A 57671-nucleotide genomic window follows, 5' to 3' on the forward strand; every position below is an offset into this window, starting at 1 on the left:
TTATCTATGCGACTAAAGAAGCTAGATTAACCTAACAAGGCATTTAAACGGAAAATTTACAGTTGGCTGTTTTTCGTTCCTCAAACATTTTAGCCAACTATAATTTTCCGCTTAATGCGGCGTTAGATTACTTTAAATATTGTAGTAAGGATTAAATTTTGGAAGAAGTACAAGAAAAATGGATTTGTGGGTTTTGGAGAAGAATCGGAGCCTTGTTTATTGACACTCTGGTTTTAGGCGTTTTTGGGTACGTTGTAGGTATATTCCTTGAAGATACCTTCGTTCAGCTTGGTGGCTGGGGAAGATTAATTGGTTTTGCTGTCTCAATTACATATTTTGGAGTTATGAATAGCTCCTTATCAGATGGTCAAACAATTGGTAAAAAAATACTAAACATTAAAGTCGTAGATTCATCCAATTCAACTATTAGTCTACCCAAGTCCTTTTTAAGGTATAGCTTCCTCGCTGTTCCATTTTCATTGAATGGAGCTCAAATTACTAACGAAGCATTGCTTTCATACTTAATGTACCCGTTATCATTTATTATATTTGGTGGCTTACTATCAATTTCTTACTTATATATTTTTAATCGTGTAACTCGACAGTCATTACATGATCTTGCGGTTGGCACTTTCGTTGTAAATGCAGAGGTTGGCTCTGAAACGCTCCCTTCTGTGTGGAAACCTCACTTAGCTGTGGTGGCAGTTTTATTCATTTCAGCAGCCCTTGTGCCAGTATTTACTTCAGACTTAGCTAAATCAGAACCTTTCAAAGGGCTATTGACAACTCAGGAAGCCATAAATAATAACGAAGCAGTAAAATACGCAGGGGTTACTGAAGGTTCAACTACTTTTACCTCATCTGATTCTGGTAGCAATACAACTACATATGTGAATACTCAGGCTTTTCTCTATAACAATAACGTTGAAGATTCCGTTATCGCAAAACAATTAGCCCAAATAATAATTCAAACATACCCAGAATCACTAAACAAAAACTTGATTCAAGTAACTCTTACCTATGGCTATGATATTGGTATTGCTTCAAAGTGGAATAGTTACAATCACCAGTTTAACCCTCAAGAATTAAAAGGTTTGAAGTAATCGTAATCTAACAAGGCAATTAAATAACGGACACGTAACAGTTGGCTCGGTTCCGCTTCGCTTCACATTTTAGCCAACTATTACTTAGCCGTTTATTGCGGCGTTATGTTTTCAGGAGATTATCAGTTTGGATAATATGAAGTTTGTAAATGAAATAAAAGAAGAGTGCCTTGATGAGTTAATACCGCATTTTGTAGAACTATTATCGACTAGGAACCCCGTTAGCTTCAACGATCCAACAATGCATGATTTAGCCACAGCATGGCAAGCTTCAGATGAAAAGACCAAAGAAATTTTTAAAAAGCTAATGTACTTATCTTCTCAAGGCTCAATAGCTTCAACTCTTCATTTAATCGATACGCAATTTACTATGGAAGTAAATACTGATCATTTAGTAGTAGGTGATTTATTAGATTTATTCATGGCACAAACAGAAACTAGTGAATCTGGTAAATAAAAACATAAAAAGGCATTTAAACGGAACAAAAAAACAGTGGGTTACGTTTCGCTTCGCGACACATTTTAACCCACTATTTTTGTCCGCTTAATGCGGCGTTATAAAGCCTTAGGAATTTTCGTGCAAATATCTGGAAGTAAAATAAAACTCCGTCTCTTAGACAGATCTGATTGGGAATTATTTAAATTATTGAATACTTGCCCTCAAATTATGGAGCATGTTTACGAGCCATTTTCTATCGAAGAAACTGAGGAGAGATTTAAATGTCGAATTCAACCATGGAATGATAAATCAGACCAATGGTTAAGTTTAACGATTGAGGAAATTGATTCAGGGGAAAAACTTGGAAGTATTGGTTTAAAGATTACTGATCATAAAGCAAAGATAGCTGAAGTAGGTTATTTACTAAAAACTGAAGCACATGGCAAAGGCTTTGCTACAGAAGCATTAACACTGATTAAAAGCTACGCATTTACAACTCTAAATTTAAATAAGCTAGTTGGCCGATGTTCATCAAATAATATTGGTTCATATAAAGTACTTGAAAAAGTTGGCTTTTCACGAGAAGGTTGCTTAAAACAAAACTCAATCATTAATAATAAATATAGTGATGATTATGTTTATGGACTGTGTTTTTCGGCTTTATAACAAGCAATTCAACAAGGACTAAAAACAGCGGGCTGTTTCACTCAAGTTTAGCCCACAATTTTTAGCCCGTTAATTGGGCGTTAAAGCGCTAGTCGTATACTGAGAAGTTGATGTTCCAAAAAATATTATCATTATTTTTAGTTTTGTTTTCATTAAATATTGCTTACGCCAAAAGCGATATTCATATTGAAACCCAAATCAAAAAGACTATCGAAAATGAAAATATTGTAGGATTATCTTGGTCAACAATTTCAAATGGACATGTTGAGATTGGTAGTGCGGGCTATGCAAATATTTCAAAGTTTGAACCTATGAAGCCTGCGCAAAAAATGCATGTAGGCTCTGTTACCAAATCGGTTCTGGCAATGGGCGTTCTTCATTTAATATTCGAAGAGAGACTCTCGTTAGACAGTAATGTTGAATCATTACTGTCGGAATTAAGTTTCGACAATGCTTGGAACGATCGTTCACCTATCAAGGTCAAAAACTTACTCGATCATACTTCTGGATTAGACAACATTCGGATGTGGCAATTATTAAGCACTAAACCTTTGCCAAATACCCCATTAGAAGAAGCTTTTGAGTCAAGCCAATACAATCTATTAAAGATTAGAACAGAACCAGGCACACAATACTCATATTCCAATATGGGGTATACCTTGCTTGCGATGGTTATAGAAGCTGTCACCAACGAGCGTTACGAATATTTTCTCGATGTTAACCTTTTAACTCCTTTAGAAATGCATGATAGTAGCTTTGAGTTCATCAGCCAACAAGGTCAGTTCGCAGATCCATTATTGGCGATGGGCTATTATGAAAATAATGTTGCTCAAGCTGCTGTGCCTAGTTATTTAAGGCCAGCTGGACAATTCACAACAACAGCTCCTGATATGGCTAAGTTTATGATGTTTGTGTTGAGTGATGGCAAGGTGAATGGTGAAGGCTTTGTGCACCCTGAACATATGGATATGCTTACAGAGCCTTTAGGCACTGAAGCACATATAGCTGGCCTGAATATTGGACATGGATTAGCGTTTGCTAAGAGAGATCGGCATAACGTGCTTGGTATGTGTCATCCCGGCACAACATTTGGATTTAGAGCCTATATTTGCCTTTTTCCTGATGAGAACAAGGGATTTTTTTATGCTACTAACACTGATAACGAAACTACTGACTATGAAAAGTTTAATAAATTATTTATCAATAGATTAAGACTAACTCCAGCGCAAATTACAGAGCCTATGGGAAAAGGAGTTGAGCTATCAAGGTTGCAAGGCATTTACTTGCCATCGCCAAATAATATGGCTGAATTTGAATTTATTGATATGCTTTTCAATTTTATTTGGTTAGAACAATCAAACGATCATCTTCTAATTAAGTCATTGCAAAATGCTGATAGGCGATTGATTCAAATTGACGAAAGCTTATTTCGAGATGTTAACAGAACACAAGCTTCTCATGTTGTTTATTCTAATGATGAAAGTCGATTGTTTATTAGTGATGGGCTTAAAACGTTTCAAAAAGCTTCAGGTATAACGCTAGTGCTTTATTGGGTAAGTTTAATCTTTGGCATAATTGGATTGATTTATATCTTTTTAGTAGGATTAATTAGAATTGTTAAACGCGATAAAGATGGCTTAGGACGCATTAAATGGGTGTTTATAAACCTTGTACTATTTAGCTTACCCATATACATCTATTTTAATCAATCCTTTCTAAAGTTTGGTGATATTACTGCGGCAAGTATTTGCTTGGCTTTTTTATCAGGGCTTTTGCCGATAACACTTTTATTTTCTTTATGGATTTCTTTAAGAGGAAAGTTGCAAAGTAAGTTAATAAAATTGGATGTTGCATCGATCATGATGTCTATACAATTTTGTTTAATATTGGCTGCTTGGGGGCAGATACCCACTATGTTTTGGCAATAAATTGTAGCGTTTTAACAAGCAAATCAACAAGGACACGTAAAAGTTGGCTACGTTTCGCTTCGCTACACAATTTTAGCCAACCATTACTTAGCCTGTTAACAGGGCGTTATGTTTAAATTCGGAGAGTAGTGTGTTCAAAAGGTTTTTAAATGGACTTATATTTGGTAGCGGATTTGCGATTGCCTTTTTAGCTATATTGTACTTTGGGTTACAAATCATTTTTCCCGGTGTTAATGGTTCCTCTGATAGGGTCCCTGAATTTTCTAATGCTCAAAAAGCGGAAGTCATTGAACAGGAAGAGCGAGTCGTTTCTATCGAGAACTCAGCAAGGGACTTTAAACTCTATAATGACACCCGTCCCAAAATGGAAGTATCTTCAGGTGGTGGTATTTTCTCTATTGCTACTGTGTTTACGCCCCCTGAAAATTTAAAACCAAACACATATCAACTTTGGATTACTGAAAATGAGTTTTGGCAAATTAGAACGATAGGTGATGAAGTAGAGGTGGAATTACTTGAATATCCTTCAATAGTTCCAGTTGATGCCGTTCAAGCAACGATGCGAAAACAAGTTGGTTCGGCTCAATCTACAATGACAGTTAGCTCAGAAGAGATAACATCTCTGCAACTTGGACGCGGGTCTTGGCACGAGCAGGATATGAATGGAAAAATGAAAATAACAAAAGATAAAGTTGTATTTTTCATGCCTAATAAATATTAAACATAACAAGAATTTAAAGCGGGACTGCTAACAGTTTGCTCGGTTTCGCTCTGATCAACATTTTAGTCAGCTATATTTTTCCGCTTAAGCGGGCGTTATGTGAATAGTGAAATTTAATCTATTGAGGTATTAAATGAATCAGATAATTCTAGAATCGATTATCACTTGCCCTGAATGCGGTGCAAAACATGAAGAAACTATGCCAACGGATGCTTGCCAATATTTTTATGAATGTACATCTTGTCATAAACTCTTAAAGCCTTTAGCTGGTGATTGCTGTGTTTTTTGCTCTTTTGGTACAGTTAAGTGCCCGCCAATACAAGAAAACGGAACTTGTTGTAGTTAATTCACATAAGAAATTAAACAGGGATAAAAAAGTTGGCTTTTGCTCCTACGTCACTCATTTTAGCCAACAATTTTATTGCCCGTTAATTGGGCGCTATAAAGCAAAGAAAATTATGCGTACTCTGATAGTTATTTTATTTACCTTTTTCTCTGTTAATGCCATTGCTAATACAAGCTTTGAGGGGACTTGGGAAGGGGCTAAATTTAATGGAGTAAATTACTCCTATCATTTGTTAGAAATTGATGAATATGGCAAAGGTTTTTACACATATACAATAGGTGATGCCATGGAAGAGGCATTTGTTTTTCCATTAGACTTAAATGGAAAAGTATTCGCCCGTGGTTATATTGAAATTCCCTTAATAAACGATAAAGCAACAATGAAATCTACCTTATTATTGAGTCTCAATACTGCAATTGATAACCTTACTGCACTGACTATTGTTTACGAAAATAATGGTGAACCAATGTTTTCGTATAACTGGCCTTTGGTTAAATCGGGAAAAGGTAAAGTTAATAATTTCTTGTTGTATAGTTTTGCTAAAAAGCTTTATAACAAGTCAATCAAGCAGGGCTAAAAATTGTTTGCTGTTGCTCGTTCCTCGCTATTTTAGCAAACAATTTTTAGTCCATTATTAGGCGTTAGGCTACTATCGAGTTTACTCGTATTAAAGGATTTTAAATGCGTATTAAAAGATTGATATCACTACTGTGTCTTTCTGTTTTTTTATTTTCGTGTAAATCAACAGATATAGTGAGAAAAACCACGATATCTTTGGGGTTTAAAGAGATAAATGGGATTAAGCAATATGATAAAGGCAATTACGAAGATGCATTTAACCTACTTAAAGAGCCTGCTGCATGGGGATATAAAGGCTCTCAGTATGCGCTAGCCTTTATGTTTCTTAAAGGTAATTATGTTCAACAATCTACACTGTTAGGTATGGGCTGGTTAGGTGTTGCAAAAGAAGCCAATGTTAAAGAATGGACTGAGCAATATAACAATTTCTATGCAGCCGCTACAGAACAACAAAAAGATAAAATAGATGAGATAGTTAAAGAATATATCAAACGTTACGGCTTAAAAAGCCAAGATGTAACCTGTCAAAAAGGCATTAATGCACAAAGAAGGGTAGTTTTAAAATGTCATAAATATAATGGGCTTGGTATCTTGTACCCAGTTGATCTTGTTGAGTAATAATCTTAGCCTAACAAGCCAATAAAGCAGGGCTGTAACAGTTGGCTACGTTTCGCTTCGCTACACAATTTTCGCCAACCATTACTTAGCCTGTTATTTGGGTGTTAGGTATCAAATCAATCACTGGAGGATTTATGACAAAATTGGAATTTGCAGACAAATTGGAAAAATACTATAAAAAGCAAACGATGAATAAGTGGCTATTTTTTATTTTGGGAGTAGTTTTTACTACTTTTGTTTTTGTGCCTAGCATTATTTTGTCTATTGATGAAAATATGTTTGGATTCACTTCAACAACTTTAGCTGTTTTCGCTGGGCTTTGCTTAGGTAAAGCGTGGGATATTAAAAGAGGCTCAGAAGAACATGAGCTTTTAGTAAATGCCTTAGACTTGCTTTCTGCTAATAATGATATCTAACAAGGGTTTTCAAGTCGGACTTGTAACAGCTTGCTCGGCTCCACTTCGTTTCACATTTTAGCAAGCTATTACTCGCCGCTTAAAACGGCGTTATATGCCAAGCGTAAATTTATGTCTGTCGGCTATTTGTCGTCTGTTTGTCATTACCGACAGGATGCCCGTGGTATATAGTGCATCAGCATTCAACAATAAAGGAGTTACCTGTGAAATCATTAAGACTCGAAAAACGCTGGTCTCAAGAACAATTGGCGCAACTAAGCGCTTTAAATGTACGCACAATTCAAAGAGTAGAAAAAGGAGAAAGTATTGGAACTGAAACCTTGAAGTCTTTGGCTGCGGTTTTTGAAATATCAACTGATGAGCTTATAAATGCTATAGATAATGAAAAAAAACTCCAAACAGAAGAGGACGCGAATATGATTAAAGATAATTTTCAGCAAAACAAAGCAAAAGAGAAAGTTAACTCTATAAAATATTTTTATGCATTCTCTGCATTTTTAATTGCAGTATTTCTCCTCTTCATGTTGCCTAACTACAATGATGGAGAAAATTTAGGTCCATTGATTGTAATATTCTTATCTTTTAGTGCGCTTATTGCTGGCCTCGCTTTCCAAGTATTTCAACCATTTGGTGAAGAATGGGAAAAAGAAAAAATATCCCAGATTTTAAATGAACAGAGTGAGGGACGTAGCTCTAGTTCTGAGCGCTAAATAGGCAAAAGGCATATAAGTCATTTAAGCAGGACAAAAAACAGTTGGTTTTTGCTCCTTCGTCGCTAATTTTAGCCAACTATTTTATTGCCCGTTAATTGGGCGTTATATTTAATCAAAATTTTAGTAACATCATCTAGTACAATTAAAAGGATTTGAAATGAAAAAAATACTACCTCTAACATTCACAGTTTTAATATCAACATATGCATCATCTGTATCCGCTAATGATAGTTGGTATCTAGGGGTGTTGTATAATACCCAAGACATATCACGAGATTTTGATACAGCAGGATTAATTGCAGGATATCAATATAATCAATATTTAGCGCTCGAAACAAGATTAAGTACAGGAACCTCAGGTTATTCTAGTTTTTATGGTACACCTGAAGCACCCAGAGGTGAGTATAAAGAAGATATTGATACTCAAGTTTCTCTACTAATAAAAGCATCGTATCCTTTATTTGAATCATTTAATCTTTATGGTTTGGTCGGCTACACTAATACACAGTTAGAAATAAGTGGTTTAGGGCAAAACAATGATTCAAATGGTAATGTTATCGGTGATTACGATTTCGAGAGTACCCATTCGGAGCATGGTTTAAGTTATGGTATTGGCTTAAATTATCAGCTCAATAAGCAATTTAACATATTTATTGATTATCAGATTCTTCCTGATTATGAGCCAACCCCTACCTATACAGAAAGTTCGAGTAGTACGACTATCGGTGTTAACTACTATTTTTAACGTATTTGTCGATAAGGAAGTTGAGACAAAATGAAATTAGCGTTTGTTGTTACCTTAATTTGTTTTACTCAAGCTGCATTCGCGGAAAAATATTCACTCGCGGAACAATATTCAGGGTGTAAAGATCCTAAATATATAACCTATGTTGATAAAAGGCTGGTTTTTTATGAAAAACTTGACAAAGACAGCTATGAGAAAGCCCTTAACCAACTAAGCATTACTTCTTTTGAGAATTTAAATGAGAGGGAAAAATATTTATTTTTATATAGTAATATTGTACTTAGTGCACGATTTGATTCAGAAGAGGTCGCATTAAAGAATATCAGCAGGTTCGAAGCAATAGAAGAAATCAAATCGAAAAAACCTTTTTATACTAAATCTGGCGATATGCCACACTTGATAAATATTACACTAGGCTGGATGGTATTAAATGCAGGAAAAGAAAAAGCTGCAATTAGTTATTTATTAGATTCTACTAATACTAATGGTTCACCTGTATTAGGTAGTTTTGGCCCTGATAAAACTCTTATTAGGGCCTTATATAAAAAGGGCCACAGCAATGCAGTTTTAGAGTATTTGAAATTGTCAGAAACATTTTGGAATACCGAAGGGGCAAAAAAATATATTGAAGTTTGGCGTAAAATGATAAAAAATAATTGTGCTATTCAGTTTCAATTCTATGACACAACATCTATTGAAAAATTGGGGTTGTAGCTAGCTAAAAATATAAAAAGCTGTTTAACAAGGACAAAAAATAGTTGGTTTTTGCTCCTTCGTCGCTATTTTAACCAACTATTTTATTGCCGCTTAAAACGGCGTTATGTGAACTGATTAAACAATGGAGTGTATATGAAAAATTTATTAGTCCTAACTAGCCTCGCGTTTTTAACTGTATCGACAAGTAGTATAGCGAAAAATATATATGGTGATGTGCAGGTTACAGATATAGAACCTGCAAATAACTTTATTTGGGAGCGAGCCAATAAAAATACGCCTAAATATCCAATAGAGCTTGCTCGCTCAGGGATTAGAGGTTGTGCTGTTTTATCTTTGAATATTTCAGACTCGGGTAAAACTGAAAATGTAGAAATCATCAATTCATTACCGAGTAAGCACCTTGGCAAATACTCACGTAAAATGTTAAAAAAATGGAAGTGGGTTCCTGTATTAACAGGCTCCGATATTTCCCCTGAAAAAAGGACTTTGAGGTTGGATTTTTGTATGGGCGGCGAATCAACGGAGCAATCTCAGAAAGCCTGTATACAACAAACACAATTAGCATGTGGCTAATTCACATAACAAGCTGTTAACAGGGCGTTATACGGTTCAAGAAATTTGTGCATAATTGCTAATTGAGTCACTTTAAATTACATTGGTTTTGACTATGGAGGGTTAATCATGAAAAACGTTAAATTTATTTATCTATATTTCTTATCTGGTGTTTTATTCCTTATTTTATCAGGAGCTTATTATTCAACTGAGGATAGTAATCTCACTCCTGTTTTTGCAAGCATTGGCTTCGCTATTATTACTATCAGCTTTGTCCTTTTAAGCCACAGTAAAAGTTGTAAATCCAAAAATAACAATTCAGAGTGAAACCGTTCAACAAGTCACTCAAACTGACGCTAAATACTTGGCTAGCTTCGTTTCTGGCAATTTAGCCAACTATTTTTGTCGCTTAGTAATGCGTTAGATTTACATGGAGTGTTTATGCAAATGTTCAAACTTTTAGTGATTTCAACTTCTATTATCTCGTTTAGTATTTTAGCCGGAGATCGTGTAAAACTTGGTGTTTCGGCTGAGGTTGAAATTGAGGGTTTTTTTAGTCCTAGCTTATCTTCCTACACTATCCAAAAAGTAAAGCCTAATTCACCAGCAGAAAACGCTGGACTTGTTTTAGGCCAGAAAATTATTTCTATAGAAGATTGTAAAATTCCAGGTTGCCCAGTAGGTGAAGCTAAAAAACTAATGCGGAAAGAGAAAGGAGCCATTATAAATCTACTTTTAGAAAATCCTGATGGCAGTGAAATACCTGTAAAAGTACGCTAAATGCTTGGTAAGTCGAGCAAAAAAATAAACAAGGACACGTAACAGTTGGCTACGTTTCGCTACACAATTTTAGCCAACAATTATTTCGCCTGTTATTTAGGCGTTAGGTTTTTAAAGGAGTAAGGCTTTTGAATTTAATTAGAAAAATTATATTAATTAGTATGTTTTTACCATTTACTGCTTTCGCGGAAGGTAAAATTGGGATTTCCGCAGGTGTATCAGTTGATGGGTTCTTTAGCCCTGAAATAACCAAGTTTAAAATTGATAAAGTTCATTCTGGATCTCCAGCAGAAAAAGCTGGAGTTAAAGTTGGTCAATTAGTTCTTGAACTTGATGGTTGCAAAATCCCGGGCTGCCCAGCGGATAAAGCCAAAAAAATAATGGATAAAGAAACAGGTGAAGTATTACCATTGCTAGTTAAAAATTTAGATGGCAGTGAAGTTTTGCTAAAAATCCATGTAGGTGAGTAAAAACCTATAAGAAATTAAACAAGGACAAAAGACAGTTGGCTGTTTTTTGTCCTCAACATTTTAGCCAACAATTTTTTGCCTGTTATTAGGGCTCTAGGTGTAATTCAACTATAGGAGTATTTATGTCCAATAAAAGCCAACAATGCCTCAATATCCTTATTGACGTATCGAAGAATAAATCGAAGATAACTTACGGTGACCTTGCTAAAAAAATAGGTGTCGCTGCACAAGGTATAGGGCGTTTTTTAAATGAAGTTTATAACGATGTCGTTATAGAACAAGGATTTCCGGATATCACACTTCTCGCTGTATATGCTAAAAAAGATTATGGTTTATATAATTCAAGGGGTAACACAGCTCAAAGTGTTGAATTCGATCCAAATGATGCCGCACAAATGGCTATGTATTTGAGTGATCGACAAAAAGTTTACGCTCAATGGTCATAATGATTTCACCTAACAACACTTAAGCAGGACAAATAACAGTTGGCTTTTGCTCTTTCGACGCTAATTTTAGCCAACAATTTTTTGCCCATTATTAGGGTGTTGAGGCTGTAGAATAACTAATTCAGCAAAACGACTAATATTTTGTACTCCTGTATCGAACCGTAGACGATTAACTCGATACAGGCAATGCATTTAGTACCCCTATTTTATAGGGCAATTCATAATTAACGAGTTATTCTACAGCCTCGTTAGGTATTAATTGAAATTCGGCAGCAGGAATTCAATATGAAAGAATCAGATTGGAAAGTGTTTAAAGAAATCAAGGATAAAGCTATTGAAAAGTACTGCACTTTTGCGCTAAAAGAATCGCAAGAAGTAATTTCTGATAAAAAATCTAATGTTCATAACAGATACCTTTTATTGTATAAATTACTTCAAAATAGCGATAAAAAAATGGCTCTACTCTTCGATGGGCATAGTCGGTCTAAAGCGCTGATACAACTTATTGCTATTCGCAGCGAGGGGCTTGCAGATGAAACTTTACTGTCCAAATTATCAGATGAAGTTCGAGAGAAAACAGACCCTGAAAATCATGGTTGGTAAAAACACCTAACAAGCACTTAAGCGGACTAAAACAGTTGGTTAGGTTCCGCTTCGCTACACATTTTAACCCACTATTTTAGTCCGCTTAGTGCGGCGTTATGTTTCTTTGAGGATTTCGTGAAAATTTATACTTTAGTGGCATTAGCTGTATTTGGATCTATTTGCTTTTCTAGTGGTTTTTTTCTTGGTCAGCATACTTATTATGACGATAAATCTTTGGATCTATTAAAACAAGGATATATGGATTACTTGGATAATGCTTCTGAGTCTCAAAAACTTGGTAGTGATTTAATGTTAATCGACTTACTGAGAAAGTGTGAGACCGAGGATTGCTCTGGAGTCATAGATGAAGTTTTTTTACCGCAAATTAGAGAAGTCGTGGATAAATTTGAAAATGGTGGTTACAAAGGTTTTCAACGTATGTTGATAAAGTCAGATATTGAGAAAGCAAAGAAGTTGTTAGCACCCGAAACATAAGAAATTAAACAAGGACAAAAAACAGTTGGCTTTTGCTCATTCTTTGCTTATTTTAGCCAACAATTTTTAGCCTGTTATTACGGCGTTGAGGTTGTAGGATTTCTCCAAAAAAGACGTTTTTGCGTCTTTTTTCGCATTTGATTAATTCGTTGACAATTAATGCATTTCAATTCGAATAACCCCCAACACTATAAGTTAACTCAGTGTACAAACATTCAACTTTTGATTAGGGTAAGTAATTTAACAAGTATCTAAGCCATTTATTTTATGTGCTTTATTTAAGTTATCCTAACTCTGTCAAAGAGCATGTTTTTCTGTAAAAGCCATTTCGTCAAGTCAATATCCCACCAATATGCTGGTTAGTAAAATCAAAACTAAGTGTAAACACGTAGAAAAACTAAGTGCATTCCCCGATTTTATTTTTTTATTAATACAATAATATAAGACCTATGAAGAACTTAATGTTGTATTTAAAGATTTTATTGAAATAACAAAAAATAAAATCAAGTGCATTGGCAGTTTATATTTATCTATTTTCACTACCAATAGATAAATATTATTTCCAAAAACAATCTTTTCATCAGTTAAGTCAATTACTTTGTAAAACTGATCATTACTCACTATTGAGTAGTGAATAAATAGAGTCAATTATTATGTCAATTACAATGCAAGCACTACTTGCTTTTATCCCTATCGCCTTATCGGCATTACTACTTGTTGGTCTACAATGGTCTGCTAAAAGAGCTATGCCTGTTGTCTATTTTGCCACTGCGGCTATAGCTATTTTTGCCTGGGAAATGAGTGTTAACCGTGTATTAGCCAGCTCAATTCAAGGTTTATTAATCACAGTTTCTGTATTGTGGATTATTTTTGGCGCCATTATGCTGCTAAATACTTTGCAACATTCAGGGGCTATTACTCGAATTAGATCTAGTTTTACCGACATAAGCCCAGATCGCCGCATTCAAGCTATTATCATTGCTTGGTTATTTGGGAGCTTTATTGAAGGGGCTTCAGGCTTTGGTACCCCTGCGGCTATTGCGGCGCCATTATTGGTTGCTATTGGTTTTCCTGCAATGGCCGCGGTTATGATAGGTATGATGATTCAATCAACGCCGGTATCGTTTGGTGCTGTTGGAACGCCCATCATTATTGGTGTTACTAGCGGATTAGATAAAGCTAATATGAGTGAACAACTAATTGCACAAGGCAGTAGTTGGGAACAGTTTTTACAGCTTATAACATCAGAAGTTGCTATTGGTCACGCTATTGTTGGTACGTTTATACCCCTACTTATGGTTGTGATGATGACGCGTTTCTTTGGTCAAAATAAGCGTTGGAAAGAAGGGTTAAGTGTTGCGCCATTCGCTATTTTTGCTGGTGTTGCTTTTACCGTTCCATATGCTTTAACGGGTATTTTCTTAGGTGCTGAATTCCCATCACTTATCGGTGCACTTGTTGGCTTAATTATTGTTGTGCCAGCTGCAAAAGCTGGATTTTTAATGCCTAAGCAAACTTGGGATTTTGCCCCAAGAACTTTATGGCCAAGCCACTGGTTAGGTAGTCTGAAATTTGAGCAAAAAACATCTCAATCTAAAAAGAGTATGTCATTGTTTAGCGCTTGGCTACCTTACTTATTAGTGGCCATTATTTTAGTGCTTAGTCGTGTTTCTAGTGATTTTAAAGCCATGCTGAAAAGTGTGTCATTTGGTTTTAGTAATATCCTTGGTGAAATAGGTATAAGTGCAAGTGTACAACCGCTGTACTTACCTGGGGGCATTTTATTCTTTGTTGTATTGCTAACGTTGTTTTTACATAAAATGCAATTTAAGCAAGTGGTTAGTGCGGCTAAGCAAGCGAGTCATACCTTAGTTGGTGCAAGTTTTGTTCTAGTTTTCACTATTCCAATGGTTAGAATTTTAATTAACTCAGGCGTGAACGGTGCTGATTTAGCGGCAATGCCAGTGGCTATGGCAAGTTTTGTTGCACAAACCTTTGGTGATTTTTACCCATTATTTGCTCCAACTATCGGTGCCTTAGGGGCCTTTATTGCTGGCTCTAATACGGTAAGTAATATGATGTTAAGTCAATTCCAATATGAAGTTGCAAGTGCATTATCTGTATCAGGCGCATTAATGGTTGCACTACAAGCCATTGGCGCTGCAGCAGGAAATATGATTGCTATTCATAATGTTGTTGCCGCCTCAGCCACAGTGGGTTTGCTAGGGCAAGAAGGTAAAACAATACGACGTACAATCTTACCGACACTGTATTATGTCTTTGCTGTTGGGTTACTTGGCTTATTTGCTATGTTTATATTAAACGTGAGTGATCCATTAATGGCCGGTTAATCACTAAAATTGGTGGTGAGTAAATTTACCATTATATTTTAGAATTTATGAAACCTGACCCTTGCTTGGCTTGATAATAGCCAAGCAACTGCGTTTATACCCTAAGGGTGAACAGTTTTTTTTAAATATTGAATAGGGGCTCTAAAAGGGCTCTTATTTGTTAAACACAGGGCTACAAATGTTATTAACTAAGTATCAAGAATTTGCTAACCAATTAACTCAATTTTTGCCCAAAGATAGAATAGCCACTGATTATTCAAAACGTATTGCCTATGGTGTAGATGCTAGTTTCTATCGATTAGTACCACAGTTGGTACTTATGCTTGATAGTGAAGCAGAGGTAGTGGAAGTATTAAATAAAGCCGCGCTAGATAACCTTCCGGTAACATTTAGAGCCGCGGGCACTAGCCTTTCAGGGCAAGCACAATCTGAGTCTATTCTTATCATGTTAACCCCCAATTGGCGTGCTCATCAAATTTTAGATTTAGGCCTTAAAATAAAATTAGGTCCAGGTGTTATTGGTGCTGATGCTAACAAATATTTATTACCTTATGGCCGAAAAATAGGCCCTGATCCTGCGTCTATCAATACCTGTAAAATTGCGGGTATTGCCGCTAATAATGCTAGTGGCATGTGTTGTGGTGTAGCACAAAATAGTTATCACACCTTAGATAGTATTCGAGTGGTTTTGCATGATGGTGCAGTACTTGATACGGGTGATAAAAATAATATTACCGCGTTTAAAAAAACACATATTACTTTGTTAGAAAGTCTAAAGACATTGGCATTAAAAACGCGCAACAATAAAGAGTTACATCAATTAATTAGCCACAAATATAGGCTAAAAAACACCACAGGCTACGCCATAAACTCATTAATTGATTTTGATGATCCTATCGATATTCTTGCTCACTTAATGATTGGCTCAGAAGGTACATTAGGTTTTATTTCTTCTATCACCTACAACACAGTTATTGAACATAAACACCGCGCCTCATCAATCGTCTTTTTCCCTGATATACAAACCACTTGTCATGCGGTATCCGCATTAGCAAATGCCAATGTTTCCGCTGTTGAATTAATGGATCGCAGAGCCTTATCCTCGGTGAGTGATATGGATGGTTTACCTGACTTTATTAAAACGCTTGATAACAATGTTGGCGCATTATTGATTGAAACGCGCGCTGCAAATGCTGATCTGTTGGGTCAACAGGTCATAGCGCTTGAGTCTTTATTAGCCGAGTTTGAGCAGACGAATGTTATTAAATTCACCGATATTGCTAGCGAATACGCTCAGCTTTGGGCCATCAGAAAAGGCACTTTCCCCGCCGTTGGTGCCGTGCGTGAAAATGGCACGACAGTGATTATTGAAGATGTTGCCTTTCCTGTTGATAGACTGGCTAATGCTGTGGCTGATCTTCAAGCGCTTTTTGATAAATATCATTATGATGAGGCTATTATTTTTGGTCATGCACTTGAAGGAAACCTACATTTTGTCTTTACTCAAAATTTTGGCACACAACCTGAAGTAGATCGTTATCAGGCATTTATGGATGATGTTTGTCAGCTAGTTGCGGTTGACTATCAAGGCTCACTAAAAGCTGAACACGGTACAGGACGCAATATGGCCCCTTTTATCGAGTTAGAATGGGGTGAGCAAGGGCTGGCGTTAATGCAACAAATAAAGCAATTATTTGATCCTAAAAACTTGCTAAACCCTGGCGTTATCATTAACGACGATCCTAATGCGCATATTAAGCATTTAAAGGCCTTACCCGCCGCAGATCCGCTTATTGATAAGTGTATTGAATGTGGTTTTTGTGAGCCAGTATGTCCTTCAAATGGTTTGAGTTTTACCCCGCGTCAGCGTATCACGAGTTATCGAGAGATTAGACGCCTTACTGACACCAATGAAAACCCTAAATTACTGGCTGAACTTGAAAAAGATTTTAACTATTTAGGCATAGAAACTTGTGCAGCAACGGGGTTATGCGCAGAGCGCTGTCCTGTTGGCATTAATACTGGCGATCTCATTCGTGAGTTGCGTCATCGAAACAATACAAGCTATCAAGGTGTATCTAAGGTTTTAGCAAATAATTTTGCTACGGTAGAAAAAATGACGCGTGTCTCTCTTGCGGTGGCTGGTTTTAGCCATCGACTTGTGGGTAGTAAAGTTATGGGTGGGCTAACCGGCACCATAAGAAAGCTCTCTTTTAATAAAATTCCGTTATGGAGTAAATATTTACCGCAAAAAGCCAACTATAGCCCTATAAGTAGTCCTAAAAACGCTGACAGCAATAAAATAAGTTCACGTCCCAAAGTAGTTTACATCCCAAGTTGCGCAAGCCGCAGTATGGGGCAAGCAATAATGGCGACAGACCAGCGTTCGTTAACAGAAGTCACTTTTTCTTTAATTGAAAAAGCAGGATTTGATGTCATCAGTCCAGATTTTACGGGTGAATGTTGTGGTATGCCATTCAATAGTAAAGGCATGTTTTCACAAGCAAATCAGAAGAGTCATGCTTTGCTAGATAAGTTAAGAGCATTAAGTGAACAAGGTAAATATCCTATTTTAATTGATACTAGCCCGTGTAAATCAATGCTGTTAAACAATAAAGAAAAAGTCAGTGGTTTATCAATCTATGAGCCAGTGGGATTTATTGAAGATATATTAATAAATTATTTAGATTTTTCGCCACTCGATGAAACAATCATGTTGCATGTTACTTGTTCTAGCAGAACAATGGGCTTAGCCGTAAAAATGCAACAGCTTGCCGAGCGTTGTAGTACCAAGGTTATAATACCTGAAGATATTCAATGCTGCGGCTTTGCTGGTGATAAGGGGTTTACCACGCCAGAGTTGAATGAAAATGCGCTTGCCTCATTAAAAACACAGGTGCCAAAAAATTGTAATACTGGTTATAGTAATAGCAGAACTTGTGAAATAGGCTTATCTCACCATTCAGGTATTGACTATCAGTCAATTATTTATTTAGTAGACAAAGCAACAACAGCAAAGTGACGGCTTGAAGTAGACTAACTAAAAAGTAATAGGGGCATACGTGAATTTAAATTTTAAATTACAATTGGTGACTATAATCCCGTTGGTGCTAGCACTTTTGGGGGTGTTTTTTGTCACGCAAATGCAATATCAATCGCTTTCTAAACAAACTGTTGATGAATATCGACAAAGCGTAATTCATCATCGTAAAGAAGAATTACGTAACTATGTCACTATTGCTGAAGGTGCGATAGAGCATATTTATCAAAATAAAAATTTACCTGTGCAAGAAGCGCAAACATTAGTTAAGCAAACATTATCTAATATGCGTTTTGGTGAAGACGGCTATTTTTTTGCTTATGATTTTGATGGAACCGCATTGGTGGTAGCTGGGCAAGAATGGCGCATAGGTAAAAATTGGCTAGGTCTTGAAGACAGAAATGGCACCAAACTTATTCAGGGCCTTATTGAAAAAGCACAAGCAGGAGGCGGTTACCTTAACTATGTTTTTAATCAACCCTCTAAAGGTGGTGACGATGCTAAAAAAATTGGCTATTCACGCGCATTAGATAATTGGCAGTGGATGATTGGCACGGGTGTCTATATTGACGATATTGATCAAGAAACGGCATTGCTTAATGACTCTATCGGCAAACATATTCGTAATACCTCTATAATGACCCTTGTTATTGGCTTGTTTGCCATTATTGCCATTTTTATTTCAGGACAGTTTATTCGTTTTAGTGAAAAAAAATTAGCCAACCGTAAATTACGTGAGTTAAATGAACGTATTTTTCAAACCCAAGAAGAAGAATGTAAACGCGTCTCTCGAGAACTACATGATGGTATAAGCCAAACTATTGCGGCCGCTAAGTTTTCGTTAGAAACTGCGCAATTAAAGCAGCAAAACAATGATGATTCTAGTAAAGAAATGGATCGTGCTATGGAATTTATTTGTAAGATAATGGGCGATATTCGCGCTATTTCGCATCAGCTTCATCCAGGGATACTTGAAGATTTTGGTTTAGGCGCAGCCTTAGAAGAGCTCGCTAGAGATTTTTCTCAGCGAACGGGCATTGATGTTAAAGTCGAGCGTTTATCTATTAGAAACGTTTTATCAACTGAAGTTAAGGCCGCATTATACCGAATTGCTCAGGAGTCGTTAACCAACATTGAACGACATGCCAATGCTTCAAAAGTTTCACTGAGTTTAAAGCTGACCCCTGACTGGTTGGTACTAGAAATTATTGATAATGGCCAAGGTTTTGATTATCAGCATTACGATAAAAGTAGCGACAAAAAAACCAAAGCGTATCAAGGGATTGGTCTGCGTAACATTAATGAGAGATTAAGATTTTATCAAGGTAACTTAACGGTTAACTCAGAAAATAATGGCACCACAATACTAGCGCGTATACCACAATCGCAACTTCGATATAATGCAAGTAGCACAAGTGAAAATTCAAATAAAGGGGAATAGTATGATTAAAGTATTATTAGTAGACGATCATCCGCTCTTTAGAGAAGGGCTAACATATCGCTTAAGTCTTGACGACGATATAGCCGTTGTTGGCGAAGCTGAAAATGGCAGACAAGCGCTGGAACTTATTAAGCGCCTCGAATTTGATATTGTCTTAATGGATATCAACATGCCTGATATGGATGGTATGTATGTGCTTGAGTTGATTAAAGAACAAGGTATTGATTGTAAAGTACTTATGCTAAGTATGCATGATAATAAAGAATACATTTTAGGCGCTATGCGACATGGTGCTGATGGTTATATTTTAAAAGATGTGCCCGGTCAAGAGCTCATAGAAGCGATTAAAAAAGTTATTTCAGGTAAAAATTATTTTAGCTCTGAGGTCACTGAAATTCTGTCAAAAGAGCTTTCAGGTGAGCAGCGCGGCATTGTTACTCGGCGTGAACAACTCGTTTTAAGACTTATTTCTCAAGGTCTTAATAACAAGCGCATAGCCCAAGAGATTAATGTTAGTGTGCGTACGGTTGAAACTCATAAACGTAATATCAAGCAAAAACTTGGCATAGACTCAACGATGGGGCTTATGCGTTACGGCATTGATTATGGTTTGGATCGTTAGATTATTAAATTATTAGATTTAACATGTTGAATGCACTATCTTGAATAGTTAATCTACTCTACTCATTGCACTGTGTAACCTACCTATACTAGTTAAGGTTCCAAATTTAAACACTTTTAAAACACTTTTAAAACTATAAAGAAAACTACAGAATCAATTATCGATAATACGATTAAAAAAAACTAGCTTATGGAATGACCCATAGGCTAGCGTATCTGAAAAATAGCTTATATTTCAAAACCCATATAGAGGTTATCACTAAATATGGGCTAAAGAATCATAGGTTAGGTCATTAATACATTTGGCACCGGTTAATATCATGGCAATTTGCATCTCTTTCTCGTAGATCGAAAGTAAATTTTCAACCCCTTTCTGGCCTTGAGCAGCCAAAGCATAGATATATGAACGGCCAAGTAAAGTACAGTCGGCACCTAGGGCAAGCATTCTTACGACATCTAAACCAGAGCGAATACCTGAGTCGGCAAATATTTTTAAATCACCTTTAACGGCATCAGCAATCTTTGGTAGTGCTTTTACTGATGATAAAACACCGTCTAGTTGGCGGCCACCGTGATTAGAAACTACAATGCCATCGGCACCAAAACTAACGGCATCTTTAGCATCTTGTTGATCAAGGATGCCTTTAATCACCATAGGACCATCCCAAAACTCTCGAACCCACTCAATATCTGCCCATGAAATGGATGGATCAAAGTTTTCACCTAACCAACCAATGTAATCTTCTAGCTTTGTGGGTTCACCTCGGTATGTAGAAATATTGCCTAAATCATGGGGCTTACCAAAAACGCCGACATCAAATGCCCATTGTGGATGCAGCATTGATTGAAATATTCGGCGGGTAGCGGCATTAGCACCACTCATACCTGAATGCATATCACGATAACGGGCTCCGGGAACGGGCATGTCAACGGTAAAAACTAAAGTGGTAACACCTGCAGCCTTTGCTCGCTCAAGCACATTTTTCATAAAGCCACGGTCTTTAAGCACGTAAAGCTGAAACCACATTGGGCGTTTAATGGCTGGCGTAACTTCTTCTATCGGGCAAACCGAAACGGTAGACATAATAAAGGGTAGCCCTTTGTTATCAGCAGCTTTTGCCGCTTGAACTTCACCTCGGCGAGCATACATGCCGGTTAGCCCCACAGGTGCAAGGGCGATAGGCAAGGCCATTTTTTCACCAAAAATTTCAGTACTTAAATCAAGCTCAGACATATTATTTAAAACACGTTGTTTTAATGCTATATCAGCTAAATCTTCAGTGTTCTTTCTTAACGTATGCTCTCCATACGAACCACCATCAATATAGTCAAATAAGAAAGGTGGCAGTTTAGCTTTTGCTGCTTTTCGGTAATCTGTTGGCGCTGAAATAATCATTTATGGCTCCTGTTGTATCAAGAAATTACTATTGTTAATTTTTTTTATATTGAGCAATTGAAAGTTTACGCTTTATATTTTTATGATAAATAGAGATAATGAATAACATTGTTTCCAAAAGTTGATTAATAATGCTGGCTAATGATTTAATTTTGTTTTCTCAGGTAGTTAAGCTCGGTAGCTTCAGTAAGGTGGCAGAGACAAATAATTTGACTAATTCGGTTGTTAGTAAACATATAGCCCGGTTAGAAAAAGAATTGGGTGTGCAATTGTTGTATCGAACCACACGAAGATTAACATTAACCGAGGCGGGTCAGGCCCTAGTTCCACGAGCCGAAATGATTAGCCAAATAACAGCGGAGGCGGTTGACACGGCTTCAGGCTTTAGCGAGAAAGTCTGCGGCCATATTCGGATGTCAATTCCTACTATTTCAGGTGAATTGTTTTTGACAGAATGTATTGCTGAGTTTGGTGAACGTTATCCTGACCTTTCTATCGAAGTGAATTTAGAGAATGAATTCGTCGACTTGATAAAAGAAGGGATCGATTTAGCTATTCGAACCGGAGTATTAGATGATTCAAGTCTTATTGCTAAATCGTTAATTACGTCACACTGGGTTGTTTGCTGTTCGCCAAAATATATTGAAAAACATGGTACACCTCAAGTGCCAACTGATTTAGTTCAGCATAATTGCCTCGCTTATACCTATCAAAACCAAGGGGCAAATGAGTGGCGCTTTAGTCAAGGGGAGCATCAGCAGCAAGTAAAAATATCAGGTAGTTTTGCAACGAATAACTCTCAAGCATTACGGACCTTAGCACTTGCGGGTTACGGCATTGCTTATATTCCTAAATGCAGTGTTTATCAAGATCTTAACAAAGGGCTGTTAATCGAGCTATTACCGGATCACAAACCTCGAGAGCTTGGGGTTTATGCGATATATCCATACACTAAGCATTTACCTCTTAAGATTAAACTGCTAATTGATCACATCAAACAAGGTTACGAAAATTTAAGCCATTATTTCTGATGAGGTAAAAAACCGTCTTATATCACTTAAGCCTTGATGAGGACATAACATGTCTACATGTCAGCAAGGCATAAATGTTAGCGCATAAATTCGAACTTGGAGTGATGTAGAGATAACTTTGCTTTAAGCTTAATAGTTAATAGTTAATAGTTAATGGTTTAGTTGAGCTTGTTTAAGACTAGGACAAAACCTCATCTAGTATAAAAACGCTTACTCATTAATTAACTAGCTGAGCTTTAAGACAGAAGTTACTCTGTCCTAAAGCTATAATCTAATCTATTCTTTTTAGTTAAAAAGAACTAGCTAAAATATTTAGTCAAGATGCTACTTGCCATACACCATAGATGGCAGCCATAAGGCGACTTCAGGATACAAGATCAAGGCGCCAAGCCCCATTAATTGTAAGATAATAAAAGGTATAACCCCTTTATAAATATCAGTTAACTTAATTTCAGGTGGACAAACACCTTTTAAGTAAAACAAAGCAAAACCAACCGGTGGGGTTAAGAATGACGTTTGTAAAGTGAGCGCTATTAACATCACAAACCACACTAACACTGGTTGATCTAAACCGTTCACACTGCCAATACCAAAATCTAACATACCTATTACCGGTGCTAATAAAGGTAGTACAATTAAGGTGATTTCTATCCAATCCAACAAAAACCCTAATAAGAATACGATCAGCAGAATAACGATCAATACACCATACGGACCAAAAGGTAAGCCCGTTAACATACTCGATATAAATTCATCACCGCCAAGTTCACGTAGCACCAGTGAAAATATTGTCGCGCCAATAAAAATCGCAAAAATATAAGCCGTGGTTTTGTAGGATGCCATTAACACTTCATGAAAAATCTTTAGATTTAGTTTCTTATTCATTGCCGCTAATATGGTTGCCCCTAACGCACCAACACCACTGGCTTCAGTCGGGGTGGCAATACCTGCAAAAATAGAACCTAATACCGCAATGATAAGTGCAAGTGTTGGCAGTATGGCTTTAAATACGTCAATTAATACGCTTGCCGTTAATGGTCTTGGATTCTCGGGTGCTGGGGCAACTTTAGGATTTAAGAATGACAAGCCTAAAATATAAGCAAGGTATAATATACCTAACATTAAACCCGGAAATACAGCGGCAGTAAATAAATCACCGACAGACAGCGCGAGTTGATCAGCCATGATCACTAACATAATACTGGGTGGTATTAAAATACCCAAACAACCGGCACTACAGACTATGCCAGTAGCAAAAGTTTTTGAATAATTTTGCTTCATCATGGCAGGTATGGATAGCAAGCCAAGTAAAACAACAGAGGCACCAACAATACCAGTAGAGGCAGCTAAAAGAATACCGATTAAGGTTACTGTGACACCTAAACCGCCACGAACACGGCCAAAAAGTTCTTGCATTGCCATCATCATGCGCTGTGCAACGCCTGATTTATCCAGCATTAAGCCCATAAAAATGAACATGGGCAAGGCAACCAGCACCCAGTTTTCCATTAAAGAAAATATCCGTGAAACGACTAGTCCTAAAACATTTAGGTCAAGGCCGGTAAACGTATCCAAATGTATATCTGACAGATAGCCTATACCACCAAATAGAATACCAACACCGGCTAAAACATAGGCGATTGGAATACCCGTAAATAAAAAGGCAATGAAGGTTAAAAACATGCTGATAACTAGAATTTCATTAATAGCCATGATCACGTCTCCTTTTGGTTTATGGTAATAATATTTCGGAACAGTCGTGCGAGAATCGCCATAGCGAGCAAGATGAAGCTTGCAGGAATAGCCGCTTTAATGACCCATCGAAATGGCATACCTAGGGGGGAAGATGAACCTTCGCTAAGTAAATATGAACTTGAGACATAATCGATACTATTAAATAAAATCACAAAAATGGTTGGGAAGACAAAAAATACCGCACCAAATATTTCCCATTTCAGCACTGTTTTAGGTTTTAACATTGAGGCAACAACATCAACTCTTACTTGCGAGTTAGTAATTTCGGCATACGATAAACCGAACATGATACCTATGGCATATAAATGCCACTGAACTTCTTCAAACAGTATTAGGCCATTGCTAAAGCCGTACCGCATGATGACATTAAGAATAATAACCGCGATTAATAATGCTGAAGACCAACAACAAACGGCAGCCACTTTCAGAATTATTGCCTCAAATATGTCGGCTGTTTTTAGCATTAATCGTGCTACAGAGCGGGTAGGGGTGGACAGTGAATCAGTCATAAGATTCTCCTAATTCAATAAAAAAAACCTAGAACCCTAAGGTTCTAGGCTGTGCAAATCCGGGGAGTTACTGCACATAAGTAAGCGTTTAATTTAAAGGCTAGGTTTTGGACGAGGTAAGAAAGCGTTTGATTCCCATAAGTCGTAATTTTTACGGAACTTAGCTAAGTCATCATGTATTTTCTTAAAGGCGGGATCTTCTGCCGATTGTTCGACAACCACTTCATCCCACTTAGTTTTGAAGGTAGATAACATTTCAGGTGACCAATATTTATTGATTACGCCATCTTCAATATTCTGCTTCATAACGGGGGCTTGAATTGCTTCACCAAGCGCAATGGCTTCTAACGTTGCTGATTTACATAAGTGTTCAATAACTGACTGTTGACGTTCACTCATTTTCTTCCAGGTATCTTTATTGATAATCAGTTCCATTATCGTGGCTTGTTGATGCCAACCAGGAAAATAATTGTATTTTAATAGCTTTTTCAAACCGATACGTTGATCAACTACCGGCATTGAAAATTCAGTGGCATCAATAACGCCTTTTTCAATCGCGGGGAATATTTCACCACCGGGTAAACCTACCGTACTAACCCCTAATTTTTCCATGACGAGGGCACCTAAACCGAAGAAACGCATTTTTAGGCCGTCTAAATCTTGAGGACTGTTAATTTCATCTTTAAACCAACCAGACGTTTCAGGCGCTAAAACACCACACACTTGCACTTTTACATTAAGGTTATTGTCATCATAAAGCTCTTGATGCAGTTTATTGCCGTTGCCATGATAGAACCAGGCTAAATACTCTGGTGCTTCAGGGCCAAAAGGTACCGCTGAAAATAGACGGGCAGCGGGAATTTTTCCGCCCCAATTACCGGCGGTTGCATAGCCAGCTTGTACCTTACCTGTAGATACCGCATGCAGTATTTCTTTTGGGTTCACGAGTTTATTTGGCTCGTAAATTTTCATTTTTAACGTGTTGCCACTTAATGTTTGAATATTGTCAGATACATATTTAATGGTTGAACCTAAGCTAGGTAATACCGAGTTATAATAAATAGGCGTCTTAAGAAGCATTTTCTTTTCAGCCATGGCAGCACCTGAGAAGCTGCTCACAATTAACGTACTTAATAATAATAAAGGAAACTTTTTCATTGTATTTCTCCAGTAGTGTTGAGTGAAAAATTAAAGGCTATATTTTGCTGATAACTGTAGGTAATTTGAGTCAGCAGATTCAGTTTTGTAATTACCTAGCTCAATCCCAATAACTGTTTTAGGGTTGATATTGGTCATTAAGTTGATTGCAATGTGTTTACGGTCAGTTGCATTACCGTCAGTACCAATTTGCTCATCAATTTTAACTGCGCCGAAGTAGAGGTTTGAGCGAAGTTCTTCTGTCCAAAAGTGTCTATAAGCTAGGGTATAAGCTTGCGTATCATAGATGTCACCATCACTGGCGTTATCATGTATGTTGGCGCCAGGGCTTACATAACGGCCCGAGTTGCCACCATTATATGAGAAGCGAAAATCATCTTTACCGTAAGCTTTGATTTTTCCGTGAAGGTTATAAGAGAATTGCGTGCCATCGGCTTTAGTGACATCGCCACCATCGTCTAAATTACGCAGTAAACCTGCTACAGCCACTTGACCCCAATCACCTTTAAAAGTGTAGCGACCGACAACATCAGGAACGCTTTGGCTAATACCCGATTGTGTAGAAGCATTTTCAATGGCTAATTCTAAGCCGCCATCGGTATAACGAATTTGGCCTTGACGTACAAACGTTTGACCCACATGAGCACCGCCAAAATCTAACGCTTCAGCAATAGATACCAATGGCATAAAGGTTGACCAAGTTTGACCCACTTTCCAGTTACCTTTTTGAATAAATGCATGGCGTAAACGTAGTGAATGGCCACCAGTAACTGTTTCTGTTGTACCCGTAGGTTGTTGGTCATCGTAGAAATCCCATTCCAATACGCCTGTCATATCAGCATATTGGTATTTAATATTAAAACGTGATTCGCGAATATTAAAACGTGTTTCATTCGTGTCTTCTTTTACAGAATTACTACCGACCCACAAATCTTTATAAGCTAAATCGCCATTAACAGAACGAAGATCTGCTTTAAAATAACCGCCGAAGGTTATTTTTTGTTCATCGTTAATATCAATGGTATAAGCTGCAAAAGTAGGTGCCGATACCAAAGTTGCCAACATTAATCCGGATTTAATTATAGTTTTCATTTTATTACCCTTATAGTTGAAAGAGGATGATTTCAGTGTTTTTAGAAATCATCTAACTTATTGCAGTATCAATATTATTAAACATTTCAAGGTGTTGATATCGGCGAATGCACGTACTTTTCCTACGTGTTTACACTTACTTTTTTGGGGGGGAGGTTGTACATTGCTTTATTTAAACGGCACTACAAGTGTTATAGAGCATGAGCTATGGCTTTTTGGCAGTTGATTTAACGTGGGGCATTAATATCGCTTAGAACCAAGCAAAATAGCAATTAAGATAAAATACCTAAAGACAAACGCTGCCTGCACATTGAGTATTCAAGCTTGCCAATGGTTAACAATATTGTGCCGAGGTGCGCAGCACAATATTGAAGAGTATTGACGCTGCTGCTTTAGAAAATTTAAACTATGAGCAAAATTTATCAGGCAAAGTGTGCGCCTAAATCAATTTCGAAAAGAAGGATAAAACTGCTCAAGAGAGACTATTTTCTTCCCCTTAAATATATCAACATTCTTTGTGAAAATATTCGTATGAGACGGCTATATACCTGAGTTGTAACGTTAGATCAGAATTGAAATTGTTGACCTTCCAGCTAAAAATCTTGCCCTATATTTTCTAATAAATTAACTACTAGCGTAAACCATGTAATGCCCTTTTATATGCAAGTCAGTTTGATTTTTCGAGGTTTGTTACTAAGACGTATTAGTAACAAAATATTTTTCATAATAAACAGTCAAAAAATAAACTTAACCAATTGAATTTAATGTATTTTTATTGTTTCATTGGTTGGGGCGTATTACTGAGAGGTCTTATGTAATACGCCCTAATATGCATGTGAGTTAGCATTACTAGTTTCTAATACTTTGAAAATATGGGGGTTTAATGTTAATTTAATGTTAATTATGGTGCGTGTGATACTGAGACGTATACATAATAAGCTGTTATGTCATTCGGAAGATTCATCATCATGGAGTTAGATAAATGAAATTAGTTAAATTAACAATAAGTAACTTTCGAGGCATAGGTTTTGCTGAAATAGATATCGAAAATTTCACCACTTTAGTCGGGCCCAATAATATTGGGAAGTCTACAATATTAAATGCCATCCATCTTGTTCTCGATAATAAAAAACCAAAAATTGAAGATTGGCCAGGGCAAATCCATTCAGATGAAACAATGGAGATTGTTTGTAAGTTCAATCAACTAGAAGAGTGGGAAAAAAACAAATCATCAATTTCGACTCTTCTACACGGTGAAAGTCTTCAAATAAAAATGTCGTCTCAATGGAACTCTGACAAAACTGATTACACATATGATTACTCGGTTTTTAACCTTGAGACTATGTACCCTTGGAGCGGTGAAACGTTCACCAATGCAAAAAAAAATGACTTGTGTAAAATTATATTTAAAGCTCTTAATATAACCAAAGCATCAGATTTTTCTGAACGGATTGCGGAAGTTGAGGCATATACTCTAGAAAACCATCCTCAAGATGTTGTAGCTTCAGAAGGTTGGCACATCAAAAAATTTGCTAACTCACTTCAACAAGCTGTACCTCATGTCATGTATGTTCCTGCTAGCTTTAAGATCGAGGACGAACTAAAAACAACCAACAGTAGTCCGTTTTCATTTTTATTCATGAATAAGCTTTTCCCTAAAGTAAAAAATGATCACACGTATACAGATTACATATCCAAAGCCAATGACTTACAAAATAAGTTAAAAGGTCAAGCTGATGATGGAAGTGAGATCGAGGGTTTGGATGATGCCTTAGGCAAAGTTTCAAACACATTAAATCAAATATTAGATTTTGATTCTAAAGTTCGTTTGGCTGTTGGTGATATTGATATTGAACCATTATTTATGAAAGCCGCTACGTTTTTAATAGATGAGGAAATCGAAACAAGTCTTCAATATCAAGGTAGTGGTGTACAAAGAGCTTTAGCATTTGCAATGTTAGAAGCAAATGCGGAGGTTGAATCAGAGGTTGCAGGAGAGCAACGAACTGTAATTGTATTGTATGAAGAGCCTGAGTTATATATACATCCACATTTAATGAGGCGTTTAAAGAATACCCTTCAAACAAGGTCAGACTCACCTAAATGGCAAGTTATATGTTCTACACATTCCCCATTTTTAATTAATTTGGCAGATAAGCCTGAATCATTAAAGTTGATTAAAAGAGACGCAGGGAATAGACGTGTAGTTCATCAAGTTTCTAGTGAAATTTTTGAAAAAACAGATGATTATGACGAAAGAGTAAGACTGCGAGCCACACTCGATTTCCATCCAACAGTTTGTGAAAGTTTATTTGCAAAGCGCGTTGTTATCGTTGAAGGGGATACCGAGGTTGCAGTATTCAGGATGGTTGGAGAATTAGCTAAAAAATTGAATGTTACAGGTAGTTTAGATAAAGACACTACAGTCATTTCAGCTGGTGGAAAGTGGACAATAACTGCAATAGCTAAAGTATTAAACGCCTTAGAAATAGATTACAGGGTAATTCATGACACAGATAGAAAAGGTTTAAATGACGAGCAACTAGAAGAAAAAAGTCATATACACCCTTTTAAAGCGAACGCCAAAATCGCTGCTGTAGCAACTGCACCAAAAGTTTTTCAGGTTGAGGACACTTTTGAGCATGTATTGTGGGATCAAGATCAAAATGAAAAGACTAAAGCGTCAGATAAGCCTTTTAACTCATGGAAAAGAGTCCGCGACTATATAGATGGAAGTGTCGAATTAACACCAGCTTGTGAAGCTACATTAAAAGAAATTGTGACATTTGCTTTTTCTGAATAAATGACTATAAGCTGTTAAACAAGGACAAAAAATAATTGGTTTTTGCTCCTGCATCGCTTATTTTAACCAACTATTTTATTGCCTGTTAACAGGGCGTTAGGTTTAAGGAGTCACATTGTCGGACGATATTCAGCGAGTTGCTCAATTGTTTAAAGAGCAAACTAAAGACCTTTCTCAAGAAGATGCCCAAGCTCACTTTGAAATACAAAGAGAAAGATATGATCAGGAATATAACAATTTCTTAGAATATTACCAGAAAGGTGAGTGTTACATATGTGGAAAATCCATCTCTACAATTAGTAAAAACAACCCTTGTCTTCATTGGTTATTACGTCGTTGTAAGTTTAAGAAAAAAGATTTTCATACTGTTTATGATAAATTTGATTTCTACAATGTTTCAGTCTATCTGCGTTGGGTGGCAAACGCGGAAGCTGGTAGTAAAAATATAAATAATTTGAAAGAAGAAAGTAGCGACAGAAAGCTATTTGAAACAACCATCAAATGGAAAAATATTGAGTGGACATTGGATTGTTCTCATAATGATTTCAAAGGGCATGAAGGTACCAAAACAGATTACCCTCATTGGCACTTCCAAATGAGAATTGATGGACATCAATTCATCAACTTTAGTGATTTTCATATCCCTTTTTCAAAGGATGACCAACTTAAACTAGTATTAGAAAATGATGACGAGTCAGGTTTCCATCATACATTCGGCCCTGGTGGACAAGGAATGCAAGAAAAAATGGATCAATTATTAGCCAATCCAGACGAGTTCATCGCTAACGCTATGTCTGCATCAGATCCTGATGATGGCTCTGTTCATATGCAATCAATGATTATGGGTGGTGAAGGAGGAATCTCAGGAGATAAAATTGATGAGGCAATAGAAATGTCTAAAAAAACGGGAAAAACATTAAATTATTGTTTTAAACAAGTTCTCGGGGACGATCCCGAAGTGTCAATTAGAACAATTGCAAGCCCTGCGGAAAGTGTTCCCGAAATAGCAAAACGAACTGAGCGTAAGCGTAGATAAACCTATAAGGCATTTAAACAGAAAATGATCTTCCCCTCACTTTAACGGACACATACAGTTTGCTCGCGCTCTGCGCAGTTTAGCAAATTGCACTTAGCCGCTTATCGCAACGTTGGTGCCTTTATTCTGATGGGAAATTCTGCTTTTGGTGTAAAACTCGCATTATTCTAATCGTATCACCATCGACCCAATAAGAAACAATCATTGATATTTCTGGAATGATTAGCACTCTTCCACGAAAAATATCTCTTTTAACACCCATTAGTGGGTGTTCTAGTAAGTTTTCAATTTTAGCTTCAATAGTTTGATCAGTTTTTTCTGCTGCACTTGGATTAAAATTAAAAAGAAATTCAAATATTTTTTCACGATCATTTAGTGATTCTTCTTCCCAAAAGATCATGATTTTTTTCTATTACGGATTTTATGTTTTCTTGCTTCCATTAATGATTTTGCTTCATCATGTACAATAAAATTAGCTTTTCCGTTATCAAACTTGTCAAATGCTGCATTTATTTGTTCCGATAACCATGCATCATGGCTCATAGCTTTTCTCTGTTCTTCTGCTAAACCTTCTGCAAGTTCTCGGCATGCGTCGCTAAGAGTACGGCCTTGGCTTTCGGCCATTAGTTGCGCCAAACGTTTCGTTTCTTCATCAATTCTAAATTGAATGCGAGTGTCCATTATAAGTTACCTTAAATTAGCATTGTACTCACAAATGTTAGCACTGCAATTAATCCAAAGCAACTAAGTTGCTTAAACGGATCATGATCTTCCCCCGCTTTAACGGACTTTGATGGCAAAGCCAAAGCTGTTGTTTTGACAGATGCAGGGCTTAAGTAATATGAACGGTTATTTAATGTATTATTTGCAAAAAAATAAAGCATAGATTTTATGCTCGTATCGACTTTACATGGTGACAAAAATTGTTATTATTTTATGCTGCTTTGGGTACAAAACGCCATAGAGCATTTATTTATCACCCATTAGCGCTGCGGTATTATCAAAGATGTTATTTTTACTATTGAAGCAACATCGTCTGTATAAGTTAATGAGCCTGTAACAAAATCTGTTACAGGCGCAAGTTAATCAATAATTTACTGATGAGCTTTGTTGTTTTTCTTAGTATCAATGCCATTGTGAAAAGCCATCATGCTTGCCATGGTATTAACATTTTTACAGGGATATTATTATCTATCATAGGCAGAATTTATAATGATCTGGTTATGACGTTTGCGCGTTACATACACTATATACATCTGTTACTTGCTCAGGTATATTCTCATTATCTTCGTTTTTAAATACACCTTTAAATATCCCTTTAAAGACATTGTTTTTTAAACATATTTTTTAGAGATTATCCAAGTGAAAGAAAAAGCTACTTCTTTTGATATCGCCTATCAAGCCGGTGTTTCTCAGTCAACAGTCTCTAGAGCACTACGCAATAGTCCTTTAGTTAATGTTGAAACTCGACAAAAAATTCAGGCTATTGCTACAGCATTAAATTACAAAGTAGATAAAAATGCCAGCAACTTACGCTCACAGCATTGTGACACTATTGCCTTGTTATTATTTGAAGACCCCACCAATGACAATTCAGCGATTAATCCCTTTTTCCTTTCTATGTTAGGTAGCATAACGAGAGCTTGTGCACATAAAGGTTATGACTTATTAGTCTCTTTTCAACAAGCGAGTAATGACTGGCACGCAGATTTTGAAGACAGTAATAAAGCAGACGGCTTGATATTATTGGGCTATGGCGATTACGTTGATTATGAAGAAAAGTTAATTAAATTGAGCGAACAAGGAACACATTTTGTGCGCTGGGGTGCAGAAGTTAAAAATTTACCTGTGGTCTCTATAGGTTGTGATAATTTTCTTGGTGGCAAAGAAATTACTGAGCACGTGATTAAGCAAGGGAGAAAACACTTTGCCTTTTTAGGCAGTGCTTCTAGTCATGCGCCTGAATTTTTCGATCGCTACAAAGGCCATTGCCAAGCACTAAAAGATAATAGCTTAGTAGTGAACACTAACATGCAGTTTAATGCCTTTTACACTGAAGAGGCAGGTTACAAGGCGGCTTGTGAATTGATAGCAAGTGGGCAAGAATTTGATGCAATTTGTGCGGCTAGCGATTTAATTGCTATTGGCGCGATGAGAGCACTTAAAGAACGTGATATAAACATACCTGAGCAAGTGGCTGTTGTTGGCTTTGATGATATTGCCATTGCTAGCTTTACCTTTCCGCCTTTAACAACGGTTAAGCAAGATACTCAAATAGCCGGTGAGCTATTAGTAAACACCTTACTTGACTCAATTAATGGTAAAGAGACTTCAACGGTCTTAATAACGCCAGAATTAGTGATTAGAAAATCCTCTGGGTATTAACTACTAACTATTAACTAGTAACTACTGGATATTAACTACTAGCATAAAGCCTAATAGTTAATATCCATAACGCTGCGCTTAAATGGTTAGTCAGCATTTTGGCTTGCTATTTTATCCTCTGTACCATCTTTGACAAAATAGACCGACAGAGCCGCTAATATCATTGAGACACCTGCCATCATAATAATATAAACCGCTTGGTTATCAAAAACGGCGGTTAATATCCAGCCAGCAAAAATACCTGAAACAATTTGAGGCGCAGCAATGGTGAAGTTAAATATTCCCATATAAACGCCTGTTTGTTTCACGGGTAATGAGCCGGCTAAAATGGCGTATGGCATAGCTAATATTGCCGCCCAAGCAATACCAATACCTACCATAGGTAAGAATAAGTCTACTGCGCCTTGTGGCACTTCAATTTGAGTAATCCCTAAGTTGACCATGATTAACTCAGGGTTTTGCATCAGCATAATACTTAAGTAACCAATACCACCGGCAAGTAACGAGACAGAGTAAGTGAGTTTACGACCAATTTTACTGGCTACTTTAGCCATAAATAATGAAGCTATCGCGGCAAAAAAAGAGTAAGCAGCGAAAATGATACCCACCCAATCTCCAGCGCTGCCTTTTGCGTTAGCAATATGTGCAGGTATGGTACCGATAGACGCTAAATAATCTGGGTCAAACCATTTAGCCTCAATACCCCAAATATGCTGAGCGATAGCCGGCATGGTATAAACCCACATAATAAATAATGCAAACCAAGAGAAAAATTGCACCAAGGCTAATTGCTTCATGGTACTGGGCATGGTTTTCATTAGGCCAAAAAATTCAGTCAATTTATCGCTAAGAGTCTGCTCAGTATCGCTTTGTTCTAATGGGGCTAAGCCATGAGTGCCCGGGGCATATTCTTTGGTTCTAAATACTGTCCACAATACTGAGCCTAGCATGACTGAGGCGCCAATATAAAAGGCCCAAATAACGGAAGGGGCAACTGACCCTGCGCTGCTAGCGGTGTTTTCTAAACCAACAACATTGGTCAGCACGAAGGGCAGTATGGAGCCAAAAACGGCACCAATATTAATTAAAAAAGATTGGATTGAATAGCCAATATTACGCTGCTCAGCGGGCACCATGTCAGATACCAAAGCGCGGAACGGCTGAAAGGCTAAATTGAACGACGCATCCATTAAGGCTAGCATCATAGCGCCAAAAAATAAGGGCGTAATAACGCTAGCTAAGGTCGCTGAATTTGGCATTAATAGCATGCCAATAGCCGCCGCAAATCCGCCCGCTAAAATGTAAGGGTTACGTCGACCTAAACGACTCCAGGTTTTGTCTGATGCGGCGCCTACTATGGGTTGAATTAACAATCCCATAATGGGCGCGACTAACCAAAATAAGGATAAAGAGTGTAGATCAGCCCCTAAGTCTGAAAGTATTCGGCTGGCATTGGCATTTTGTAAAGCAAAGCCAAACTGCACGCCTAAAAAACCAAAACTTACGTTCCATATTTGCCAAAAGTTAAGGCGGGGTTTTTGGTGAGCGGTAGAGGTGTTTTTATTTTTATGTTCATTGATACTTTTATTCGTATCGGCATCAGTTGTGGTCATGTAGCGGACTCTTATAATTAATGATTTTAGCGAGTTTAATAATCTAAATATACTCATAATAACGCTGAACAGCTATCTTCTACATACGTATTCAGCGGTATAATAAAATGGTATTTTTTGTCTTAACGTTACCATTTAGTTGTATTTTACTTAATTATCTATACTGAGCGTTAATGGTTGGTGTTGCCAATTAAATTTCACTGTTAGTGTCTTTGCTGTTTTATGCCAATAAACCTCAGACTCGGCTGTATTAGGGCCTATTGGCAATTTTTCACCTGCAAGCGTGATGTTTTTAGGCATAGTAAGCCAATGATGAATGATTAATGAAATTTGCCTGTTTTCTGGCATGTTAGGGTAACCTTTACCGGTGCGATTAAAGGAAAATACTGTATTTTTTTCACCTGAGTCATGCTTGTTGAAATTATTTTGCTTGGCGCTAAAATGTAATATTTCATACTGATTTTTTGATAATGATTGCAAGCTTTTACCATCATCTTCATACATTTTTCCTGCACTGCGCTTTACTGAATCATCGGCGTAATAATGCAGCCTTAGCTGGCTGCTATCGTAATCTTGGGTTGATTGAATATCGTCAATCATGGGAATAAATGCCCCCGCGCGAACCAATACAGGCAGGGTGTCTAGGTTGGTGGCTAAAGAAATGGTCTGTTCGCCTTGATACTTTTTATCGGTGAAGTAATCAAACCAAACGCCTTTGGGTAAAGGGATTGATACTGATTTTACGCCAGCATCTACAATGGGTGTTACTAAAAAAGCATCGCCCCAAAAATAACTGGTTGCATTGTCCATTAAGCTTAGGCTTCTTTCATTTTCAAGCTTATCTTTAAGCTCATTTTCAGACTTATCTTTAAGCGCGCCATCACGCTTATATACGGTCGTTTCATTAAGCTCGTTAGCAAAAAATAGCGGGCGCATTAAGGGCATACCCGTGGTGCTATTTTGATAGGCTAAGGTGTAATTGTAAGGCAGTAAGTTATATCTAAGCTTGATAAATTTTCGCAAAATATCTTGGGTTTCTTTATCATGAAATACGACTTCTGGCGCTATATTATCTTGTGCATGTGGACGGTATATAGGTTGAAATACACCGTATTGTAACCAGCGAATATATAGCTCTTTATTAAAAGTTTCACCGCCAGCAAAGCCGCCTAAATCTGAATGGGTATAACCCATGCCTAACACACCCATTTGTAGGCTAAGCTCTACTTGGGGTTTTAATCCGCCCCAAGCGCGACTGACATCACCAGTCCATGGGATCATGCCATAGCGTTGTGAACCGGCAAAACCTGAACGCATCAAAATAAATGGCCGCTCGTTGGGCGCTAAGCTGAGCTGATTTTCAAAAACCATTTTAGCCCACTGATGACCATACACATTATGAATAGCATCGCCATTGACCACGTTACCGTCGCTTAAGGTATGTAAAATGTCACTAGGGTGAACCTCTGGCTCACCTAAATCACCCCACCAACCCGTTACGCCTTGCTGATATAAGGTTTTATATATGCTATTGAACCAGGTTTTTCCTTTATCGCTAAAGACATCGACTAAGCCGGTATTGCCAAAGTAAAAGTCAAAACGCTTGGCGTTACCGTCAGTGTTTTTCGCTAAAGCCTGACTTTTTTCGGCATCAGCCCATTTGTTCGAGCTGGTCAGTACAAACGGCTCGGTGATTAGTATGGTGTTCACGCCTTGCGCTTTAATGTCACTGATCATTTTTGTTGGGGTGGGAAAGGCGGCTTTATCCCATGCTAAGTTACCCATGTGGCCTTTAATGTCTTTACCAAACCAGTATAGGTCGAGTATTAACGCGTCAAGAGGAAAGTCTAAGTCGATAAATTTATTAACCGTATCTCGTACTTCTTGTTCAGTACGATAACCAAAACGCGAGGCGTAGTTACCTAGCGCCCAGCGTGGTGGCATGGGTTGCTTACCGGTAACATCAACATAATTATTGATAAGTTCAGGGTAAGTCTTGCCAGCAAAAACCAGATAAGACATACGACCTGATACCGCTTCAAATTGCATAATGTTTTGTTCTGACTTGCCTAAATCCATCCAACCTTTTGCTGAGTTATCAAATAACAAAATGTATTTATTACTCGAGAATACGGCAGGTAAACTGAAATTCATTTGGTTTGATTGGGTTTCATAACCGTAATGTGCGCGATTATATAACGGCATACGATGACCACGCCTGTCCATACCTAATACCCGTTCACCACCACCTAAGAGCTTTTCGTTTGCACTTAACTTAAAACGAAAGCCTTGCACATTATATGCTTGATTATTTTCTGCCGCTGTACTGAGAAAAAATCCGGCTTCTTCTGAAACTAACAATTTGTCGCCTTGATAATAGCTAATGCTAAAAGGCGATTTATTAATGACCGCGTTAAGTTTTCCAGCAGAGAGTATCAGTTGCTGTGGATTTTCGCTGACCACAAAACTTTGCTTTAGGGCCTGTTCTTTAATGGCATATGAAGGTAAAAATGCGGCATTATTGCGTTTATTTTTATATTGATAATGTGCTTCAATCGCATAGTCGCTATAGGCACTTAAGGTCAAGGGTCCTAGTGTTGTGGTGATCACTAAGCTTTGATCTTTTAGTTGATGGTTTAGGTAGCTATTTTTTTCGCTGGCCATGGTTTGGACCGCGAATAAGAGTACAAATAGACAAGTACTTTTTATCAGTAAAAGTGAACGCAAGATAAAGCCCTTTATTGAATTTTTTATCTAATAACCAAGATAATAACCTGACTCAAGCTAACACAGCACTTTGAATACGTATGCAAGCTTGTGTTAGTTATATTATGTTATTAGTCATCACTAGGTTAATAGGCAAAGACATGGTTTTATATCGGGCTATATTTCAGCTAGTAAAGTTTAGCTCGTCAGTGTTAGCTGATCACTTTATGTCGAGCAGATCGGGTATAAGTCAGGGTAAATATTCCCCCCACAAGCGACTACATACGTATGCAAAATTAAGGAAAATCAATGCATACGTATGCAAAGGCTATTCCCCACCAAATGAATTGCGTATTCTTATGCTGTAATAATAAAGAGAGAATTCAAGAGCAAGAAATAACCCTAGTTTTAGTGTCTTAAATGAATTCAAAATACAGCCTGGAGTTTTATAATGAGTGAACAAATGTGGTGGCGTGGTGCAGTAATTTATCAAATTTATCCGCGCAGCTTCTATGATAGCAATCAAGATGGTATCGGTGATTTACCTGGCATAATCAGTAAGTTAGATTATATTGCTAGTTTAGGCGTTGATGCTATTTGGATCTCGCCATTTTTTAAATCACCCATGAAAGACTTTGGCTATGATATTAGTGATTATCGTGATGTCGATGCTATTTTTGGTACTTTAGCCGATTTTGATGAATTAATTGCTAAAGCACATGAACGCAATATTAAAATCATGATAGATCAAGTGTTGAGCCATACATCAGATCAGCATCAATGGTTTATTGATAGCCGTGAAGACCAAAGCAATGATAAATCTGACTGGTATGTTTGGGCTGATGCTAAAGAAGACGGTACCGCGCCTAATAATTGGTTATCTATTTTTGGTGGTAGCGGTTGGACATGGGAACCTCGTCGTCAGCAATATTATTTGCATAACTTTTTAACTAGCCAACCAGATCTTAATTTTCATCAGCCACAAGTGCGAAAAGCTGTGCTTGATAATGTTGAATTTTGGTTAAAGCGCGGTGTGGATGGTTTTAGGCTAGATGCGATAAACTTCTGTTTTCATGATGCTCAACTGCGTGACAATCCGGCTAAACCAAAAGCATTAAGACAAAGTATCGGTTTTGATGAAAAAAATCCTTATGCTTATCAATATCATTATTTTAATAACACCCAAGATGAAAATTTAGTTTTTATTGAATCTATTCGAACCTTATTAGATCAATACCCTGGGACTGTCACTTTAGGTGAAATATCTTCAGAAGACTCACTAAAAACCATGGCGGAATATACCCAAGGTGATCATAGATTACATATGGGCTACAGTTTTGATTTACTGACCGATGAATTTTCCGCTACTTACATTAAGCAAGTTGTACAAACGCTTGAAGAAAGAGTGTCTGATGGTTGGCCTTGTTGGGCGATTTCAAATCACGACGTGCAACGGGTGATCAGTCGTTGGGGGAAGAGTCAAAATGCAGCGCAAAATGCTGATTTAGCTAAAATGCTATTCGCCATGATTTCCTCTTTACGCGGTAGTGTCTGTAGTTTTCAAGGGGAAGAGCTTGGTTTAACTGAAGCTGACATTGCTTTTGAAGACATTCAAGACCCTTACGGTATTACTTTTTGGCCGCAATTTAAAGGACGTGATGGTTGTCGCACGCCGCATCCATGGCAGCATGATGAAATTAATGCTGGTTTCAGCCAAGCTAAGCCTTGGTTACCCGTGGCGGTTGAACATCAAGAAAAATCGGTGAATTTACAAGACAGTTCAGCAGACTCAGTGCTCAATAGTTATCGTCATTTTACCCAGTGGCGTAAACAACACAGTGCATTGCTTTATGGTGATATTACTTTTGTTGATTCGCCAGAGCCGATACTGGCTTTTATCCGACAAGATAGCGTTGAAAAACTCTTAGTGTGTTTTAATTTTAGCGATCAAACTCAAGCGTTCTCACTTGATTTATTCAGCGATGAACTCTTAGCGCTAAGCGATCATAACTTAACCACTGCTAAGGTTATTAATGGCAAAACTGTTGACGGTAAAACGCTTGATAGTAAAATAATTTTACCCGCTTTTGGCTGTTTTTATGCTTCGTTATAACGTGATATAGAGAATATAAATGATGATAAAATTGTTATCCCTTTGCAGTTTATGCGCGCTAACCTTAGTAGTTAATGTAAAGGTATATGCTAGCGATGTCAGTGAAAAATTTACGGCAAAAGCGGTTAAATTAGCGCCTTATCAACAACGAGACTTTCAGGATGAAATTTTTTACTTTGTCTTACCGGACCGATTTTATAATGGCGATAAAAGTAATGATTTAGGCGCAGCAGCAAATGATACCAAACGTGCTATATCACGTGGTGGCTTTGATAAAAAAAATAAAGGTATGTATCACGGTGGTGATTTAGCCGGGCTTACAGATAAATTACCTTACCTTGATAATATGGGCATAAGCGCTATTTGGTTAACGCCGGTATTACGAAATCAGGCGCTGCAAAACGGCAGTTCAGGTTATCACGGTTATTGGATTGTAGATTTTAGTGAGATAGACCCGCATTTAGGCACGAATGCCGCATTAAAAAACTTTATTGATAAAGCCCACGAGCGCAATATTAAAGTATTTTTCGATATTATTACCAACCACACAGCTGATGTTATTAAGTATCAAGAATGTCATAGCAGTGATGGTTTAACTTGGCTGCTTGAAGATAAAAACTGCCCGTTTAAGTCACTCGCACAACTTGCACAAGGTGATACCTATACACCCTTTATTCCACCAGGTAGTGAAAACCTGAAAACACCGGCATGGCTTAATAGTGTTGATGTTTACCATAATCAAGGTGATTCTAATTGGGTAGGTGAAAGCGCCATTCGTGGTGACTTTGCCGGTCTTGATGATGTGGATACCAATAGTGAGAAAGTGGTTAAAGGCATGATTGATATTTACACCGCCATTATTGATGAGTTTAAACCTGACGGCTTTCGTATTGATACGGTAAAACACGTTAATATGGCCTTTTGGCAAACGTTTTCACCTGCCTTGATAGCGCATGCTAAAACACAAGGTATTGATAACTTTTTTATGTATGGCGAAGTCTATAGCTTTGAGCCTAAGCTGCTAAGCCCTTTTACCCTAGAGGGAAAGCTGCAATCAGTTTTAGATTTTGCGCTACAAGGTGCACTTCAACAAACCTTGGTTGAGCAAAAAGGTACTGATGTGCTCGCTAAATTATTTGCTCAAGATTATTTATACCAAACGTCGCATGATGATATTGAAAATACTAATGCAAACCAACTGGTTAACTTTACCGGTAATCACGACATGGGGCGCTTTGCTTATACCTTAAAAGAAAGTGACTATAACTACAGCGAAGCAGAGCAAATTCAACGAAATTTGTTAGCCCACGCCCTGTTGTATTTTAGTCGTGGTGTGCCGGTTATTTATTATGGTGATGAACAAGGTTTTGTTGGCGATGGTGGTGATCAAGCTTCACGCCAAGACATGATGCCATCTCAAGTGGTGAGTTATAATGATGATGATTTATTGGCAAGTAATCATACCACCGCAGATGATAATTTTGATACCAGCCACTTGTTTTACCAGAGCTTTGCTCAGTATGCCGAGTTATACCAGCAATACCCGGCGTTACGTTTTGGCAAACAAAGTACGGTATACGCGCAAGGTACCCCCGGTATTTTTGCTATTACGCGCTCGCATTCCTTTTCGTTAAATGAACAAGAAAAAGAGCAAAATTTACTGATTGTTTTTAATACCTCCGATCAGGTTAAAGCACTTAAGGTACTTGATAGCGGTATTTATAACGATAAGCATGCGAAGCGGCTTTATTTATCAGCCGAGAGCCAAGGCCATGATAAAATAGCCCCGTTAAGCTTTGCTATTTATCAGTTGCCATAATTTACCATCAGTTGAGCAACTTTTATCTTAAGCTTTTACTAACCTTACTGACGATACCTTAGACATCTGATATATAAATCCACGGTTGTTTATGCCTTTAAACTGGCATGCATTAACAAGGCAGGTATCAAAATGATTAACGCTACAATAGGGACCACGATATTTGTGGTTCTCAGTTCACTAATGGGCTCTAGCTCAAATTACCTTGAGTAGAACAGTGCCAGTTTAGATAACATGAAACCAGTGGAATATTTTCATTCGCGAAACGTTGCAGCGGTCATAGGAAATGGATAAATATTAAAGAGCTGGAGCTAAAAAAAGGTATATCTATATCTAAATCTAGATATACCTATTGCCTTTCGCGACGACGTAAAGTTAAACCTACCACCATCATGTTGGATAATATTAGCCAAACTTGCTCGTTCATATTCAAAGCTGATCAAAAAATCGACATTTAATTTGCGGTTTGGGGTGACGAATTCCTGACCCGTAATAGCTTAAAAGTTCATATCTAGGGTTTAAGAACAAAGTGAGATAACCCTCCATACTCCTATACCTGTGATTAATGAAGATGCTTGATTTTACACTGAAGCGGATCAGGCTAGTAAGCAATGACTATCAAACTCACACCAGAATTAAAAATAGCCTTAGCATTACGACACAGTAAAGTTCGTGATGGTTATAAAGAATAGATAATAATGTCGGTTAATATAAAATGATGTAATTCAATATTTAATAAAAAATTAAACAGGGTGACATTAATCTTATTAAAACAAAACAAACAGAGGTATAGTTAATAAAAATAAGTTATGATTTTTATCGGTAGTTACTAGTTAAACATTAACTTAATCAAGGTGACAAAAATGATAAATCTAATCATGTCAATAATATTGTCAATGTTAATTTTATTATCATGCTTTCCGTCTGTTGCACAAAATACGCCGTCTGAATTTGCCGAAATGAGTATGCAGCAGCTCTTTAATCAAAGTATTTATGACGGTAGATTATATAATGATTTAACGTCGCCATGGTCATTGACCTATCAATTCAACTCTGTGGAATTTGAAGGATATCTTGATGGCACCAAAACCTTAAGTTTTGATGACGTTCTTTGGAATGGACCGAGCGAAGCGCGAACCACTAAAAACTTCCCTGTTTTACCCACCCTTATTACACAAAAAGCCCAAGTTTTTTCTTTAGGGTACCAATTTAGTCCTCATTGGCATGGGCGTATTGCGGTGCCTTATATTGAACAAAGCACAGATCACCTTAGTATTGTGAGTAATTATGAATTTTTTACTCTCAAATCCAATGGTGTCGGTGACACCTCGATTCTAGCCAGTTATAAATGGTTCGCCTCTGATGCCAATCAAGGGTTTTGGCGTTTTTCGTTTGGTTTAAGCCTACCAACAGGGTCGATTGATGTAACTGGCGATACGCCAAGAGAGCCAGGGGAACAGCAGCTTCCTTACACTATGCAACTGGGCTCTGGTACCTATGATTTGCCGCTTGAATTTAGTTATCAAAATGGCGGTGTATACGATTTTAATGTTGACGTATCTGTCAATATACGAACAGGTACCAATGATCGAAATTACCGGTTGGGCAATAACTACAGTCTAAATGGTGGTTATAGAATGGAGCTATCTCCAACAATAAAAACTTTTGCGAGTCTGAGTTTTAAGTATAGTCAGCCAATTCATGGCCAGGATGATTCTCTGTTAGTTAATTCACTATTTCCATATCCAGCAGGAATTACTAACCCAGATCTCTATGGCGGTAAGAAAATTAATGTCAGACTAGGCCTTTTATGGAAACTGTCCCCAGACTTTCTATTTAGTATAGAAGTAGGTAAGCCTGTTTATCAAAACTTGAATGGACCACAGCCAAAGGAAAAATGGCAAAGTGCTATTTCAATTTCAAAAGTAATGTAATTTCAATATGCCATTTGTCGTACGGTTTAACCTATTATTTAAAACAATGCATTGGGCGTTGCTGATAAGTTTATTGAATCTCTTAGTCTGGAATACCGTTTATGCGGAAAATTCACTAAGTAAGGTAAATAAACTTAAAGCTTCCTATTTGTATAATTTTACTAAATTTATTGAATGGCCAAATTTAGTGGGTAGTGAACTACCTCCTCCCATTAGGATTTGTGTAGATAACTCATCTGATTTCTTTCAGTTCTTAGAGCAATTAGTTGCTGGCCGGCGAGTTGGGAAATTAAAACAAACATTGGAGATATTGCCGCTAGAGACAGCAAGTGGATGTGAATTACTCTTCGTTAGTGAGGGAGGTAAGAAAATAACTAGACAGTTAGACCATACGGTTATCGTAGCTGATTCGGCGAGTATTAATTTCCCCGGTATTGCGGTGGTTTTTTACATAGAAAAAAGTAAGCTACGTTTTGAGATTGATCTGAAAAAAATCAATTCACTAAATGTTGTTGTTAGTTCTGAATTATTAAAATTAGCAAGTATTAAATAATGGCTATTCTACAAAAAAAGAGAGTCAATTTCTTTTATAAACAACTTCTCGCTGTCATGGGCGTTAATATTCTTCCCTTATTGATCATGTCTGCGCTGTTATATACAAATTTTATTGCCGATTATAAAAATAATCTAATAGAGATGATGAACAGCAAAATCAACTTATTAGCATCGACGAGTCGTTCTGGATTAGTCTTTAATGACAATGAAGCCGTAACCATTTTGCTCAACTCCCTCAAAGAATATAAAGCGATTCGTTATGTGCAAATTTATAACGCGGATAGGCAATTATTTGCTCAGTATAAAAATATGGGAGAGCAAGTTGATTTACCGGTTGAGGATTATAAAGACAAGCCATTTTTTAAAAATGATAATATTTATGTGTCACAATCAATAATGATGGGTGATGATTATCTTGGTGTCATTGTCTTATCCGCTAGTCTCAACTCTTCAATCGTTCATAAAAAAAATTACTTATTAATCTTAAGTGCGGTTCTTCTTGGCAGTATTATAATGGCATTTATACTGAATTGGCAGTTGCAAAAAAGACTGACCGCACCCATCCGAAAGTTAATTACCTTAGTCGGTTACGTTGCTGAAAACAAAAGATACCACAAGCGACTTAAGAGTAATCGTGATGATGAAATTGGTGATCTTATTTTAGGTGTTAACACCATGTTAGACACAATAGAGACCCATGAAACACAACTATTTCAACGTGCCAACTATGATGAATTGACCGAGTTACCCAACCGACATTTACTTATGGAAAGGCTTTCGCACGGAATTCATACTGCACAGAGAAACAAATCTGAAATGGCTTTGTTGTTTCTTGACCTAGATAGATTTAAAATTATTAATGACAGTCTGGGACATCGTGTAGGCGATGAACTTCTAGTGCAGGTCGCCGCTAAGCTATCTAACGTCATGCGTAAATCTGACTCTATAAGCCGTTGGGGTGGCGATGAATTTGTTATCCTTATTGAGAATGTTGGACAAGCTTTAGATGTTGAGCATATCATTGAAAAGATTATTGTAGAGCTAGAACGGCCAATGATAGTGGAAGATCACTTGTTACGTGTTTCTACTAGTATTGGTATTGCCTTCTTTCCAAAAGATGGCAAAGACAGTCTTAGCTTACTCAAGCATGCAGATATCAGTATGTATAAAGCTAAAGCAAAAGGGCCTGGAAAGTATGAATATTTTGAACGGAGTATGCTTAACGACTCAGTACAACGCTTAACAATGGAAATGCAGGTGCATAAGGCTTTAGAGAATAAGGATTTCTTTTTAGTTTATCAGCCGAAAGTGGCGGTTAACAGTGAGTGTATTGTTGGATTTGAAGTCTTGATAAGGTGGAACCTTAACGGTAGATTTGTGCCTCCTGATGAATTTTTACCTGTTATAGAAGAAGTAGGACTTATGTATGAGCTAACTTTGTGGATATTAGCTCAAGCGTGTAAGCAAAATAAAAGTTGGCAAAGATCTGGTCTCTTACCGGTAACGATTGCGGTAAATTTATCAGCCTCATTTATTATGCACCCAAATTGTCTGAAAAATATCCAATCGATTCTCTCCGACAGCGGTTTGGCGCCAAGATACCTTGAAATTGAATTAACAGAAAATACCTTTATCAATTCAAGGATAACCGCTGTGTCGGTATTGCGAACTTTGCAAGATATTGGTATCAAAATAGCCATTGATGATTTTGGTACAGGTTATTCCTGTATGAGTTACTTGAAGGATTTGCCGATCGGAACGCTTAAAATAGATGGAAGTTTTATCAAGGGACTTGGGTTAAGCGCAAATAACGAGGGGATAGTTCGATCTATCATCATGCTGGGGAAAAGTCTGGACATGATGATAGTGGCAGAATGCGTTGAAACAGAGTTGCAACGCTCTATTTTGCAAAGTATGGAATGCGATATTATACAGGGATATCTATATAGTAAACCCTTGACTGTTGATTGTGCTGAAACATTTCTTGCTAATGCCAGGCCTTAACCATTTGAGTACCCCAGTCCCTCTAGAATGCTAATAAGTTGGCTAGTCCTTGAAGAATGTGCGATCCCGTTAGCGAGACGCGTCATCAAAGCCAGTTGTTGCCCTATATTCAGCCAAAAATTTTCAATACCCGCATTATTGAACAGGGCAACCTCAGCGTTGACCCTGCTAGCATTCACTTGGCCGAAGTCGGTTTCATTTTATCTGCCGGCAATGGCGTAAAAGAGTGGTCTACATTTCACCTGGCATCGAAAATACTGGGGGGGAACGGAAGGGGTCGCCGCGTAGCGGTGGCAGCGGATAAGTTAGACACTCTATATGTCGGCCCAGCGCATAACTATACAATATCGCAATATCAGCCGGGCTGAAGAATTACCTAGGTATCTGCCTTGGCTAATGACAGATAATGAAGGTGCCGCAAGATACGGATGTCGCTACTGCCTTTGGTGATGTTTTTTTGATACTAGCGTTACACTTCTTAACAAGCTGAATACGTTTTTTCGGGTATTATTAGTATGTAATTCTTCAGTATTTAATCCTTTCTTTACAACACGATAAATATTTTATTTCCCATAATTCCCGAGAGCTAACATGACATTAAAAAAATCAATACTTGCCGCTGCCATCACATTGGCAACGTTTAACAGCTATTCAGCTTCTTTTCAGTTAAACGAAACCAGTGCTTCTGGCTTAGGTCGTGCATTTGCTGGTGATTCAGTGATAGCCGACGACGCGGCTGTTTTAGCGCGCAACCCCGCAGCTATGGCCTTATTCGACAAAACCTCTTTTTCATTAACGGCCACGTACATCGATCCCGGTGTCAATATTAAAGGTATGGATGCACCCGATATGCTTGGCGCAGACTACGATGTTAGCCAGCTTGACCAAGAGGGTGTGGTACCAACCGCTATTATTCCAGCCATGTATTTTATTAACCCGGTCAATGATACTTTTGCTTATGGTATTGGTATTAATTCAAATTTTGGCCTTAAAAGTGAGTACGACAACGATTATGCTGCTGGCTCGATTGGTGGTAAAACCGACCTGAAAACGGTCAACGCTAATATCAGTGGCTCATACCGTGTCAATGCACAGCTTAGTCTAGGTTTAGGGATGAACCTAGTCTACGGTGAGGCTGAATTAATTAGGCATGCAGGTAGCGTGTTAAAAGCGGGTGTTACCATTCCTGGCGTTGGTACCCTTGTTGCACCAGTACCCAGCAGTACTGAAATTGTTAACATGGCAGGTGATGATTTTGGTTATGGTTGGAATGCCGGTGTTGTTTATGAAATCAATGCAGATCACCGATTTGCGCTGTCTTATCGTAGTAAAGTAGAGCTTGCATTTGAAGGCGAATTTTCTGGACTTGCAGTGCCGGAAACCGCTGCTAGCTTATCGGTAGACATGCCAGCCGTGACAGAGTTTTCAGGTTTTCATCAAGTTACACCGCAATGGGCGACACATTACAGCATTATGTATACGCAATGGTCGAGTTTTGAAAAACTTGAAGCGTATGCCGGCAATGAACTAGCGTTTGAAAAGCAAGAGAATTTTGAAGATAGCTATCGCTTTGCTTTAGGGGCAACCTATGATGTTAATCCGGTACTCGCGTTAAGAATGGGTGTTGCGTTTGACCAATCTGCTGCTGAAGACTATCGTTCAATTTCAATACCTGATAGTGACCGATTATGGTACAGCGCTGGCGCTACATATCAGTTAAGTAGCACTGACAGCATCGACTTTGGTCTTTCATATATTAACGGCGATAATGTCGTGGTCACTGAAGAAGATGCTTTATTAGGTCAATTACCCGAATCACTCAGTGCATTTGTTGGTAACAAAGACTGGAGCTTTAGCTCAGAAGGTAACGCCTTGCTGTTGGCCGTGCAGTACAACAAAAGCTTTTAAGGTGATAAGGTGTTTTGCGCAGTTAATTAAAAATTCACCTTATTTACCGGTAGGTTAAAGAGCTTTTTTAGCTTTATATCAGCTAAAGAGTTATTCATTTAAAGCCAATCGTGTACAGGATTGGCTTTTTTATCTTTAAGGTAAGTCTCACATATTGATGGTGGTTCTAACCTTTGACGCTGGTATTATTAAAATAGCTTTAGGTTTTTTATGGTATTACTTTAATTTTAATAAAATAACAATTGGACGTTGTCCTAAAGTATTCGCTGTTTTTGGCTAAACGTTAGGTCTGATTTATTTACATTATGTCGACTTAATAACAGCAGCTTACACATTAATGTAATGCTATACTTTTGACAATAACACGGTATTTCAGTGACAAATATTCTACATTTAAGAGGTTTCTATGGCACAACAAGGTTCTGGCGGTAATGTTTTAGCAGCGATATGCAGTTTTTTTATTCCAGGTTTAGGCCAATTGGTGCAAGGGCGTTTACTGCCTGCTATTTTGTTTTTTGTTTTCGCCAGTATTTTCTGGGCACTTTCATGGTTAATCTTCCCGATTGCCTTCGCACTTATTACGCACTTGTGGGCAATTATTGACGCTGCAAAATTCTCCAGCGGTAACAGATTTTGACAGCATTAAAAACGCAAAATAGCGCAGTATCAAGATTATACTTTGTTGTTATTGCCCTAGTGTTACTTGTTGGCTGTCAATCGGCTTATTATTCTGCCATGGAAAAGGTGGGTGTGCATAAGCGCGATATTATGCTCGATCGGGTTGAAAACGCCCAAGGCGCTCAAGAAGATGCTCAGCAACAGTTCCAATCTGCATTAGAGCAACTGTCTCAATTGATCAATTATGACGGTGGTGATTTGACCACGCAATATGAATTGGTCAATGAACAATATCAAGCCAGTAAAGCTTCGGCTGAAGAAGTGGCTTCTCGTATTGATGCTATTGAAAGTGTTGCCGATGCGCTGTTTGCTGAATGGAATGAAGAAATTCAACAATATTCAAGCAATAGCTTGAAGCAAAAAAGCCAGCAAAAACTGAGAAAAACCGAACGTAATTACCAAAGTTTGATTAAGTCGATGTACCGAGCTAAAGACGGAATGGCACCTGTGTTATCAGCCTTAAAAGATAATAGTTTATATCTCAAGCATAATTTAAATGCGCAGGCTATTGGTGCCTTACAAGGCGAGTATAAAACCATTAAACGCGATGTTGAATTTTTAGTGTCACAAATGAGTAAAGCGATAGCGCAATCACAGCAATTCATCAACTTGTTAAAAACAGAATAGCTTGTTAAGCTTTTTATTTAACAGACTAGGGTACTCATTGCGATAGTTTGTTTTGTCTTTTTATTATATATAATTAATCATGTAAAACAGGAGTATAAGCAAACTACTTTGTGTATAGCTCTGTGTTATTTCTTCAACGTATAGGAATCCAACATGGGTCGTTATTTTAAACGCCTTAGTCAAATTTTAGTTATTAGCTTTATTCTCCTCTATGCTCTCATTTGGTTACTCTCACCGATTATCATACGTTATGCTCTTAATACTTATGGCTTACCAAAGCCTTTATTGCTGACTTCTGCATCTAGTATTCGCTATAACCCATTTACAGCGCATTTAACGATTAGTCATTTAGAAGTGAAAACTAATCAGCAAAGCAGCGCACTTAAACTGCAAAGTTTGAACGCAGAATTACATTTACATCAGTTATTGTTTGATAAAATTTATGTTGCCGAATTTACGGTCAATGGTCTATTTATTCCTGTTACGGTTAATGAGTCGTCACTCAATGTTGCTGGCATTGAATTAGGTAGTGAAAATTCACCGCCGTTAGCAACAGCAGCAGAAACAGAGCAAGCAAGCACTGACTTTCCTTATCAAGTTATTATCCCTGAATTTACCTTGACCGATGCTCACATCGAATTAGTACATTTTTCACAAACACATAATATTCAATTAGATTCATTTTCTTTACAGAACATTTTACTTGCACAAAATGAACAAGAGATTAAATTAAATCTAGTCAGTCATTTAAATGGCGCACTAATAGAAGTGGCGTTAGATGGTCGTTTGTTGAAACAACAAGGCCAAATTAGTATAGATTTGAATGCGAAAAATATTGCTTTAAGTTCAGCAAAAACTTTTTTGCCTAGTTCCATATCAGCATTGGATGGCAAAGTAAGTTATGCCAGTAAAATGGATATTGTTATCAGCAATGAGCAAACATCAGTCAATACCCGTGACCTAATAGCCTCAGTTGATGACCTGCATGTCGAGCAAAATAATATTGCTATAGATATTAAGCGTCAAAAAATTCAGGTGAAAGATTTAGCGGTATTATTACAGCCAAATAAACCCATCAATCTTGATGTTATGTTGAATTATGTTATTGAAGGGCTTGCGGCAAAATCGAAAGAGAATAATGCGCTCTTAGCTGAAATATCAAATTTATCAGCTAATAATATTGCCCTTCAATACCAGCAAAACAGGGCTAAAGTAACGATTGAAAATGTGCAAGTGGCTAACGGTGAATTTTCAAAAAACATCGAACAAAATATGCCTGCATTAGCCATCTTTAAGAGCTTGTCGGTAAATAATATCGCGTATACGCCTGAGCTTATCGCCGTTAATAATATGACGTTATCCGGACTTGTGGCTCATGTTTTATTAGATAAAGACAAGCAATTGGCGACACTGGTTGCGCTTGCTAATAACGAGGATAAAAAAACACTTGGTACTGAGCAAGAAAGTAAAACGGCTGATAATGAGCTTGTTACACAAGATGGGGTAGTTGATGAAACGAATAAACCCGTTAAGCCTATATTTAGACTAGGGCAGTTTAGCTTGCTTGATGGCGCACAGATAGACTTTAAAGATAGCAGTGTTACACCCTATTATGAGCGCAACGTAAACATGACTCATTTTCTTTTGTCAGACGTTGATAGTGGCAAGCCTGAGCAGGAAGTTGTGCTTAATATACAAGGAAAAAGCGATAAATATGCTAGTTTTGACCTAAAAGGGCGAGGCTTACCCTTTGCTCCCCAGCAAAAATTCACGCTAGATGCTGTGGTTAAAGAGGTGAGTTTACCGGGTATTTCTAGCTATATTAAAGAGGCTTTACAATACGAAATTGAAAGTGGTCAACTTGATATAACGCTAAAAGCCGCCTTGACGGGTAAGCAACTCAATGGCGATATTGATTTATTACTTCGAGGTATAGAGTTCACTTCAGTGGATGATCATGAAAGAGGTGTGATAAAAGAACAATTTAGTGTGCCCTTTAATGTTGCTTTGGGTATGTTAAAAGATTCTGATGGTAATGTAGCCTTATCGCTACCACTCACTGGCGATACGAGTTCACCTTCATTTGGCTTGTCAGGCTTGTTAACCTTACTGGTTAAACAGGCGACGATGTCAGCGGCAAAAGATTATTTGATCACCACGTTTGTCCCTTATGCCAGTGTGATGAAAGTTGCCATGGCAGCAGGTGAATTTGCCCTTAAACTCAGAATCAACGACTTAACTTATCCGGTCAGCGCAACTGAATTGAATACGGAACAACTAGAATTTAGTCGTCAAATGTCTGTGATGCTTGCCGATAGAGACAAGGTTAATGTTAAGCTTTGTGCTGTAGCCACCCCGAGCGATATTGCATTGACTGATGCTTCACAAGGGCATCAGCCGGAAAATATAGTCCGCTTAAATATACTATCGCAACAACGTGTGGAGATATTTAAAGCGCACATGGTTGAGCAATTAAACGTTCCTTCAGCACGGCTTTTGTTTTGTACGCCACAAATAGACACTTCAAAGGGGGCTAAACCACGTATAAAATTTGTTATTTAGGTTATTTACTTGCTTAATAAGTCGTTCACTTAATTAATCAAATGAGTCAAATGAGTCTAACTTTGTTTTTTTAACAAAAAATTTGACAATATTTTAAGGTATTTATACTAATGACTCGCATTTCACTGCTTTTAACTTTAATCTATTAAAAAATAACAGTTATTATGGTGTGATGTGAAGATAAGTTGCTCGAGAATTTGGTGCTTAGTTACTTTTGAAGTTTTACGTTTGTTTACCACTAAGCGAGGTTTATTGGCGTTATCAGCCTTTGCCACAATCTGGTTTATTATCTTGTATTATTTTGTTGGCTCAGCGTCTGCAATGGTTATTTCGCCTTCATTTGAAAGCATGGCGTCGCAACTGTTTGGTGCTCTGGGGCTAACGGCGCTTTTAGATTGGCCGGTCGCTGAGTACGCTATTTATTGGTTGGTGGCGGTATATTTTTTCCCAAGCTTTGCTTTATTGGTCTGTAGCGATCAGTTTTGTTCAGATAAGCATCGTGGCACATTAAGATTTATCACCCTAAGAACAACCCGAGCCGAGTTAATATTAGGACGTTATTTAGGTCAGCTGCTTATTATAGCGATATTAATATTGCTGACCTCAATAGCGACAACCCTACTAGCCAGTGTGCGAGATATAACACTTTTATCGGCCAGCCTACAGATAGGTGCTAAATTATCTTTAGAATTATTAATCGTTGTTATGCCGTTTATTGCCTTAATGTCATTGCTTAATACCTTGGTTAATTCAGCGCGACTGGCGATAGTTGCCGCCACATTATTTTTTGCCTTAGGTCCTTTGGTGCTTGCTTTTATTCAATATCAATTTGGCCAAATTTTTTATCTAAACTGGCTATTTCCAGGTGAGCAAATAAGCAGTATTTTATCGCAAAACGGCACGGCAACTAGTCAATATTTATTACCTTTAATACAGACCGCTTTGTTACTGATTACCAGCCATTGGCTGATGAAGAGGGCATCACTATGAGTTTAATTATCGATGTTCAACAAGTCACGAAACGATATGGAGATAAAACAGCCCTAAACAAGGTCGAGTTTTCCTTAGAAAAAGGGGCGCCAGTGGCTTTAGTGGGTCCTAATGGTGCAGGTAAAACCACTTTGTTCAGCTTGTTATGTGGCTATATTCAGCCTTCATCAGGCAAAATTAGTATATTAGGACATACCCCTGGAAATTCAGCGCTGTTTGGGCGTTTGTCAGCCTTACCCCAGGACGCGCAATTAGACCCTAGGTTTACGATTGCGATGCAATTAAATTTTTATGCTCGCTTACAGGGTATGAGCAACAAGTTGGCTAAAAAAGATACGGCTAGGGTTTTAGACATGGTAGGTTTGTCAGATGCGTTAACTAGCCTACCCAGTGAGTTATCGCACGGTATGCGAAAACGCGCAACCATAGCGCAAGCCTTATTAGGTAGCCCTGAAATTGTCATGTTAGATGAAGCAACGGCTGGGCTTGACCCTGCTAATGCTAAAGAGATACGCGCTATTGTTAGTGAGCATGCCAGCGACGTTAACTTTATTTTAAGCTCTCATGATCTTAGTGAGCTTGAGCGATTATGTGATCAGGTACTTTATCTCGATAATGGTCATTTAAAACAGCATCAAACGCTGAACAATAATGACAGTGCTGGATTTTTAACGCTGAGAATGAAACAGATTTATCCAGAAATTATGCCGGTAATTTTACAAATCCCGGGGGTTAGCCAGGTGACTATGACACAAGATAAAGAATACTTACTTACCATCAGTAATGAGCAAGGTAAGCTAACTATTGAAATGGATTTATTAACGGCTTTAGCAAGCCATAACTGGTCTTATACTCAACTTATTAATGGTAAAACACTTGAAAATCAATTGTTTTAACAAAAAAACAGCTGAACTTTTTTTGATGGAATATCACTGTTGCCTTATTGACTTACCTTGCTAAGGGCAAATAGATAAAGACCATTTCCCGCGTTATAGATTTCAACAATATGTCCATATCGCTGTCGGCGATTAAGCCAACACCGAGTGCAGCCGTCGAGAATAACTATTCTTGGCGGTGCAATCCTACTTAGCTCTAGCTTCATTATCCATGGCTTTTAGCTAATTTTTTATGGCGTGACAAAAATTTTCCTATTTTAGAGGGGCGGGTATATATTCTCCCTCTAAGCTCGCGGGTATTTGGCCATTAGATAAATGATTAAGCCAGCTGAGATACTGCTCATAAGACATAGGTTTAGCATAGTAATAACCTTGGCCAATATCGCAACCAAAACTGCGTAAAGTTTCTTCATCTAAGCTGCTATTGATGCCTTCTGCGACCACTTCTAAGCCTAGCCCTTTTGCCATTTTCACTGCCGTTTCCGCAATAACTTTACGTTTATTATTGCTACAAACATTTTCAACAAATTCTCGGTCTACTTTTAACTCTTGGAACGGCAACTGATTAATTTGCGACATGGAAGCGTAGCCAGTACCAAAGTCGTCAAGACTAATCGTAATACCTAATTTAATAAGGTTTTCTATGGTTTCTATTGCGATGTTATTTTGTGCAAAAGAAACAGATTCTGTTAATTCGAAAATGATTTTTTCTGCTTTAATATCACTGCGATTGATTATCTTGGTAATATCATCAATAAAATTTGCTTGAATAAGGTCTTTACCACTGATGTTGATAGACACCATGTGGTTGAGACCCGTATTTTGGGTTAGCGCTGCTTGTTGACTCAAGGCTGTTTCTACTACCCATAAGGTTAATGAAGGTATTAAACCAAAATCCTCCGCGACGGGAATAAAAATATCAGGTGAAACATGACCAAGTGTTGGATGGTGCCAGCGAATTAAACATTCACTACCACAGACTTTATTGGTTTTTAAATCGATCTGCGGTTGATGAAATAACTCAAACCCTTGCGTTGTTATTGCTTGTTGTAGGTCAATGGCCAACTGTATTGATGAAGGACTACTTTGGTTATCTTTTTGCGTGAAGTAAGCCCATTTATTTTGCGTTAACTCAGCTTTATTTGCTGCAATTGACGCGTTATTGATCATACTTGTACTTGAGCTATCATGAGCAGAAAATTTTGCTAAACCAATATACGCGGATAATGGCAGTTTAAGATCTTTAATATAAAAAACATCACGAGCGGCTTGCTGAATTGAGTTAACAAATAGTGCTATATCTTGCTCGTTAAGTGAATTGTCAATGACTATAGCTAAGCTGCTATTTTCGAGATAGCAGAGTTTGTCAAATTGCTCAGTGATATTAAGTACGGCATCATTAAACCTGAACAATGAAGATAATTTTAGGTTTAAGCGTTGAAAGAATTGGATGCATGTTTGTTCATTGATATAGAGTTCGATACGGTGAAATTGCTCGGGTTTGATCACTATTACGGTAAAGTTTTGCTTGCCTTCTTCTATCAGTTGACTGATTTTATGGTCTAAATTTGTTTGTCTCGGTAAATGGTTACTTTGGTGGTAAGCAACCATGGCTAGTTTTTCTTGCTCATTGCGGCGAATACGCTCAGCTAAGGCAAATGCCATAAAGGTGACTTCAATCATGATGGCAAATAGGAGTGCATTACCGGTCAAAAAGCTATATTCAAGTTGATTAAACAGCACCATAGGTTGAATAATAGCGCCAATTAATAAGGGCAACCAGGACAAGAAGTAAAAACGTGCCCATAAAAAATCTCGTTTTAGGCGGTTAAGAATTAAAAAGAGTACGACAATATAAAATAGTGGTTGCAGAGAGAAAAAAAGTTTAGTTTGTGTTAATTCGTCGAGCGAAAGAGAATATAGCCCTAATGAACTAATAACAATACTAAATACAAGTGAATATTTGTAAGCCCAATGTTTTAAACGGTCATAACGTAAAAAATAAAGCGTAAATAACAGTAAAAAAATAATCAGTAAAAAATGTGTAAAAATAATATATTTATTGAGTAACTGCATTACCCAGTCGGAGAAAAGAAAATATCCATAACCTGTTAATGAGGACAGCACTGCAAAAGCAGATAATAAGTAACCAATATACAATAAATAAACTTTATTTTTGTCAGCAAAAAATAATACTAAGTTATATATTGCCATGATGAGTAATATGCCGATAAATGCGCCATATATTAATTGAGATAGCATTACTCTTTGTTCGAAGTCTTGCGGGGTAAATAACAGCAGAGGAATATTAGGAGGACCAGAATTTTTCACTTTTATCAGGAATTCACTATGGCCGAATTGATTCAGCTTTAGTCTTGCATAAGGGTAAACATTTTGGCTTAACTCTTTTGAATTGGCGCGTTTATGGTAAATTTTTTCTGGCGCAGTAAAGGCATTTAGTTGATAAACGATAAAAGTATCAAGCATACTATGTTCGGCCATCAATATTAGTTGCTTGTTGCCACTACCTTGAATAAAGCTTTTTTGCGCGCTAGTAGTTATCGATTTTTTATCAATAGGATAATGCAGAGATAGTTTTATCCAATAACTTTGCTGTGCTAATGCATAAGGAATACTATTTAATTTACTAGCGATAAAGTCAGTATTACTTAAGATATTTTTAAGGTCAACATTGTTGTTTTTATCAATGTAATAGCTACTATTAATAGTAAAGTCACTATTTAATTCGTTGATATTTTTTTGGTCAATATTATGAATAAGGCCAGCAAAGCTGACGACAATAGTAAGTAAAATGATAGCAATTAAAGCGGTGGAAATTCTTTTGCTGAATTCGGAAAATATCAAGAAATACATACTCATCTAAGTGAATGATAATTCGGAATGTGCCCTTTCGGTTAACTTTTCAAGACTCACCACATTTTTGTTACGGCAAACATTATTTCGCTCAACAGCTTGTAGTCTTATGCTTGTTAGATATTTTTACTCGCTTATATTACCTTGCTATACAGAATGATTGCACGTCAAAGGTGCCACATTGTACAAATAACCCAAAAGTACAAATAACTTTATAATCAGTAAAATAACAAACAAAATAATCGACAGTTCAATAGTCGCTAAAAAATTTAATATTTCTATTATCAATAATGTAACAGAAATATTACTATTAAGTCACTATTTTAGTATTAATGAAATTATTTTTTAATTAAATTCAACGACTAGGGCGTAAAATAAGCTTGTCAGAGATAAAGCTTTGGCTGGTCTATTTTATAAATCAAATTAAACGTAAGCAAATAATCAGCGGTAAGTGGAATTAACATGATAAATAGGGATTTGACTAAGCGTGTTGTTATCAACAAAGAAAGACAAGTTTAGCAAGCAAGCCCTTTATCTGGCGTGTAATGCAAGCCATTAGCGCGTAAAAAGCATAAAATTGGCCATGCAAGCTGTGTAGTTGAATATAAAGCTGGGGGGCAAATTTTTCTCGAAATAATTAGCCTTTAGGCGAGGATAACTTTGTTCTTTTAGGGACTTTTTCTGATTAACATACATATACGCCAACCCATAGAGCGAAAAAAAGTGACTTAGTGTCTTTGTAGGTACTCAATATTCTCTGCTTTTAAATACCCAAGCTCTTTAACATTAGCCCATTAATAATCGCTATGGTCAAGGCATGTTAAAGCTAGGTGCTGAAGGGCAAACGGAAAAATAGTCAATGAAGTGTTACTTTTTAAGCTTGCAGTTAACCGTTAACTGGCGAGATATAGCTAAAATTCGTTGCTAAGATAGCCTGTAATTCATGAGGAATAAAAAACATGTGCGGTCGGTTCAATATGACCTTTGATAAAGGTGTTAAAAAACTTTATACCAGCTTAAAAATTAACAAGGTAATCGATAACCCTATTGATAGTCGTTGTGTAAAAGCGACAGATACCATTTCCATTGTCAGAAATGTAGGTGAACAACGGCGTGTGGAAAACGCTACTTGGTGGTTACTGTTAGACCAAAGGGTAAATGGTTTTAAACCGTCTCAATTTACTTCATTTAATACACGATATGATAAGTTAAATACCCCAAGAAGTGCAGGTTATCAAGCGTACCGTAGTTCACGATGTGTTATTGTGGTTAAAGGTTTTGGTGAAACTGAATTTTTGAATAAAAAACCTATACATTATTACGATATGGCAGCAGAGTCAGGTGGCTTAATACTTGGGGGTTTGTGCCGTGAATGGAAGCACCAAACAACAGGTGAAATAAAACTTAGCTGCTCGGTTATCACCTTGCCTCCACACCCAAAGCTGATGAAAATTC

At 37.4% G+C, this 57671-nt stretch carries 48 protein-coding genes (1 of these 48 running past the window's edge); 38 read left to right on the forward strand and 10 right to left on the reverse strand.

Translation table 11 applies throughout. The annotated features are described in order from the left end of the window. Window positions 1–158: 158 nt before the first annotated feature. The 22 genes from H4J54_RS15985 (at window position 159) to H4J54_RS16085 (ending at window position 19773) form a co-directional block, all read left to right on the forward strand. The gene (locus H4J54_RS15985) at window positions 159–1103 is read left to right on the forward strand and encodes an RDD family protein (RefSeq protein ID WP_182192002.1); all 945 of its coding nucleotides are present in this window, start codon (window positions 159–161) and stop codon (window positions 1101–1103) included. A 127-nt stretch (window positions 1104–1230) separates the two neighbouring features. Then, window positions 1231–1560 (forward strand): hypothetical protein, encoded by a 330-nt coding sequence (locus tag H4J54_RS15990; RefSeq protein WP_182192003.1) that lies wholly within the window; start codon window positions 1231–1233, stop codon window positions 1558–1560. Between the two features lie 120 nt (window positions 1561–1680). Next, window positions 1681–2208 (forward strand): GNAT family N-acetyltransferase, encoded by a 528-nt coding sequence (locus H4J54_RS15995; RefSeq protein ID WP_182192004.1) that lies wholly within the window; start codon window positions 1681–1683, stop codon window positions 2206–2208. Window positions 2209–2318: 110 nt separating this feature from the next. Continuing rightward, window positions 2319–4136, forward strand: coding sequence for a serine hydrolase (locus tag H4J54_RS16000; RefSeq protein ID WP_182192005.1), 1818 nt, complete (start codon window positions 2319–2321; stop codon window positions 4134–4136). A 130-nt stretch (window positions 4137–4266) separates the two neighbouring features. Further along, the gene (locus H4J54_RS16005; RefSeq protein ID WP_182192006.1) at window positions 4267–4857 is read left to right on the forward strand and encodes a hypothetical protein; all 591 of its coding nucleotides are present in this window, start codon (window positions 4267–4269) and stop codon (window positions 4855–4857) included. A gap of 133 nt (window positions 4858–4990) precedes the next feature. After that, entirely contained in the window at window positions 4991–5203 is a 213-nt protein-coding gene (locus H4J54_RS19580; RefSeq protein WP_259366996.1) for a GDCCVxC domain-containing (seleno)protein, read from the forward strand. Continuing rightward, complete coding sequence (locus tag H4J54_RS16010; RefSeq protein WP_182192007.1) at window positions 5136–5780, forward strand: hypothetical protein; 645 nt, start codon at window positions 5136–5138, stop codon at window positions 5778–5780. Before H4J54_RS19580 ends, H4J54_RS16010 begins: the two co-directional genes overlap by 68 nt. A 104-nt stretch (window positions 5781–5884) precedes the next feature. After that, window positions 5885–6400: a sel1 repeat family protein gene (locus tag H4J54_RS16015; RefSeq protein ID WP_182192008.1), complete on the forward strand. Its 516-nt coding sequence runs from the start codon at window positions 5885–5887 to the stop codon at window positions 6398–6400. A gap of 134 nt (window positions 6401–6534) precedes the next feature. Further along, window positions 6535–6816: a hypothetical protein gene (locus H4J54_RS16020; RefSeq protein ID WP_182192009.1), complete on the forward strand. Its 282-nt coding sequence runs from the start codon at window positions 6535–6537 to the stop codon at window positions 6814–6816. A 203-nt stretch (window positions 6817–7019) separates the two neighbouring features. Continuing rightward, the gene (locus H4J54_RS16025) at window positions 7020–7526 is read left to right on the forward strand and encodes a helix-turn-helix domain-containing protein (protein ID WP_310650102.1); all 507 of its coding nucleotides are present in this window, start codon (window positions 7020–7022) and stop codon (window positions 7524–7526) included. A 160-nt stretch (window positions 7527–7686) separates the two neighbouring features. Then, entirely contained in the window at window positions 7687–8274 is a 588-nt protein-coding gene (locus H4J54_RS16030) for a porin family protein (RefSeq protein ID WP_182192011.1), read from the forward strand. Window positions 8275–8304: 30 nt separating this feature from the next. After that, window positions 8305–8988 carry a hypothetical protein gene (locus tag H4J54_RS16035; RefSeq protein WP_182192012.1) on the forward strand — a complete coding sequence of 228 codons (684 nt, stop codon included), beginning with the start codon at window positions 8305–8307 and terminating at the stop codon, window positions 8986–8988. A gap of 135 nt (window positions 8989–9123) precedes the next feature. Then, window positions 9124–9564: an energy transducer TonB gene (locus H4J54_RS16040; RefSeq protein WP_182192013.1), complete on the forward strand. Its 441-nt coding sequence runs from the start codon at window positions 9124–9126 to the stop codon at window positions 9562–9564. A gap of 420 nt (window positions 9565–9984) precedes the next feature. Continuing rightward, window positions 9985–10323, forward strand: a complete 339-nt coding sequence (locus H4J54_RS16045; RefSeq protein WP_182192014.1) for a signaling protein — start codon at window positions 9985–9987, stop codon at window positions 10321–10323. A 128-nt stretch (window positions 10324–10451) separates the two neighbouring features. After that, window positions 10452–10793, forward strand: a complete 342-nt coding sequence (locus H4J54_RS16050) for a PDZ domain-containing protein (RefSeq protein ID WP_182192015.1) — start codon at window positions 10452–10454, stop codon at window positions 10791–10793. Between the two features lie 122 nt (window positions 10794–10915). Next, window positions 10916–11239 (forward strand): hypothetical protein, encoded by a 324-nt coding sequence (locus tag H4J54_RS16055; protein ID WP_182192016.1) that lies wholly within the window; start codon window positions 10916–10918, stop codon window positions 11237–11239. Window positions 11240–11524: 285 nt separating this feature from the next. After that, entirely contained in the window at window positions 11525–11842 is a 318-nt protein-coding gene (locus H4J54_RS16060) for a hypothetical protein (protein WP_182192017.1), read from the forward strand. Window positions 11843–11959: 117 nt separating this feature from the next. Further along, window positions 11960–12319 (forward strand): hypothetical protein, encoded by a 360-nt coding sequence (locus tag H4J54_RS16065; RefSeq protein ID WP_182192018.1) that lies wholly within the window; start codon window positions 11960–11962, stop codon window positions 12317–12319. A gap of 653 nt (window positions 12320–12972) precedes the next feature. Next, window positions 12973–14670 (forward strand): L-lactate permease, encoded by a 1698-nt coding sequence (locus H4J54_RS16070; RefSeq protein WP_182192019.1) that lies wholly within the window; start codon window positions 12973–12975, stop codon window positions 14668–14670. 178 nt (window positions 14671–14848) lie between these two features. Then, window positions 14849–17692 (forward strand): FAD-binding and (Fe-S)-binding domain-containing protein, encoded by a 2844-nt coding sequence (locus H4J54_RS16075; protein WP_182192020.1) that lies wholly within the window; start codon window positions 14849–14851, stop codon window positions 17690–17692. 40 nt (window positions 17693–17732) lie between these two features. Then, window positions 17733–19151: a cache domain-containing protein gene (locus H4J54_RS16080; RefSeq protein WP_182192021.1), complete on the forward strand. Its 1419-nt coding sequence runs from the start codon at window positions 17733–17735 to the stop codon at window positions 19149–19151. Between the two features lies 1 nt (window position 19152). Beyond that, entirely contained in the window at window positions 19153–19773 is a 621-nt protein-coding gene (locus H4J54_RS16085) for a response regulator transcription factor (RefSeq protein WP_182192022.1), read from the forward strand. Window positions 19774–20031: 258 nt separating this feature from the next. Here the strand turns inward: H4J54_RS16085 and lldD are convergent, their stop codons facing one another. Next, window positions 20032–21168, reverse strand: coding sequence for an FMN-dependent L-lactate dehydrogenase LldD (lldD, locus tag H4J54_RS16090; RefSeq protein ID WP_182192023.1), 1137 nt, complete (start codon window positions 21166–21168; stop codon window positions 20032–20034). A 131-nt stretch (window positions 21169–21299) separates the two neighbouring features. On the opposite strand from lldD, the gene H4J54_RS16095 reads away from it, so the two are divergent. Next, on the forward strand, window positions 21300–22199 hold the full coding sequence (locus H4J54_RS16095) for a LysR family transcriptional regulator (protein WP_182192024.1): 900 nt from the start codon (window positions 21300–21302) through the stop codon (window positions 22197–22199). 324 nt (window positions 22200–22523) lie between these two features. Here H4J54_RS16095 and H4J54_RS16100 read toward each other — a convergent pair whose 3' ends face one another. The 4 genes from H4J54_RS16100 to H4J54_RS16115 form a co-directional block, all read right to left on the reverse strand. Further along, complete coding sequence (locus H4J54_RS16100) at window positions 22524–23912, reverse strand: TRAP transporter large permease subunit (RefSeq protein ID WP_182192025.1); 1389 nt, start codon at window positions 23910–23912, stop codon at window positions 22524–22526. A 2-nt stretch (window positions 23913–23914) separates the two neighbouring features. Next, window positions 23915–24463, reverse strand: a complete 549-nt coding sequence (locus H4J54_RS16105) for a TRAP transporter small permease subunit (protein ID WP_182192026.1) — start codon at window positions 24461–24463, stop codon at window positions 23915–23917. Window positions 24464–24556: 93 nt separating this feature from the next. Next, window positions 24557–25621 carry a TRAP transporter substrate-binding protein gene (locus tag H4J54_RS16110; RefSeq protein WP_182192027.1) on the reverse strand — a complete coding sequence of 355 codons (1065 nt, stop codon included), beginning with the start codon at window positions 25619–25621 and terminating at the stop codon, window positions 24557–24559. Between the two features lie 30 nt (window positions 25622–25651). Continuing rightward, complete coding sequence (locus H4J54_RS16115) at window positions 25652–26713, reverse strand: DcaP family trimeric outer membrane transporter (protein ID WP_182192028.1); 1062 nt, start codon at window positions 26711–26713, stop codon at window positions 25652–25654. A 982-nt stretch (window positions 26714–27695) separates the two neighbouring features. Here H4J54_RS16115 and H4J54_RS16120 point away from each other — a divergent pair. Together H4J54_RS16120 and H4J54_RS16125 are read left to right on the forward strand one after the other, a co-directional pair. Beyond that, on the forward strand, window positions 27696–29516 hold the full coding sequence (locus H4J54_RS16120) for an ATP-dependent endonuclease (protein ID WP_182192029.1): 1821 nt from the start codon (window positions 27696–27698) through the stop codon (window positions 29514–29516). Window positions 29517–29631: 115 nt separating this feature from the next. After that, the gene (locus H4J54_RS16125) at window positions 29632–30552 is read left to right on the forward strand and encodes a hypothetical protein (RefSeq protein ID WP_182192030.1); all 921 of its coding nucleotides are present in this window, start codon (window positions 29632–29634) and stop codon (window positions 30550–30552) included. 121 nt (window positions 30553–30673) lie between these two features. On the opposite strand, the gene H4J54_RS16130 is transcribed toward H4J54_RS16125, so the two are convergent. After that, complete coding sequence (locus H4J54_RS16130; protein WP_182192031.1) at window positions 30674–30952, reverse strand: type II toxin-antitoxin system RelE/ParE family toxin; 279 nt, start codon at window positions 30950–30952, stop codon at window positions 30674–30676. After that, entirely contained in the window at window positions 30949–31233 is a 285-nt protein-coding gene (locus tag H4J54_RS16135; protein ID WP_182192032.1) for a damage-inducible protein J, read from the reverse strand. The genes H4J54_RS16130 and H4J54_RS16135 overlap by 4 nt, the downstream gene beginning before the upstream one ends. 681 nt (window positions 31234–31914) lie before the next feature. On the opposite strand from H4J54_RS16135, the gene H4J54_RS16140 reads away from it, so the two are divergent. Further along, window positions 31915–32937 carry a LacI family DNA-binding transcriptional regulator gene (locus H4J54_RS16140; protein ID WP_182192033.1) on the forward strand — a complete coding sequence of 341 codons (1023 nt, stop codon included), beginning with the start codon at window positions 31915–31917 and terminating at the stop codon, window positions 32935–32937. Window positions 32938–33023: 86 nt separating this feature from the next. Here H4J54_RS16140 and H4J54_RS16145 read toward each other — a convergent pair whose 3' ends face one another. Beyond that, on the reverse strand, window positions 33024–34550 hold the full coding sequence (locus H4J54_RS16145) for an MFS transporter (protein WP_182192034.1): 1527 nt from the start codon (window positions 34548–34550) through the stop codon (window positions 33024–33026). 150 nt (window positions 34551–34700) lie between these two features. After that, the gene (locus H4J54_RS16150) at window positions 34701–37214 is read right to left on the reverse strand and encodes a TIM-barrel domain-containing protein (RefSeq protein WP_182192035.1); all 2514 of its coding nucleotides are present in this window, start codon (window positions 37212–37214) and stop codon (window positions 34701–34703) included. A gap of 493 nt (window positions 37215–37707) precedes the next feature. On the opposite strand from H4J54_RS16150, the gene H4J54_RS16155 reads away from it, so the two are divergent. From H4J54_RS16155 to H4J54_RS16205, 11 genes are all read left to right on the forward strand, one after another. Beyond that, window positions 37708–39369 (forward strand): alpha-glucosidase family protein, encoded by a 1662-nt coding sequence (locus tag H4J54_RS16155; protein WP_182192036.1) that lies wholly within the window; start codon window positions 37708–37710, stop codon window positions 39367–39369. A gap of 19 nt (window positions 39370–39388) precedes the next feature. Further along, window positions 39389–41188 carry an alpha-amylase family glycosyl hydrolase gene (locus H4J54_RS16160; RefSeq protein ID WP_182192037.1) on the forward strand — a complete coding sequence of 600 codons (1800 nt, stop codon included), beginning with the start codon at window positions 39389–39391 and terminating at the stop codon, window positions 41186–41188. Window positions 41189–42051: 863 nt separating this feature from the next. Beyond that, window positions 42052–43122, forward strand: a complete 1071-nt coding sequence (locus H4J54_RS16165) for a transporter (RefSeq protein WP_259366997.1) — start codon at window positions 42052–42054, stop codon at window positions 43120–43122. 7 nt (window positions 43123–43129) lie between these two features. Further along, window positions 43130–43675: a YfiR family protein gene (locus H4J54_RS16170; RefSeq protein WP_182192038.1), complete on the forward strand. Its 546-nt coding sequence runs from the start codon at window positions 43130–43132 to the stop codon at window positions 43673–43675. Next, the gene (locus H4J54_RS16175) at window positions 43675–45681 is read left to right on the forward strand and encodes an EAL domain-containing protein (protein ID WP_182192039.1); all 2007 of its coding nucleotides are present in this window, start codon (window positions 43675–43677) and stop codon (window positions 45679–45681) included. The genes H4J54_RS16170 and H4J54_RS16175 overlap by 1 nt, the downstream gene beginning before the upstream one ends. A 591-nt stretch (window positions 45682–46272) precedes the next feature. Beyond that, on the forward strand, window positions 46273–47589 hold the full coding sequence (locus tag H4J54_RS16180) for an outer membrane protein transport protein (protein WP_182192040.1): 1317 nt from the start codon (window positions 46273–46275) through the stop codon (window positions 47587–47589). Window positions 47590–47995: 406 nt separating this feature from the next. Next, window positions 47996–48226, forward strand: coding sequence for a hypothetical protein (locus H4J54_RS16185; protein ID WP_182137753.1), 231 nt, complete (start codon window positions 47996–47998; stop codon window positions 48224–48226). After that, entirely contained in the window at window positions 48223–48894 is a 672-nt protein-coding gene (locus tag H4J54_RS16190; RefSeq protein WP_259366998.1) for a DUF2959 domain-containing protein, read from the forward strand. Before H4J54_RS16185 ends, H4J54_RS16190 begins: the two co-directional genes overlap by 4 nt. A 153-nt stretch (window positions 48895–49047) precedes the next feature. Beyond that, complete coding sequence (locus H4J54_RS16195; protein WP_182192041.1) at window positions 49048–51456, forward strand: DUF748 domain-containing protein; 2409 nt, start codon at window positions 49048–49050, stop codon at window positions 51454–51456. 174 nt (window positions 51457–51630) lie between these two features. Further along, window positions 51631–52446 (forward strand): hypothetical protein, encoded by an 816-nt coding sequence (locus tag H4J54_RS16200; RefSeq protein ID WP_182192042.1) that lies wholly within the window; start codon window positions 51631–51633, stop codon window positions 52444–52446. Further along, the gene (locus H4J54_RS16205; protein WP_182192043.1) at window positions 52443–53342 is read left to right on the forward strand and encodes an ABC transporter ATP-binding protein; all 900 of its coding nucleotides are present in this window, start codon (window positions 52443–52445) and stop codon (window positions 53340–53342) included. Before H4J54_RS16200 ends, H4J54_RS16205 begins: the two co-directional genes overlap by 4 nt. A gap of 252 nt (window positions 53343–53594) precedes the next feature. Here the strand turns inward: H4J54_RS16205 and H4J54_RS16210 are convergent, their stop codons facing one another. Then, entirely contained in the window at window positions 53595–56207 is a 2613-nt protein-coding gene (locus tag H4J54_RS16210) for an EAL domain-containing protein (protein WP_182192044.1), read from the reverse strand. Window positions 56208–57175: 968 nt separating this feature from the next. On the opposite strand from H4J54_RS16210, the gene H4J54_RS16215 reads away from it, so the two are divergent. Next, window positions 57176–57671 carry the 5' portion of an SOS response-associated peptidase family protein gene (locus tag H4J54_RS16215; protein WP_182192045.1) on the forward strand. Its footprint extends 197 nt past the window's final position, so the window shows 496 of its 693 coding nt (coding positions 1–496); it begins with the start codon at window positions 57176–57178; its stop codon lies off the right edge, out of view.

It is taken from the genome of Colwellia sp. MB3u-8 (assembly GCF_014076985.1).
In the GTDB taxonomy this organism is placed as follows: Bacteria; Pseudomonadota; Gammaproteobacteria; order Enterobacterales; family Alteromonadaceae; genus Cognaticolwellia.

Excerpts from the sequence above, each read along its gene's own strand:
- H4J54_RS16175 (WP_182192039.1), top strand. The coding sequence starts at position 43,675 with ATGGCTATTCTACAAAAAAAGAGAGTCAATTTCTTTTATAAACAACTT.
- H4J54_RS16085 (WP_182192022.1), top strand. The coding sequence starts at position 19,153 with ATGATTAAAGTATTATTAGTAGACGATCATCCGCTCTTTAGAGAAGGG.
- H4J54_RS16150 (WP_182192035.1), bottom strand. The coding sequence starts at position 37,214 with ATGGCCAGCGAAAAAAATAGCTACCTAAACCATCAACTAAAAGATCAA.
- H4J54_RS16030 (WP_182192011.1), top strand. The coding sequence starts at position 7,687 with ATGAAAAAAATACTACCTCTAACATTCACAGTTTTAATATCAACATAT.
- H4J54_RS16185 (WP_182137753.1), top strand. The coding sequence starts at position 47,996 with ATGGCACAACAAGGTTCTGGCGGTAATGTTTTAGCAGCGATATGCAGT.
- H4J54_RS16180 (WP_182192040.1), top strand. The coding sequence starts at position 46,273 with ATGACATTAAAAAAATCAATACTTGCCGCTGCCATCACATTGGCAACG.
- H4J54_RS16040 (WP_182192013.1), top strand. The coding sequence starts at position 9,124 with ATGAAAAATTTATTAGTCCTAACTAGCCTCGCGTTTTTAACTGTATCG.
- H4J54_RS16060 (WP_182192017.1), top strand. The coding sequence starts at position 11,525 with ATGAAAGAATCAGATTGGAAAGTGTTTAAAGAAATCAAGGATAAAGCT.
- H4J54_RS16165 (WP_259366997.1), top strand. The coding sequence starts at position 42,052 with ATGATAAATCTAATCATGTCAATAATATTGTCAATGTTAATTTTATTA.
- H4J54_RS16105 (WP_182192026.1), bottom strand. The coding sequence starts at position 24,463 with ATGACTGATTCACTGTCCACCCCTACCCGCTCTGTAGCACGATTAATG.
- H4J54_RS16100 (WP_182192025.1), bottom strand. The coding sequence starts at position 23,912 with ATGGCTATTAATGAAATTCTAGTTATCAGCATGTTTTTAACCTTCATT.
- H4J54_RS16145 (WP_182192034.1), bottom strand. The coding sequence starts at position 34,550 with ATGACCACAACTGATGCCGATACGAATAAAAGTATCAATGAACATAAA.
- H4J54_RS16120 (WP_182192029.1), top strand. The coding sequence starts at position 27,696 with ATGAAATTAGTTAAATTAACAATAAGTAACTTTCGAGGCATAGGTTTT.
- H4J54_RS16055 (WP_182192016.1), top strand. The coding sequence starts at position 10,916 with ATGTCCAATAAAAGCCAACAATGCCTCAATATCCTTATTGACGTATCG.
- H4J54_RS16115 (WP_182192028.1), bottom strand. The coding sequence starts at position 26,713 with ATGAAAACTATAATTAAATCCGGATTAATGTTGGCAACTTTGGTATCG.
- lldD (WP_182192023.1), bottom strand. The coding sequence starts at position 21,168 with ATGATTATTTCAGCGCCAACAGATTACCGAAAAGCAGCAAAAGCTAAA.
- H4J54_RS19580 (WP_259366996.1), top strand. The coding sequence starts at position 4,991 with ATGAATCAGATAATTCTAGAATCGATTATCACTTGCCCTGAATGCGGT.
- H4J54_RS16160 (WP_182192037.1), top strand. The coding sequence starts at position 39,389 with ATGATGATAAAATTGTTATCCCTTTGCAGTTTATGCGCGCTAACCTTA.
- H4J54_RS16075 (WP_182192020.1), top strand. The coding sequence starts at position 14,849 with ATGTTATTAACTAAGTATCAAGAATTTGCTAACCAATTAACTCAATTT.
- H4J54_RS16135 (WP_182192032.1), bottom strand. The coding sequence starts at position 31,233 with ATGGACACTCGCATTCAATTTAGAATTGATGAAGAAACGAAACGTTTG.
- H4J54_RS16070 (WP_182192019.1), top strand. The coding sequence starts at position 12,973 with ATGTCAATTACAATGCAAGCACTACTTGCTTTTATCCCTATCGCCTTA.
- H4J54_RS16155 (WP_182192036.1), top strand. The coding sequence starts at position 37,708 with ATGAGTGAACAAATGTGGTGGCGTGGTGCAGTAATTTATCAAATTTAT.
- H4J54_RS16015 (WP_182192008.1), top strand. The coding sequence starts at position 5,885 with ATGCGTATTAAAAGATTGATATCACTACTGTGTCTTTCTGTTTTTTTA.
- H4J54_RS16205 (WP_182192043.1), top strand. The coding sequence starts at position 52,443 with ATGAGTTTAATTATCGATGTTCAACAAGTCACGAAACGATATGGAGAT.
- H4J54_RS16035 (WP_182192012.1), top strand. The coding sequence starts at position 8,305 with ATGAAATTAGCGTTTGTTGTTACCTTAATTTGTTTTACTCAAGCTGCA.
- H4J54_RS16020 (WP_182192009.1), top strand. The coding sequence starts at position 6,535 with ATGACAAAATTGGAATTTGCAGACAAATTGGAAAAATACTATAAAAAG.
- H4J54_RS16110 (WP_182192027.1), bottom strand. The coding sequence starts at position 25,621 with ATGAAAAAGTTTCCTTTATTATTATTAAGTACGTTAATTGTGAGCAGC.
- H4J54_RS16000 (WP_182192005.1), top strand. The coding sequence starts at position 2,319 with ATGTTCCAAAAAATATTATCATTATTTTTAGTTTTGTTTTCATTAAAT.
- H4J54_RS16095 (WP_182192024.1), top strand. The coding sequence starts at position 21,300 with ATGCTGGCTAATGATTTAATTTTGTTTTCTCAGGTAGTTAAGCTCGGT.
- H4J54_RS16195 (WP_182192041.1), top strand. The coding sequence starts at position 49,048 with ATGGGTCGTTATTTTAAACGCCTTAGTCAAATTTTAGTTATTAGCTTT.
- H4J54_RS16170 (WP_182192038.1), top strand. The coding sequence starts at position 43,130 with ATGCCATTTGTCGTACGGTTTAACCTATTATTTAAAACAATGCATTGG.
- H4J54_RS16130 (WP_182192031.1), bottom strand. The coding sequence starts at position 30,952 with ATGATCTTTTGGGAAGAAGAATCACTAAATGATCGTGAAAAAATATTT.
- H4J54_RS16045 (WP_182192014.1), top strand. The coding sequence starts at position 9,985 with ATGCAAATGTTCAAACTTTTAGTGATTTCAACTTCTATTATCTCGTTT.